Origin of the sequence: Streptomyces sp. NPDC000594, assembly GCF_040299965.1 — a bacterium.
Taxonomy (GTDB): Bacteria; Actinomycetota; Actinomycetes; order Streptomycetales; family Streptomycetaceae; genus Streptomyces.
Genome location: NZ_JBEPCY010000047.1, coordinates 1 through 48710 on the forward strand (window position 1 = coordinate 1; position 48710 = coordinate 48710).

At 72.2% G+C, this 48710-nt stretch carries 44 protein-coding genes and 1 pseudogene; 24 read left to right on the forward strand and 21 right to left on the reverse strand.

What is annotated here, in order from left to right:
• From ABT354_RS35120 to ABT354_RS35140, 5 genes are all read left to right on the forward strand, one after another.
• On the forward strand, positions 1-109 hold a 109-nt coding region (locus ABT354_RS35120), incomplete at its 5' end, for a bifunctional ornithine acetyltransferase/N-acetylglutamate synthase (RefSeq protein ID WP_351501584.1).
• On the forward strand, positions 106-1134 hold the full coding sequence (gene argB / locus ABT354_RS35125; RefSeq protein ID WP_351501504.1) for an acetylglutamate kinase: 1029 nt from the start codon (positions 106-108) through the stop codon (positions 1132-1134). The genes ABT354_RS35120 and argB, both read left to right, overlap by 4 nt.
• Before the next feature lie 209 nt (positions 1135-1343).
• Positions 1344-2501, forward strand: a complete 1158-nt coding sequence (locus tag ABT354_RS35130; RefSeq protein WP_351501586.1) for an acetylornithine transaminase — start codon at positions 1344-1346, stop codon at positions 2499-2501.
• A 249-nt stretch (positions 2502-2750) separates the two neighbouring features.
• Positions 2751-4289, forward strand: a complete 1539-nt coding sequence (locus ABT354_RS35135) for an MFS transporter (protein WP_351501506.1) — start codon at positions 2751-2753, stop codon at positions 4287-4289.
• A 234-nt stretch (positions 4290-4523) separates the two neighbouring features.
• Positions 4524-5309: an RDD family protein gene (locus tag ABT354_RS35140; protein WP_351501508.1), complete on the forward strand. Its 786-nt coding sequence runs from the start codon at positions 4524-4526 to the stop codon at positions 5307-5309.
• Positions 5310-5476: 167 nt separating this feature from the next.
• On the opposite strand, the gene ABT354_RS35145 is transcribed toward ABT354_RS35140, so the two are convergent.
• From ABT354_RS35145 to ABT354_RS35155, 3 genes are all read right to left on the reverse strand, one after another.
• Positions 5477-6928, reverse strand: coding sequence for a serine hydrolase domain-containing protein (locus ABT354_RS35145; RefSeq protein WP_351501510.1), 1452 nt, complete (start codon positions 6926-6928; stop codon positions 5477-5479).
• Between the two features lie 178 nt (positions 6929-7106).
• Entirely contained in the window at positions 7107-7658 is a 552-nt protein-coding gene (locus tag ABT354_RS35150; RefSeq protein WP_351501588.1) for a Uma2 family endonuclease, read from the reverse strand.
• Positions 7659-7772: 114 nt separating this feature from the next.
• Positions 7773-8687, reverse strand: coding sequence for an aminoglycoside phosphotransferase family protein (locus tag ABT354_RS35155; protein WP_351501512.1), 915 nt, complete (start codon positions 8685-8687; stop codon positions 7773-7775).
• A 511-nt stretch (positions 8688-9198) separates the two neighbouring features.
• On the opposite strand from ABT354_RS35155, the gene ABT354_RS35160 reads away from it, so the two are divergent.
• Positions 9199-11949 (forward strand): zinc metalloprotease, encoded by a 2751-nt coding sequence (locus ABT354_RS35160; protein WP_351501514.1) that lies wholly within the window; start codon positions 9199-9201, stop codon positions 11947-11949.
• A 133-nt stretch (positions 11950-12082) separates the two neighbouring features.
• Complete coding sequence (locus ABT354_RS35165; protein WP_351501516.1) at positions 12083-13159, forward strand: RICIN domain-containing protein; 1077 nt, start codon at positions 12083-12085, stop codon at positions 13157-13159.
• 70 nt (positions 13160-13229) lie between these two features.
• Here ABT354_RS35165 and ABT354_RS35170 read toward each other — a convergent pair whose 3' ends face one another.
• Positions 13230-14159 carry a GlxA family transcriptional regulator gene (locus tag ABT354_RS35170; RefSeq protein WP_351501518.1) on the reverse strand — a complete coding sequence of 310 codons (930 nt, stop codon included), beginning with the start codon at positions 14157-14159 and terminating at the stop codon, positions 13230-13232.
• Positions 14160-14231: 72 nt separating this feature from the next.
• On the opposite strand from ABT354_RS35170, the gene ABT354_RS35175 reads away from it, so the two are divergent.
• The 4 genes from ABT354_RS35175 to ABT354_RS35190 all read left to right on the forward strand — a co-directional run bounded on the left by ABT354_RS35175 (position 14232) and on the right by ABT354_RS35190 (position 16722).
• A complete protein-coding gene (locus ABT354_RS35175) occupies positions 14232-14567 on the forward strand; it encodes a cupin domain-containing protein (protein ID WP_351501520.1) in 336 nt (111 codons plus the stop codon).
• Positions 14568-14642: 75 nt separating this feature from the next.
• A complete protein-coding gene (locus ABT354_RS35180) occupies positions 14643-15188 on the forward strand; it encodes an MOSC domain-containing protein (RefSeq protein WP_351501522.1) in 546 nt (181 codons plus the stop codon).
• 47 nt (positions 15189-15235) lie between these two features.
• Positions 15236-15973 carry a VOC family protein gene (locus ABT354_RS35185; protein ID WP_351501524.1) on the forward strand — a complete coding sequence of 246 codons (738 nt, stop codon included), beginning with the start codon at positions 15236-15238 and terminating at the stop codon, positions 15971-15973.
• Between the two features lie 104 nt (positions 15974-16077).
• Positions 16078-16722, forward strand: coding sequence for a flavodoxin family protein (locus ABT354_RS35190; protein ID WP_351501526.1), 645 nt, complete (start codon positions 16078-16080; stop codon positions 16720-16722).
• A gap of 158 nt (positions 16723-16880) precedes the next feature.
• Here ABT354_RS35190 and rox read toward each other — a convergent pair whose 3' ends face one another.
• The 3 genes from rox to ABT354_RS35205 form a co-directional block, all read right to left on the reverse strand.
• Positions 16881-18314, reverse strand: coding sequence for a rifampin monooxygenase (rox, locus tag ABT354_RS35195; RefSeq protein WP_351501528.1), 1434 nt, complete (start codon positions 18312-18314; stop codon positions 16881-16883).
• 424 nt (positions 18315-18738) lie between these two features.
• Positions 18739-19215: a hypothetical protein gene (locus tag ABT354_RS35200; RefSeq protein WP_351501590.1), complete on the reverse strand. Its 477-nt coding sequence runs from the start codon at positions 19213-19215 to the stop codon at positions 18739-18741.
• A gap of 122 nt (positions 19216-19337) precedes the next feature.
• On the reverse strand, positions 19338-20426 hold the full coding sequence (locus ABT354_RS35205; RefSeq protein ID WP_351501531.1) for an RNA polymerase subunit sigma-70: 1089 nt from the start codon (positions 20424-20426) through the stop codon (positions 19338-19340).
• A 398-nt stretch (positions 20427-20824) separates the two neighbouring features.
• On the opposite strand from ABT354_RS35205, the gene ABT354_RS35210 reads away from it, so the two are divergent.
• Positions 20825-21403 carry a choice-of-anchor C family protein gene (locus ABT354_RS35210; protein ID WP_351501533.1) on the forward strand — a complete coding sequence of 193 codons (579 nt, stop codon included), beginning with the start codon at positions 20825-20827 and terminating at the stop codon, positions 21401-21403.
• A 102-nt stretch (positions 21404-21505) separates the two neighbouring features.
• Here the strand turns inward: ABT354_RS35210 and ABT354_RS35215 are convergent, their stop codons facing one another.
• A complete protein-coding gene (locus tag ABT354_RS35215) occupies positions 21506-21835 on the reverse strand; it encodes a hypothetical protein (protein WP_351501535.1) in 330 nt (109 codons plus the stop codon).
• A gap of 239 nt (positions 21836-22074) precedes the next feature.
• Positions 22075-23253 (reverse strand): serine hydrolase domain-containing protein, encoded by a 1179-nt coding sequence (locus tag ABT354_RS35220; RefSeq protein ID WP_351501537.1) that lies wholly within the window; start codon positions 23251-23253, stop codon positions 22075-22077.
• A 373-nt stretch (positions 23254-23626) separates the two neighbouring features.
• Here ABT354_RS35220 and ABT354_RS35225 point away from each other — a divergent pair, with 373 nt between their 5' ends.
• Both ABT354_RS35225 and ABT354_RS35230 read left to right on the forward strand, forming a co-directional pair.
• Positions 23627-24457 (forward strand): hypothetical protein, encoded by an 831-nt coding sequence (locus ABT354_RS35225; protein WP_351501539.1) that lies wholly within the window; start codon positions 23627-23629, stop codon positions 24455-24457.
• Positions 24458-24844: 387 nt separating this feature from the next.
• Positions 24845-26032, forward strand: coding sequence for a cytochrome P450 (locus ABT354_RS35230; RefSeq protein ID WP_351501541.1), 1188 nt, complete (start codon positions 24845-24847; stop codon positions 26030-26032).
• Positions 26033-26128: 96 nt separating this feature from the next.
• Here ABT354_RS35230 and ABT354_RS35235 read toward each other — a convergent pair whose 3' ends face one another.
• Complete coding sequence (locus ABT354_RS35235) at positions 26129-26905, reverse strand: alpha/beta fold hydrolase (RefSeq protein WP_351501544.1); 777 nt, start codon at positions 26903-26905, stop codon at positions 26129-26131.
• Between the two features lie 198 nt (positions 26906-27103).
• Between ABT354_RS35235 and ABT354_RS35240 the strand changes: the two genes are divergently transcribed.
• Complete coding sequence (locus ABT354_RS35240; protein WP_351501546.1) at positions 27104-28645, forward strand: FG-GAP-like repeat-containing protein; 1542 nt, start codon at positions 27104-27106, stop codon at positions 28643-28645.
• 28 nt (positions 28646-28673) lie between these two features.
• On the opposite strand, the gene ABT354_RS35245 is transcribed toward ABT354_RS35240, so the two are convergent.
• Together ABT354_RS35245 and ABT354_RS35250 are read right to left on the reverse strand one after the other, a co-directional pair.
• Positions 28674-29639, reverse strand: coding sequence for a terpene synthase family protein (locus ABT354_RS35245; RefSeq protein WP_351501548.1), 966 nt, complete (start codon positions 29637-29639; stop codon positions 28674-28676).
• Between the two features lie 605 nt (positions 29640-30244).
• Positions 30245-33037, reverse strand: a complete 2793-nt coding sequence (locus tag ABT354_RS35250) for an AAA family ATPase (RefSeq protein ID WP_351501550.1) — start codon at positions 33035-33037, stop codon at positions 30245-30247.
• A gap of 333 nt (positions 33038-33370) precedes the next feature.
• Between ABT354_RS35250 and ABT354_RS35255 the strand changes: the two genes are divergently transcribed.
• From ABT354_RS35255 to ABT354_RS35280, 6 genes are all read left to right on the forward strand, one after another.
• The gene (locus ABT354_RS35255) at positions 33371-33841 is read left to right on the forward strand and encodes a hypothetical protein (RefSeq protein ID WP_351501552.1); all 471 of its coding nucleotides are present in this window, start codon (positions 33371-33373) and stop codon (positions 33839-33841) included.
• Between the two features lie 345 nt (positions 33842-34186).
• Positions 34187-34762: an RNA polymerase sigma factor gene (locus ABT354_RS35260; protein WP_351501554.1), complete on the forward strand. Its 576-nt coding sequence runs from the start codon at positions 34187-34189 to the stop codon at positions 34760-34762.
• On the forward strand, positions 34759-35118 hold the full coding sequence (locus tag ABT354_RS35265) for a hypothetical protein (protein WP_351501556.1): 360 nt from the start codon (positions 34759-34761) through the stop codon (positions 35116-35118). The genes ABT354_RS35260 and ABT354_RS35265 overlap by 4 nt, the downstream gene beginning before the upstream one ends.
• Before the next feature lie 166 nt (positions 35119-35284).
• Positions 35285-35737 (forward strand): MarR family winged helix-turn-helix transcriptional regulator, encoded by a 453-nt coding sequence (locus ABT354_RS35270; protein WP_351501558.1) that lies wholly within the window; start codon positions 35285-35287, stop codon positions 35735-35737.
• A 131-nt stretch (positions 35738-35868) separates the two neighbouring features.
• Positions 35869-36516, forward strand: a complete 648-nt coding sequence (locus ABT354_RS35275; RefSeq protein ID WP_351501560.1) for an isochorismatase family protein — start codon at positions 35869-35871, stop codon at positions 36514-36516.
• Positions 36517-36752: 236 nt separating this feature from the next.
• Positions 36753-37772 carry an alcohol dehydrogenase gene (locus ABT354_RS35280; protein ID WP_351501562.1) on the forward strand — a complete coding sequence of 340 codons (1020 nt, stop codon included), beginning with the start codon at positions 36753-36755 and terminating at the stop codon, positions 37770-37772.
• Between the two features lie 104 nt (positions 37773-37876).
• Here ABT354_RS35280 and ABT354_RS35285 read toward each other — a convergent pair whose 3' ends face one another.
• From ABT354_RS35285 to ABT354_RS35305, 5 genes are all read right to left on the reverse strand, one after another.
• Positions 37877-38950: a DUF5954 family protein gene (locus tag ABT354_RS35285; protein WP_351501563.1), complete on the reverse strand. Its 1074-nt coding sequence runs from the start codon at positions 38948-38950 to the stop codon at positions 37877-37879.
• A 158-nt stretch (positions 38951-39108) separates the two neighbouring features.
• Complete coding sequence (locus ABT354_RS35290; RefSeq protein WP_351501565.1) at positions 39109-39576, reverse strand: SRPBCC family protein; 468 nt, start codon at positions 39574-39576, stop codon at positions 39109-39111.
• A gap of 60 nt (positions 39577-39636) precedes the next feature.
• Entirely contained in the window at positions 39637-40182 is a 546-nt protein-coding gene (locus tag ABT354_RS35295; RefSeq protein ID WP_351501567.1) for a class I SAM-dependent DNA methyltransferase, read from the reverse strand.
• A gap of 253 nt (positions 40183-40435) precedes the next feature.
• Positions 40436-41395, reverse strand: coding sequence for a hypothetical protein (locus tag ABT354_RS35300; protein ID WP_351501569.1), 960 nt, complete (start codon positions 41393-41395; stop codon positions 40436-40438).
• 98 nt (positions 41396-41493) lie between these two features.
• The gene (locus tag ABT354_RS35305) at positions 41494-41901 is read right to left on the reverse strand and encodes a peptidase inhibitor family I36 protein (RefSeq protein WP_351501571.1); all 408 of its coding nucleotides are present in this window, start codon (positions 41899-41901) and stop codon (positions 41494-41496) included.
• 471 nt (positions 41902-42372) lie between these two features.
• On the opposite strand from ABT354_RS35305, the gene ABT354_RS35310 reads away from it, so the two are divergent.
• A complete protein-coding gene (locus tag ABT354_RS35310; RefSeq protein WP_351501573.1) occupies positions 42373-44670 on the forward strand; it encodes a tetratricopeptide repeat protein in 2298 nt (765 codons plus the stop codon).
• 229 nt (positions 44671-44899) lie between these two features.
• On the opposite strand, the gene ABT354_RS35315 is transcribed toward ABT354_RS35310, so the two are convergent.
• Both ABT354_RS35315 and ABT354_RS35320 read right to left on the reverse strand, forming a co-directional pair.
• The gene (locus ABT354_RS35315; protein WP_351501575.1) at positions 44900-45286 is read right to left on the reverse strand and encodes a VOC family protein; all 387 of its coding nucleotides are present in this window, start codon (positions 45284-45286) and stop codon (positions 44900-44902) included.
• Positions 45283-45576: an ArsR/SmtB family transcription factor gene (locus ABT354_RS35320; protein ID WP_351501577.1), complete on the reverse strand. Its 294-nt coding sequence runs from the start codon at positions 45574-45576 to the stop codon at positions 45283-45285. The genes ABT354_RS35315 and ABT354_RS35320 overlap by 4 nt, the downstream gene beginning before the upstream one ends.
• 84 nt (positions 45577-45660) lie before the next feature.
• Here ABT354_RS35320 and ABT354_RS35325 point away from each other — a divergent pair, with 84 nt between their 5' ends.
• Positions 45661-46059 carry a hypothetical protein gene (locus tag ABT354_RS35325; RefSeq protein WP_351501579.1) on the forward strand — a complete coding sequence of 133 codons (399 nt, stop codon included), beginning with the start codon at positions 45661-45663 and terminating at the stop codon, positions 46057-46059.
• Positions 46060-46382: 323 nt separating this feature from the next.
• A complete protein-coding gene (locus ABT354_RS35330; protein ID WP_351501581.1) occupies positions 46383-47498 on the forward strand; it encodes a MerR family transcriptional regulator in 1116 nt (371 codons plus the stop codon).
• A 7-nt stretch (positions 47499-47505) separates the two neighbouring features.
• Here ABT354_RS35330 and ABT354_RS35335 read toward each other — a convergent pair whose 3' ends face one another.
• A complete protein-coding gene (locus ABT354_RS35335; protein ID WP_351501583.1) occupies positions 47506-48297 on the reverse strand; it encodes an ABC transporter permease in 792 nt (263 codons plus the stop codon).
• A pseudogene (locus tag ABT354_RS35340) lies at positions 48294-48710 on the reverse strand (ABC transporter); the annotation flags it as partial. The gene ABT354_RS35335 and the pseudogene ABT354_RS35340, both read right to left, overlap by 4 nt.

Genomic DNA, 48710 nt, shown 5'->3' on the forward strand with positions numbered 1-48710 from the left:
GGAGGTACGGATCACCGTCGACCTCCAGGCCGGCGACCACACCGCCGTCATCTGGGCCAACGACCTCACCGCCGAATACGTCCACGAGAACAGCGAGTACTCCTCATGAGCATTCTGACCAGCCTCACGCCCACACCGACCGGCCTGGCCGCCGCCCGTAAGCACACCGCCCTCCCCAAGGCCGACGCCCTCATCGAGGCGCTGCCCTGGCTGGCGCGGCACCGGGGCAGGACCGTCGTCATCAAGTTCGGCGGCAACGCCATGGTCGACGCCCGGCTCAAGACGGCGTTCGCCGAGGACATCCTCTTCCTCCACCACGCCGGCCTCAGACCTGTCGTGGTGCACGGCGGCGGGCCGCAGATCAGTGCCCAGCTCGACAAGCACGGCCTGGTCAGCGAGTTCAAGGCCGGGCTGCGGGTGACCACCGACGAGGCCATGGACGTGGTCCGGATGGTCCTCGCCGGACAGGTCCAGCGCGAACTCGTCGGCATGCTCAACCGCTACGGCCCGCACGCCGTCGGGATGACCGGCGAGGACGCCCGGCTGATGACCGCCGACAAGAAGTACGCACGGATCGACGGCGAGTCCGTCGACATCGGCCGGGTCGGCGAGGTCGCCCAGATCGACACCGGTGTCGTCCGGGCGCTGCTGGAGGACGGCCGTATCCCCGTCATCTCCTCCATCGCCCGCAGTACCGACGACCGGGACGCCGACGACGGCGGGGTCTTCAATGTGAACGCCGATACGGCCGCCGCCGCGATGGCCGCCGCCCTGGGCGCCGAGATCCTGATGATCCTCACCGATGTGGAGGGGCTCTACCGCGACTGGCCCCACAGCGACGAGGTGATCTCCCGGCTCACCGCCACCGAACTCGGCGAGCTGCTGCCCGGCCTCGCCAGCGGCATGATCCCCAAGATGCAGGGCTGCCTGCACGCGGTACGGGGCGGAGTGGGCTCGGCCCGGGTCATCGACGGCCGGGTACGGCACTCGGTCCTGCTGGAGATCTTCTCCGACGAGGGCATCGGGACGACGATCGTCCCCGACAAGGCCCCCGGAACCGGTACGGGTACTGCCTCCGGCACCCGTACTGCCCCCGGCACCGACAGCGGTCTGACCGAAGGAGTGGCGGCATGACAGGCGACACCGTCCGCACGGCCCTGCTCGCGTCCGCGTCCCCGGTGGGCGGCCCGGCCCTCTTCGCCACGGGCGGCCCGGAGGCCACCCCGGCCGGAGTCCTGGGCAGCCCGGCGAACAGGGAGACCGGTGGCGCCCGCTGGGACGCCAGTGGCGGCAGCCCGGCGCCACCGGGCAATGCGGCACTCACCCAGCGCTGGCAGCGGTCGATGATGGACAACTTCGGCACCCCGCAACTGCCCCTGGTCGAGGGGCGGGGCACCCGGGTCTGGGACGCGAACGGCACCGAGTACGTCGACTTCCTCGGCGGTATCGCGGTGAACGCGCTGGGCCATGGCCACCCCGCCGTGGTGGAGGCGGTCTCCCGGCAGATCCTCTCCCTCGGCCATGTCTCCAACTTCTTCGTCGCCGAGCCGACGGTGGCCCTCGCCGAACGGCTGCTGGCCCTGACCGGACGTACCGACGGCCGGGTCTTCTTCTCCAACTCGGGCGCCGAGGCCAATGAGGCCGCCTTCAAGATCGGGCGGCTGACCGGCCGTCCGCACATGGTCGCCGCGCACGGCGGTTTCCACGGGCGGACGATGGGCGCGCTCGCGCTCACCGGACAGCCCGGCAAGCAGGACGCTTTCCGGCCACTCCCCGCCGGTGTCAGCCATGTGCCGTACGGGGACACCGAGGCCCTGCGGGCGGCCGTCACCCCCGAGACCGCGTTTGTCATCCTGGAGCCGATCCAGGGCGAGAACGGGGTCATCACCCCGCCCCCGGGCTACCTCCGGGCGGCGCGGGAGATCACCGAGGCGACCGGGACCCTGCTGGTCCTGGACGAGGTGCAGACCGGCATCGGCCGGACCGGCCACTGGTTCGCCGCCCAGGCGGAGGGGGTCGAGGCCGATGTCGTCACCCTCGCCAAGGGACTCGGCGGCGGACTGCCCGTCGGGGCCACCCTCGCCTTCGGCCGCGCCGCCGGGCTGCTGACCCCCGGAACCCACGGTTCCACCTTCAGCGGCAACCCGGTCGTCTGCGCGGCGGCCCTCGCGGTACTCGACACCATCCAGGCCGGCGGCCTGCTCGACCATGTACAACGCGCAGGTGAGCGGCTGCGTACCGGCATCGAAGGGCTGGGCCACCCGCTGGTGGACCGGGTCCGCGGCGCCGGGCTTCTGCTCGCCGTCGTCCTCAACGAGCCGGTCGCCGCCCGGGTCCAGCGCACGGCCCTGGAGGCCGGGTTGCTGGTGAACGCGCCCGCCCCGGATGTCATCCGGCTCTGCCCGCCGCTGATCCTCTCGGATCTGGACATCGACCTCTTCCTCGGCCGTTTCCCGGCCGTCCTGACCGGCTCCATGGACCCGGTCGCCGTGGCGGCCTGACGGCCCCGCACTTCCGCCCCCGGCGCCCCGGCGCCTCGTACCACCGCACTCCGCACCCGTCCTCGGTGTTCGACGTACGCCCGAAGGTACGCCGTACGCAGCTGCGCACGGCGTACCGACGGCTCAGTACCGACGGCTGGAATAGGGCTAGAAAAAACCGCGACGCTGGTTTGATAATTTCTACGCAGCCCTCTCCCTGTCGGCCAGCCTCGGTCGCCCGGGCTCACGCCGTTCGAAAGGTTTTGATTGATGGAACGTCTGGAACGTCACCCACGCCGCTGGCTGATCCTGGTGGTGCTCTGCCTCAGCACCCTGGTCCTGGTGATCGACAACATGGTCCTCACCGTGGCCATCCCGCCGATCACCGAGGACCTCGGGGCGACCGGCCAGGACATCCAGTGGATCATCGACTCGTACATGCTGGTCTTCGCCGGCCTCCTGCTGACCGCGGGCAGCCTCTCCGACAAGTACGGCCGTCGGAAAGTGATGATCATCGGTCTGGTGCTCTTCGGACTGGCCTCGGTCCTCGCGACCTACGCCAGCACCCCTGAGCAGCTGATCCTCGGCCGGACCCTGATGGGTGTCGGTGGTGCGCTGGTCATGCCGAGCACCCTGTCGATCCTCATCACCGTCTTCGACGAGGACGAGCGTCCCAAGGCCATCGCCGCCTGGAGCGCGGTCGCCATGGTCGGTCTCGTCGGCGGCCCCGTCCTCGGCGGCGCCCTCATCGCCCACTTCTGGTGGGGCGCGGTCTTCCTGATCAACATCCCCATCGCCATCCTCGCCATCATCTCGGCGCTGGTGCTGATGCCGGAGTCCAAGGGCCCCTGGCGCAAGGCGGACCCGGTCGGCATGGTCCTCTCCATGTCCGGTATGACCGCCCTCGTCTGGACCATCATCGAGCTGCCCAAGGGCGGCCTCGACCACACCAGCACGCAGATCTCCCTCGGTATCACGCTGTTCAGCCTCATCGGCTTCGCGGTCTGGGAGACCCGTTGCAAGTCGCCGATGGTGCCGCTGTCGCTGTTCCGCAACAAGGTCTTCACGGGCGCCAGCTTCTCGCTGGTCCTGCTGACCTTCGCCAACGGCGGTCTGATGCTGGTCCTGACCCAGTACCTCCAGTTCGTCCTCGGTTACACACCGACCGAGACCGGACTGGCCTTCACCCCGCTGGCCGTGGCCACGCTGGTGTTCAACACCATCGGTGCCGCGCTGGTCTCCAAGACCGGCAACCGTGCCATGGCGGTCGTCGGCCTGGCCGTCATCGCCGCCGGGTTCGCGGTGCTCTCCACCCTCTCGGAGGGCGACGGCTGGGGCACGATCATCGGGGCCATGGTCCTGATGGGCGCCGGTTCCGGTCTGGCGATGCCGGCGGCCATCGGTGCCCTGATGGGTGCGGTGCCGACCGAGCACGCCGGTGTCGGCTCCGCGCTCAACGACACCATCCAGCAGGCGGGTGCCGCCCTCGGCGTCGCCGTCATCGGTGCGGTGCTCTCCAGCTCCTACACCGGTGACATGCCGTCCACGGTGCCCGAGGCCGCCCGCGAGTCGATCGGTGACGCGCTGGCCCTGGCCGAGTCCACCAAGGACAGCGCTCTGCTGGAGACCGCTCAGGACGCCTTCACCGCGGGTATGTCCGCCAGCTTCCTGGCGGGCGCGTCCGGTGTGGTGATGGCGGCGGTACTGGCCTTCTTCCTGATGAAGACGCCGAAGGACGCGCATGCGGCCGGCGGCGAGCAGGAGCAGGAGCAGTCCACCGAGGACAAGCTGATCTCCACTCACCACTGATCACCCGATCCGGCCGGTGGACCGGATCCCTGCTTGCGGAGAGCGGTGAACGCGGCGCCCGTGGACCGACCGTCCACGGCCCGCGGTCACCGCTCTCGCACGCCCGCCCCCTGTCGCCCTGCGCGCCGGCCCCCATGGCCCGGCCCGCCCCCTGTCGCCGCGTGCGCCGGCCCGCATGGCCCGGCCCGCTCCCCATCACCTCGCACGCCCGCCCCCATCGCCTTGAGGGAGACCATGACCAGCCCGCCGCGTACCCAGCCGCAGTCGCCCGACGGCCGATCGGCCGCGCATCCGCTTCCGGAGCTGCCGTTCCCCGGCCCGCCGCCCTTCGACCCGCCGTACGGCTCCGGACCCCGGCAGCCGGGACCCGTACCGGCCGGCAATCCCTACTCCACCCCGGCCGGTGCGCCGGAGCCCGCCCGTACCGCCGTGATCGAGACGGGCGGCCGCCCCGGGAACCTCCGCCGACTCCTCGCCTGGGCCGTGGACTTCGCCCTGGTCCTGCTGCTGGCGTGGGCGCTGGGCCATCTCGCCGCGGCCCGGATCACCGAGATGGTCAGCCAGACGACCGACCTCACCTCCTTCAGCACCTGGGAGCTGCTGACCGGGAACGGCGACACCCGGGACCGGGTCGAGGAGCTGGCCCGTACCCTCTGGGACCGCGCCGCGACCGTCGTCATCCAGGCGTTCGCCGTCCTGGCGGCGGCCACCTTCCTCTACCACTGGGCCGCGCTCGCCCTGACCGGACGCACCCTCGGCAAGGCCCTGTTCGGCCTGCGGGTCACCCCGAGGTCCCCCGGCCGCACGGCGGCCCGGGCCGCGCTGACCACCGTCTCCGATGTGGCCGTCTTCTCGCTCGCCTGCTGCCTGCTGCTGCTCGGCGAGTACGGTGCCGCGCTCTTCGCCTGGGCCGCAGCGGTGGCCGTCTTCTGGCTGAACGCGCTCCCCGGGCTCTCCTCGTCCGGCCGCACCCTCAGCGACCGGATCGCGGGCACCCAGGTGATCCGCCCGCTGCGATGACCATCATCCGCACAGACGGACCGGAGAGTCGGTTTTCCCCACTCTCCGGTCCGTCGGCTGTCCCCTCCCGGAGGGAAAACCGGCGGTCGTCCGCTGTTTTGTCGGTACGGCAAAAGGGGCCGGAGCCCGTAGGCCCCGGCCCCCGAGGGTCCGGTACTGACAGCGGCTCAGGCCACCTTGGGCGCGGCACGCATCCCGATGTAGACACAGCGGGTGCCGTCCGCCAGCGTCGAGAAGACCACCGGCATCCAGTCCGCGCTGTACGCGCCGCTGCCGGGCCCGGCGTAGACGTTCTCCTCGACGGGTACGAGGTCCATCCGCAGCGGCGGGGAGAAGTCCTTCATCCCGTCCACGAACTCGTACACCAGATGCGGCTTGCCCTCCTGCTCGCTGACGGTGATGACGACCCCCGCCCGCTTGTACGTCCCGAGCAGCGGCGCCAGCTCCATGGCGGGCGGCTGCGCGGGCGGCCCGAACGCCGCCGGCATCCGCGCCCCGGCCAGCTGCTCCAGCAGCTCCCCGAAGAGGGCCTCGTACAGCCGCCGGGCGTCACCGCCGTTGGTCAGCAGGACGAGCGCCACCCCCTTCTCGGGCACCACCCGCAGGAAGCCGTACTGGCCGATCGAGGCGCCGTCGTGGCCGAAGCCCGTGGTGCCCAGGAAGTCGTAGAGGGTCCAGCCGAGGCCCCAGCCGTCCGCGTGGACGGTCCACTTGTCGGGTACGTCGATCTCCCGGCGCTGCATCGCGGCGACGCTCTCCGCCGAGAGCAGCCGGGTGCCGTCCGCCGCCTTGCCGCCGTCGAGATGCAGCTTGGCCAGCCGGGCCAGATCCCCGGCGCTGGCCAGCACCCGTCCGTACGGGCCGGCGGACCGGGGCATCAGATCCCAGGCCGGCGCCGGTGCGGGGTCCTCGCCCAGCTCGCCCAGGTGCCCCATCGCCGTCCGGAACGCGAGCGCCTCCTCCGGCAGGGTCATCGTGCTCTCCAGACCCAGCGGGGCGAGCAGCCGCTCCTTCAGCGCCTCGTCCCAGGTCTGCCCGGTCAGCACCTCCACGATCCGGCCGAGCACGTTGTAGCCGAGGCTGCTGTAGGAGACCGCGGTCCCGGGCGGGCAGTCCAGATCCACCTCGGCGGCGGCCTCCACATACTTGGCGAGGCAGTCGTCGCCGCGGCCGGAGTCATAGGTGAAGTCGCAGGTGAGCCCGCTGGTGTGGGAGAGCAGCTGACGGATGGTCATCGTGGGTGTGGCTTCCGGATTCCCGGTGGAGAAGTCCGGGAGCACGCTGACGACGGTGGCGTCCAGGTCCAGGGCGCCGGAGTCCACCAGCTGCATCACCAGGGTGGCGGTGTAGACCTTGGCGAGCGATCCCAGCTGGAAGACGGAGTCCGGCGTTGCGTCCACCCCGGTGCCCCGGTGGAGCACCCCGCTGGCCAGCTCATGGACCGACCCGTCCACCAGCACGGCGAGGCAGGCCCCGGGCACATGGTGCTCGATCCGCAGCCGGTCGAGGCGCCGCTGCCACTGGTCCAGATAGATCTTGCGACCCACCGAGTTCATCTTGCCCCAGGAGCCGTTGGCCTCCCAGTTGCCCTCCCGGTCCCAGGTCAGCTTCTGCGGCATGGTGTCTTCCCCTCCAACGATGCGTACGTCGTTCTCTCGATGCGCACACTGTACGCACGAGGGTCCAGTGTGCGCAAGGGCGTGTTCGCGCCAACGGAGCGTCAAAAGAGCGCGTCTCTGGGGGAGCGGGGAATCCGGGTATGAGGCCGAGGGCCTCAGGCCCCCGACCTCAAGCGCCCTACTGTCGGGCGATGCCCGCCGGGTCGATCTTCAGGGGGAAGGGTGCGTCGATCTCGGTGACGGTTCCCGGGAGTGCGATCATCCGCTCCGTGTAGCGACCGTTGTCGAGCTCGCTGACGATCAGACGGGGCGCGGGATCGAACTCAAGGCGCCAGTAATGGGGGATGGCGGCCTCTGCGTAGAGGAGGGGCTTGATCTTGCGGTCCATCGTCCTGTTGCCGGGGGAGACGAGTTCCACGATCAGCTGGACGGCTTCGGCGTCGATACTGACGGTGTCCTCGGCGGCCGCCCCCGCGTCGGCGACGACGATGTCGGGGACGACCAGACCGGAGGGGAGGGTGACGTTGATCGCCTCCAGGACCTCCACAGGTACGCCGGCCGCCTGGGCGGCGGTGTCGAGGGCGACGTGGAGCCGGTAGCTCGCGCGCTGATGGCGCAGGCCCGGGGCGGGGGACATCACGAGCGATCCCCCCAGCAGCTCGTAGCGCTTGGAGCGGTCTTCGGGCAGGGCGAGGACATCGGCGATGGTCCAGGGCCCGTGATGGTGCATAAAGCTGGCAACGCTCACTCCTCCACCTCCTCATCCACACGCACGGCCATTGTGCCTCGGCCCAGCGGCGGATGGCACAGAAGCCGCATACTCAACGATCGCCGATGGCTCGGGTCACCCGTGTGACGCGATGAGCCGCCGCAGGGCGGCATGGCCGGGCGGGCCCCAGGTGGGCTTGCCGCCGGGGCGGCCGTGGAGGCCGGCGTCCCCGATGAGGATTCCGCTGAGGGCGCGCGTCAGCGCGCAGCCCCGGGCGCGGCGCAGGGTCGCGGCGTCCGGGGTCGGTTCGTAGGAGTCGAAGAGGCGGTCGGTGGCGCCGTCCGGCAGCAGGATCCAGGCGGCGGCGAGGTCATGGGCCGGATCGCCCGCGCAGAGGTCACCGAAGTCGATCACTCCGCAGAAGGTGCCGTCCGAGGTGAGGACGTTGGCCGGATGCAGGTCGCCATGGAGCCACAGCGCCGGACCCGTCCACTCGGGGGCGGCCAGGGCGTCCTCCCAGACCGCGCGGACGGCGTCGGGGTCGGCGATCAGCCCCAGCTCGGTGGCCGAGGCGAGCTGCCGGGCGAAGCCCTCGGCGCTGTCGGCCAGCGGGCCCCCGCGATCCCGGCCGACGGGTGCGCCCTCGGGGGCGGGCCGGTGAAGGGCGGTCAGGAACGCGGCCAGCGCGTCGGCCGCTTCCTCGCCGCGGGTGACCGGTTCGCGGTCGGCGGGCTCGCCCGGCACCCAGGTGGTGACGATCCACGGCCGCGGAAACCGCGCGGACGGCTCCCCGAGCCGCTGCGGCACGGGCACGGGCAGCGGCAGCCCCGGCGCCAGGGAGGGAAGCCACGCGTGTTCCTTGCGCAGCAGCGCGTCGGCGTTGTCCGTCGCCCAGGGCAGCCGCACGGCGAGGTCCTCGCCGAGCCGCCACAGCTGATTGTCCCAGCCGCGCGCGCCGAGCCTCAACGGACGATCGGCCAGATCGGGGTGCTGCTCGTCCAGCAGCTCCCGGATCAGCTCGGCGGTGATCTCGATGTCGGTATGTGTCATACGGAGCCACGCTATCCGGCCGCGGCCGGTGTGGGGTGTTCGACGGGAGGCGCCGCCCGTGGGCGGTGGCGGTGGCTCAATGGCGCACCCGTTCCCGTCCGCCGGGATGTTCTCTTCCGGTCGCGCCGGGGCGGGGCACCGACCCGGGTCGGGCGGCGCTCATGGCCGGGTCCGTCCGGCAGCCACCGGGAAGGGCGCGGTCCGCTCCGCCCGGCCCTCGACGGGGGAGCGCCGTTCCGGCCAGGAGGGGACAGGCGGTGCGGTGCGCACCACGGGCATGGATTCCCTTTGGTTCACCCTTTATGAGCCATTGATGTTCTGTTCGATATTCGTGCGTATCGGGCGTGTGCTCGACTGTCACCGCTCGTTCCCCGCCCCGGTACGGCATGCCCGTTCCGAGGCCGGGCACCGACGCGAATCCTGACGTCGGACGGCACTGTGGCGTCCGCCGAATCCGGGACCGGCGGAACCGATCCACCGCGCTTCACCATCTCTGAGAGGAGTACGGGGCATGGCATTCATGCGGTACAAGGCGACCGGCTTCAGCTGGGTGCTGGCGCATCCGGCGGGCAGTGAGTGGCGGCTGCTGTTCGCCCAGGGGATGGAGGGCGCCCTGGTCAGCGAGCAGCAGCGGATCGGTGGGGACTACCTCACCGCGTTGGCGCCGCAGTTGTTCAACTTCCAAGGGCGGGGGCTCGCCCTCGGCGCCGTACTGCTGTCCCGCCCGGGGGAGAACCGGCAGAGTCTGTTCTTCTCGGGCAACAACCACTACTGGTACGACTGGGAGCAGGGGCGGATCGTCAGCGAGGGGCCGTGGGCGGCACTGGCGAACTGGGGCACCGCGCTCCCCGCCGGCTACCGCTCGGAGATCGACGCCCTGTTACAGGCGCCCGACGGAACGGGCGGAACGCGGCAGACGTATGTCTTCAAGGGCGGGCGGGTCCTCACCCTGAACTGGTCCACCGGCGTGGTGCGCGAGGCGCTGATCATCGACGGCCCGGACGCGTCGGGCTCCGCGGGCTGGGCCGCGCTGCCGGAGGACTTCCGCTCCGGCCTGGACCATGTGGCGCCGTACAAACCGGCTGCCGACGGGACCCGGCAGAGCCTGCTGATCAAGGGCGGCCAGGGCGTCCTGCTGAACTGGAAGACCGGGGTACTGGCCTCCGGCGCACTGGACCGGCTCGGCGTGCCGGGCCTTGCCGCGCTCCCCGAGCACTACCGCGGGTCCCACCGGCCGGTCACCGGCCGCTGGACGGGCACCCTCGGAAACCAGCGGATCGAGCTGCGCGTCGACCTGGAGGGCGAGCGGTCCCTGGGAGTCATCAGCGGCGACCTGTTCACCGGCGACACCTGGACCGACTCCTTCCGTTCCCCCTCCGATCTGAGTGTCGTGGCGGGCGGCAGCCACTTCGTCGTCTCCAGTCAGAACCTGTCCTGGGCGAACAGCTCACCGTGGACCCAGCTCACCGTGCAACTTCCCCGCGTCGCCGCGAACAGCCCCGCACGCACCACCCACCTCGCCCTCTTCGTGCCCGGCACCGGTGCGTCACTGCAGCTGTCGCTCTCCTACGCGGGACCCGGGCTGCGGTCCGTCGAGCTGGAGACCGACGCACTGGCGGGAGAGACCGCCTTCCAGAGCTACGACACCTCCCGGGGCAACGTCCCACGCGGCTACCGCAACCGGGTGCTCACCGTCGCCTCCGCCTACGCCGAGGCCGGTATCGAGCTGAAGCACGCGGGCCAGGTCAACACGGTGGCCAACACCTCCGGCGCCGACCTCGCATGGTCCATCGCCGAGTTGCACGCCGCCATGACCGCCAACTTCAGCCTCCACCGGGACGCGGAACAGTGGAAAATCTGGACCTTCATCACCACCCGCAGCTCCGACGCCTACGACGCCGCCGGACTCATGTTCGATGCCACGGGCAGCCACCGCCAGGGCATGGCCATCTTCAACAGCAATCTGCGGGAAACCGGTCTGATCGGTGACTCCCTCGAGCTGTTCACCTACGTCCACGAACTGGGACATGTGTTCAATCTGTTCCACTCCTTCCACAAACACTTCAGCACACCCCCGGTCCCACTGGGTCCGAACAACGGCTTCGGCGATCTGTCCTGGATGAACTACCCGCCGAATTACGCCATCGGTGACCGCGCGGGCGCCCGGCACTTCTGGCAGGACTTCCCCTACAGCTTCACCGACGACGAACTGCGCCATCTGCGCCACGCCTTCCACCGCCACATCGTTCCCGGCGGCAGCGACTTCGGCGGCAACGCCGCCCTCATCAACCCCGCCCCCTCCCCGGAGGCGCTCGTCCTGCCCGGCGCTCCCGAGGACCCCGGCCTGACCCTCTCGCTCGGCGGTAAGCAGGTCTTCGGCTACGGCGAACCCGTCATGGCCGAGCTGAGGCTCTCCCGCACCGGGGTGACCGGGGACGTGACCGTGGCCGCGGCGATCGGCCCGAAGGGCGAGCGCACCACGATCGTGATCACCGACCCCTACGGCCGCACCCGGGCCTTCCGCCCCATCGCCCGCGCCTGCACGGCACACGGCCCCGAGGAGCGGACCGTCACCCTCACCGAGGCGAACCCGGCCGTCTACGAGACCGCCTACCTCGGCTACGGCAGCGACGGCCTGTACTTCGCCGAGCCCGGTACCTATCGGGTCACCGCCGTCCACACCGGCCTCGACGGCGCCCGTACCGTCGCCCCCACCCGTACCCTCCGGGTCCGCACCCCCCTCGACCGCGCCGACCAGGAGGTCGGCGAACTCCTCACCGGCGACGACCAAGGCACCCTCCTCGCCTTCCTCGGCTCCGACGCACCCCACCTCACCAGCGGCAACGACGCCCTCCAGGAAGTGATCGAACGCCATGGCGACCACCCGCTGACCGCCTACGCCCGTCTCGCCCGGGGCGCGAACGCCGGACGCCACTTCCAGACCATCGGCGACGGCCGCCTCCAGATCCGCCAGCCCGACACCGGGACCGCGGTCACCCAGCTCACCGAGGCGATCACCACCTCCCGTACCGACCAGGACACCGGCCTCGACAACCTCACCTTGAACGCCGCCTTCCGCCGCCTCGCCACCGTCCACGCCAAGGCGGGCGACCTCGAACGCGCCGAGGCCACCCTCTCCACCCTGACCAGCCACTTCCACGACCAGGGCGTCCCCGACCACGTACAACAGCGCATCCAGGAACAGGCCGACACCACCCGCGCCCAGATCCGCGAAACCGCCGGAGAACAGCCCGACTCCTGACCGGCCACCCGGCCACCCGGCCGCCCCCGCCCCCGGCGTCGGTGCCGGTGAGTGCTCCGTGCCGGCGCGCCTGGCACGGAGCCGGACAGCGACAGGTTTCCGCACCGAGTGCGACTATCAGAGGAGGGGCCGGATGGCCATCAGTGCCGGGCGCAGCTATGTGCTCAGGAACCGCAAGTCGGGCATCGTTCTGAATGTGGCCGGGAATTCGACCAATGTCGGCAACAGGCTGGACACCTGGCGGCTCGACACCGGCCAGTACCGTACGAGTCAGGTGTGGCACGTCTTCCCGCTCGACGACGGCGGCCATCTGATCGCGAACAAATTCAGCGGTCTGGTGGCCACCGTCGTGGACGGCAGCGTCGCGCCCTCGGCCAAGCTGGAACAGAACACCGTGCAGACCGGCCCCGCCGCGTTGCAGACCTGGCTGGTCCGGGAGGCTCCGGGCGGTGGCCACCACATCGTCAACAAGCGCACCGGCCTGTATCTGGGTCTCCAGGGCAACACGACGGGCTCGGGGGCGCAGACCCAGCAGGACTTCTTCCACCGCCCGCCGCAGGCGACGAATGTCTGGGACCTGGAGGTCGAGGACGAGTACCGGCCGGTGCTGGATCTCGCGCCGGTACCGGCCGGCCCGGCCGACATCGGTGACGTGGTCCGGCTGACCGGCTTCGGACAGCCGTCCCAGCAGCAGACCGCTCCCGTCCTGATCGGACAGGTCGCCCTGCCGTTCCCCCTGATCACGGACTCCGCCCTGCCGCGCACCCGGCAGGGCATCGAGAGCCCGTACTACCTGCTGAAGCGCCAGGGCTACTGGAAGCTGGCGCATTTCTACGACCACAACGGCGCCACCCAGCAGACCAGGACCCAGCAGATCACCGTCGGCCTCACCACCCCCAACGCGCCCGCGGTGCAGATCGTCACCGGAATCTCCGTCACCGCCGACGCGTCCCTCGCCTACACGGGGCTCACCGCCTCCCTCGGCACCACCATCAGCCGCGGCCTCAAGACCACCACCGGCTCCGGCCCGGCACAGGAGAGCAGCAGGACCCAGACCCTCAGCCGGAGCTACCCCCAGGGCGGCCGGGTGGCCGAGGCCCTCTGGTACAAGGAGGACAAGTACACGCTGACCAGGCTCGACGGCACGGTGGCCATCGAGTGGACCACCCGTGACCCCAACACCTGTATCTCCGACGCCTGGTCGGCCTGACCCGGGAGCGGCGGGTCCGCCCGGCGGGAGCCGTTCGGCGGATCAGGGAACGCGGATCAGGGAACGCGGATCAGGGCACCCTGAACGCCCGCCGGTACGCCCCGGGGGTCGTCCCCGTCAGCGTGCGGAAGCGGCGCCGGAGATTGACCGCGGAGCTCAGGCCGACCCGGGTCGCGATGGCCTCCACCGGCAGGTCCGTATCCTCCAGCAGGGTGCGTGCCGTGGCCACCCGCCGGGCGAGCAGCCAGGCCCCCGGGCTCGTGCCGAGCCGGTCGGCGAAGCGTCGGGCCAGGGTCCGGGGCGAGACGCCGAGGTGCGCGGCCAGGTCGTCCACCGACAACGGCGCCCCGAGCCGCTCGTCGGTCCACTGGAGCAGGCCGTCGAACGCGTCTTCGGGGCCCCCGGCGTACCGCGTTCCGCCGTCCTCGCGCTGCGGAGGCAGCACCATATGCCGCGTGAGCAGCGCGGCATACGCGGCCCCATGATCGTGTCGGACCAGATGCAGACAGAGGTCGAACCCCGCGCCCGCGCCCGCGCTGGTGGCGACATCACCATGATCCACGTAGAGCCGGTCCGGCTCCACGCGCACCTGCGGGAACTCACGCCGCAGCTGCTCCGCGCGCGCCCAGTGCGTGGTGGCCGAACGGCCGTCCAGCAGTCCGGTACGGGCCAGCGCGAACACCCCCGAACAGATCGTGACCAGCCGGGCCCCCCGCGCATGCGCCCGCAGCAGCGCCCGGCGCACGGGGTCGGAGAGCGGCTCCTCCACCGGCAGCCAGCCCGGGATGATCACGGTGTCCGCGGTGTCCAGCGCCGACAGACCCTGGGACACGGACATCGCGTACCCGCCGGTGGTCGGCACCGGGCCAGGTGTCTCCGCGCACACCTCGAACCGGTAGTACCGCGGCAGCTCCGGCCGCTCCGTACCGAAGACCTCGACGGCACAGCCCAGCTCGAACGCCGACTGCACCGGCCGTACCAGCGCCACCACGCGATGCATGGCACGAAAGTACCCCACGGTGTCAGCGCGGTCTCTGTCCCGCCGCGACCCGCGCACGGCACTGTTGCGGGCATGCACCCCGAGATCCTTACGCAGGACGGCTACGCCTCCGCCTCCGTCGACGAATCCCCCGTACGTGAGCTGTTCCCCGGCATACGGTTGCGCCCCCTGTGGCGGGGACCGACCGGCGCGCACGCCCATGTGCTAGAGATGGCGGCGGGCACCTCCTGGCCGCACCGCGATGTCCACGAGCCCGGCCCGGAGGAGGTCTACGTCGTCGCCGGCACCTTCAACGACGGAGCCCGCGACTACCCTCCGGGCACCTTCCTGCACGCCCCGGCCGGGTCCTGGCATGTGCCCTCCACCACCACCGGCTGCACGCTGTTCCTCTTCTACCCGGAGGGCTGACGACTCTCTCGCCGAGGCCCGCGCCGCACCCTTAGGATCGAGCGGCCGCAGGACGACAACAGGTGGGAGAACGAGATGGCCGGCCAGGTCGCCGCTGTGAGCCGTGACGAGACATACACATTCAGCAAGACCAATCGCGATTCCGTCACGCTGCTCACCGGACTCGGCGTGGCAGGAGACGTCCACGCGGGTGAGACGATCCGCCACCAGTTCCGCATGACCTACGAACCGGACCTGCCCAACCTGCGCCAGGTCCATCTGATGCACGAGGAACTCTTCGACGAGCTGGCCCTCAAGGGCTTCGAGGTCTCCGCGGGGCAGCTCGGCGAGAACATCACCACCCGCGAGGTGGACCTGCTGGGCCTGCCCACCGGCGCGCTGCTCCATCTCGGCGAGCAGGCGGTGATCGAGGTGACGGGGCTGCGGAACCCGTGCGCGAAGATCAACGACTTCCGCAAGGGGCTCCTCGGTGAGGTCTTCACCATCGACCCCGAATCCGGCGGGTTCACCTTCAAGTCCGGTGTCATGGCGGTGGTCCGCCGTGGCGGTGTCGTCCGCCCCGGTGACCCCATCCGGGTCGAGACCCCGCCCCTTCCCCACCTCCCGCTGGAACGGGTCTGACGGAAATCGCGGATGCCGTCGCGGAGCGGGTGCGTAGGATCACCGGCATGACACTGCGGCCGGCTCTGGTGAACATCAAGGCTCTTGACGACTCGGCGGTCGCCCGATTCTGGGGAGAGGCCCTCGGCTGGCGTGTCATCAGCGCGGGGCCCGGGGCGACCGCCGTTCAACCCGACGGCTTCCAGTGGCCGGACCCGGACATGTTCTGCCTCGATTTCATCGCCGTCCCGGAACCCAAGACGGCGGCGAAGAACCGTGTGCACCTCGATCTCGCCACCACCTCCGAGGCCCATCAGGCCGAGCTGGTCGCGCGCCTCCGGGACCTCGGTGCGACCCCTGCCCAGGTGGGGCAGGGCGATGTCCCGTGGACGGTCCTCGCTGACCCCGAGGGCAATGAGTTCTGTGTGCTGGAGCCCCGGGAGATCTACCGGGACACCGGGCCGATCGCCGCAGTGGTGGTCGACTGCGTGGACCCGCGCGCCATGGCCCGATTCTGGGGAGCGGCGATGGGCTGGACCCTGCACGAGGTGACCGACGACCGTGCGGTGTGGCGCTCAGAGAAGGGCGTCGGCCCGTACATCGAGTTCCTCCGCAGCGGTGTGAAGGCCGTGCCGGACCGCGTCCATCTCGATCTGGTGCCGGACCCGGGCGACGACAAGGCCGCCGAGGTGGCCCGGCTGCGCGCCCTCGGCGCCACCGACCTCGACGTCGGCCAGGGCGATGTCCCGTGGACCTGTCTGTCCGACCCGGAGGGCCGCGACTTCTGTGTCCTCGCCCGGCCCTGAGGTCCGCTCCTGGTACGGGGTTATTCCCGTGTGATTTCCGATGCCGACCACAACTCGTGCCGGTGATCGGAATACCCCGCGGGGGCAAGCCAGTTGGGACGAGCATGACCACCACGGAGAACCCGCAGAACGGCCGTTCCTTCCTCTTCGTCCTCGGCAGCTCACGGGCCGACGGCAACACCGAGACCCTCGCCCGTATCGCCGCCCAAAGCCTTCCGGCCGATGTGACCCAACGCTGGATCGATCTCAACGAACTGGAGTTGCCCGACTTCCAGGACGGCCGGCACGACACGGACGGCGAGCCCGCCTCCGAGGCGGAGGAGATCCTGCGGGCCGCCACCGTCGAGGCCACGGACATCGTCATCGTGTCGCCGCTCTACTGGTACTCGGTCTCCGCCCAGATCAAGCGCTATCTCGACTACTGGTCCGGCTGGCTCGCCGTGTCCGATCTCGACCTTGAGACGCGGATGAAGGGCGGCACCCTGTGGGGTGTCACCGTGATGGCCGACCGTGAGGAGATCCGCGCCGACGCCCTGAGGACCACCCTCAACCACACCGCCGCCTATCTCCATATGAAGTTCGGCGGGGTCCTCCTCGGCAATGGCTCGCGCCCCGGTCAGGTCCGCAAGGACGAACGGGCCCTCCGCCGCGCCGAGACCTTCTTCCTGCGGGACGCCCCGCTCGCCCGCTTCCCTCAGCAGGAGCAGGGACAGGAGCCGCAGCAGGAGTTGGCGACCGCGTCCGTCTGACACCCGGAACGGGGGGATGGGGGGGGACGGGGGGCGGGGCGGAGGGTACGGGAAGCGGGCCCGGACCCTCCGCCCCGAGCCGGTCGCGGCGGTACGTACGGCTCAGCCAGTGACGGTGGTACGTACGGCTCCGCCGGTGACGGCGGTACGTGTACGGCTCAGCCGGTGGCGGTCGCGGCGCCGAACCACCGGGGCAGCTCGCTCAGCAGCCCCTCCTGGTCCTCGCCCACCCACGCCACATGGCCGTCCGGCCGCAGCAGCACCGCCGGTACGTCCAGCTCCGCGCCCGGGTCCACCACATGGTCGACCCGGTCCGCCCAGCCCGCCACCGACAGCCCGCCCGTCCGGTCGAGCAGCAGTCCACGGCCGGTGCGCGCCAGCTCGTACAGCCGCCCCGGTGCCAGCTTCAGATCCCGCAGCCGCCGGCCGAGCAGCTCATGGCCGCCGCCGAAGTCATAGCGGACCCCGATCGCGGTGATCTTCTCGATCAGATACCGGTTCACCTCCTCGAACTCCATCAGCTCCGCCACCAGCCGGCGGACCGACCGGGCCCCCGGCTCGGCGGAGAGCAACTCGGTCTGGGCCCGGGTGTTGTCCAGGACGGCGGCACCCACCGGGTGGCGTTCGGTGTGATAGCTGTCCAGCAGCCCCTCCGGCGCCCAGCCGTTGACCTCGGCGGCCAGCTTCCAGCCGAGGTTGAACGCGTCCTGGAGGCCGAGGTTGAGCCCCTGCCCGCCGGTGGGCGGGTGGATGTGCGCCGCGTCGCCGACCAGCAGCACCCGGCCGACCCGATAGCGCTCGGCCTGCCGGGTGGCATCCCCGAAGCGGGAGATCCAGCGCGGTGAGTGCACACCGAAATCGGTCCCCGCGAACGCCCTCAGCCGCTCCTTCACCTCATCGAAGGTCGGCGGGACCGTACGGTCGTCGGCCACCCCGTCGGCGGGCACGATCAGGCGGTACAGACCGTCCCCCAGGGGCATCGCACCGAACCGCGCATGGTCCTTGCGCACCTCGGCGATCACGGCGATCAGCTCCTGCGGAGTCACCGCCACTTCCGCCTCGCACAGCAGGGTCTCGGTCGTGGTGGGCTCCCCGGGGAAGCCGACCCCGAGCCGCCTGCGCACCGTGCTGCGGCCACCGTCGCACCCGACGAGATAGCGCGAGCGCAACCGGGTGCCGTCCGCGAGCCCGACGGTCACCCCGTCGTCGTCCTGCTCCACCTCGACCACCTCGCAGCCGCGCCGGATCTCGATACCGCTTTCGACGGCGTGCTCGGCCAGCAGGCGCTCGGTGACGCTCTGCGGGATGGCGAGGACATACGAGTGCGCGGTGTCCAGCCGCTCGGGCCACCCCCGGTCGATCCCGGCGAAGAAGCCGCCGACGGCGAACTGCTGCCCGAGCGCGAGAAACCGGTCCAGCAGACCGCGCTGGTCCAGTACCTCGACGCTGCGCACATGCAGACCGAGCGCGCGGGCCTGGCCGGTCGGTGTCGGCTCCTTCTCCAGGACGAGTACGCGTACCCCGCGCAGCTGTAGTTCGCCCGCCAGCAGCAGTCCGCTCGGTCCGCCGCCGGCAATGATCACATCGAACATCGGGTCCCCCATTTTCGCAGGTCGTGGCTGTGCCGAGCGATTCTGCGGCATGGGACGGGCCTTGTGGCAAGCCCCCCTGTGAGCTATAAGTTGAGGTACGGCAAGGAGATATGGGCCCCTCGGCCGCAGCCCCAAAGGACAGCGGGGCGGTCGGTACGGGGTGCGGCGAGCCGTTCAGGAGACGCGTCGGGTCCGACGCGGAAAGCCCTCACCAGCGACATCGGTACCGTAGGCATAGGCATGGGCGCGTGCCCGGAAACGCCGGACGGCTGTGCGCCGCCGTCGACGCACAGCCCTCTCCCGGTACTCCACCGGTTCCGGGTCCAGCTCCGGTACCGGCGCTCCGCCCTGCTTCACGGACCGGGCCCCCCTTCGGTTCAGCGGGGGCACCGGCGGTCTCACCCGGGGCTGTCGACCGGGGTCGTCAACCGGCCTGGACACGGGTCATGGCGGAGTCGTAACCCCCGCCGCCCGGGTAGGTCCAGCTCCCGCTGAGGGTGGCGCCGTCGGCACTGAAGGTTCCCCGGTAGTACGCCGGGGAGCCCTTCTCCCCGGCCCAGATGACCAGGGTGTCGCCGTCCGGGTCGGGGTCGTAGACATAGTCGAAGGTGTGCCCCTGGTCGTCGTAGAACCGCGACAGGATGTCGGGCCCCGCCTCCGCCGCGCCGAACGGCTTGAGCCGGCCGATCATCTCGACCCCGATGACCCGCCGGTCGTTCTGGACGAGGTCGATGTCCTGGACGAGGAAGTGCCCACCCGCCAGCCAGCGGAAGGTCACCGTCCCTTCGGCGCCACCGCTGACCCGCCACGTTCCCACCAGCCGGTTCAGAGCGCTCACCTCCCGGTCGGCGAGCGGGGCGGGGCCCCCGGCCGGGGCGGTGGTGGTGGCGGTGGCGTCCATGGTGGCGTTCGTGGTGGTGGTGGCGTTCGTGCGGTCGGTCATATCAGGCCCTCTCGCTGTGTTGGTGCCCGTATGACGGCGCCGTGCGCGGAAAGGAATCGGTGCCTGATATGTGACCTGCGTCACTCGTCGATCTCCTCCGGGGTGAGGGTGGACGGCAGCCCCAGCGCGGCCGACAGCTCCGGGCCGAAGGTGGTGATCGCGGTGATCAGGCCGTGCTCGATCCGCAGGACATCGATGTTCACGGCGGTGTGGCGCGGCTCGCCGGGGCGGCGTACGTAGTTGAGCACGGCGGGCTGGCGGTTCACCTCCAGCGGGCGGCAGTGCCACTCGCCCCAGGCCTCCTCGCCCTCCAGCACCGGGCGCCACAGGTCCAGGATGGCCGCCCGGCCGCTGAACACCAGATGCGCGGGCGGCATGCACTGCACCGCGTCCTCGTGCAGCAACTCGGCGAGCGCGGGCAGATCCGCGCGGCGGCAGGCGGCGACATAGCGGTCGAGCAGCGCGCGCTCGGCGGCGGTCGGGCCGGTGGCGGCGGTCCAGTCGGTACGGTTCTGTGGCAGCCGTTCCCGCAGGGTGGCGCGGGCCCGCTGAAGCGCGCTCTTGACCGAGGCCACGCTCATCTCCAGGGTCTCGGCGGTCTCCCGCGCGGGCAGCCCCGCCGCGTCGCGCAGCACCAGGACCGCCCGCTGGCGCGCGGGCAGATGCTGGATCGCGGCGAGGAAGGCCAGCTCGATCGTCTCCCGGCCGATGGCGGCGGCCTCCGGGCCGTCCCCGGCGGGTGCCGCGAGATCGAGCAGCCGATCGGGGTAGGGCTGGAGCCAGGTGACCTCGGCGGCGGCCGAACGCGCCGGGCCGCCCGCGCTGTCCACGGCCGGGACGGTCCGGCGGCGGCGCGCGGCCAGGGTGTCCAGACAGGCGTTGGTCGCGATCCGGTAGAGCCAGGCGCGGAAACCGGAGTGGCCCTGGAAGGAGGTGCGCTTGTCCCACGCCCGCAGCAGGGTCTCCTGGACCATGTCCTCGGCCTCGGTGAAGGAGCCGAGCATGCGGTAGCAGTGGACCTGGAGCTCATGGCGGTGACGGGCGGCCAGCTCGCCGAAGGTGCGTTCGTCGCCGCCCCTGATGGCCTCGGCAGTGCGCTCCCGTTCCCGTACCTGGTCCAGGTCCGGGTCCTGGTGGTCATGGTCATGGCCCTGCTCGGGGGAGGCCATGCCGACGGCGCCCCTCGCTGTCCCGCCCGTACCCGCTGCCCTACCCGTACCCGCCGTACCGCCCGTACCCACCGTGCTCACGCTGTTCCCCACTCCCCGTCGCCCTTCTCCGTGTGCTCGGCCCGACCGTAGTGCGAGCCGCTCGGGCGCCTGGCCGTCCGGACGGAGTCGCGGTGGACGTACGGGAGTTCCTCCCGCGCCGCTCCGGAGTGTCGGCACACCCTTCCCCGCAGGGCTTTTCGTCATTCAATCGGCTTGTTGGAGCGCGCTGTTGCGCGCCGGGCCCATGGACCCCTCCGGGCGCTTCCGCACGCGCTGCCACACGCCTTCTCAGAACTTCCGTCCGCCGCAAAGCTGATCACGTTCCGGAGGGTCCGTCCCGACTTGGGGAGAAACCTATGAAGTTCGCACGCTTACTCGTCACCGGCGCAGTCGCGGGTCTGGTCATGGCGGTGACGGGATCGGCGTCGGCCGCGCCCAGCCGTTTCGACGACGGCAGCTTCGAGTACCCGATCGCGCCGGCCAACTCCTTCGCCACGATCGGCACCGGGGGCTCCATCGGCCCGTGGAAGGTCACCAGCGGCGGCATCGACCTGATCGGCGCCGGATTCTGGCAGGCGGCCGAGGGCAACCAGTCCGTCGATCTCAACGCCGGCGTCGCGGGCAGCATCGCCCAGACCTTCACCACGACCCCGGGGCGCACCTACACCGTCACCTTCGCCCTGGCGGCCAACCCCGCGGGCGGTGCCCCGGTGAAGACCGGCCGCGTCCTGGTCGACGGCAGGAACCTCCGGGACCTGTCCTTCGACTCCACCGGCAAGACCTTCGCCAATATGGGGTACGTGACCCGCAAGGTCGCCTTCGTGGCCGACGGTGCGACGACGACCCTCGCCTTCGCGAGTACGATCGGGGGCGCCTACGGCCCCGTCATCGACGACGTCCGCGTCGAAGCCTGCGGCTGCGGCTGCGGCGCCTGATCCACCCCGTGTGATCGGCCTCCCCGCGCCGACCGCGAACCGGCCCGCGTCCCGATGCCCCACCCCCCACCGGACGCGGGCCGCTCGACTTCTCCCGCCGGCTCAGAGCAGCCGGCTGCGGGTGCCCGGTGAGGGGGTGCCGCGGCCGCCGCGGGAGCGGCGGGAGGGGCGGGGGCGGCGGGGTTGGCCCGTGAGGCCGGCCGCGCGGCGGGCCCAGCCGGCGAGGACCTCCTCCGGCACCCCGATCGCCCCGGTCATCGCCGAGACCTTGGCCCGGCACTCGGGGACACCGCAGTGGACCGGGCTCGCGGTGAGACCGAGCGCCGGATAGGTCATCGAGGCGGGCGGCAGATACTGGGCGGCGCAGCCCAGGCAGACATGGACGGTGCGGGACATCAGGGCCTCGTTCCGGTGCCGGAGCAGACGCTGCACGAGCCGGTCCACCGATGGACGACGGGGCGCTGCTCGCCGGTCTCTGGGTCGGGTTCCACGGTGTGCTGCTCATGCTCGGTGAGCCCGGTACCCCCGCAGCCGGTGCAGCCTTCTCCGCTCATGGGGCCAGGATGGCGCAACCGCCGCCGCTCCGGCAGTGGGCCTCGGTCATCCGGCCGGAACGGGTGAATCCACCGCCGCCCGTTCCCGTTCTCCCGCCGCCCGTGCCCGCTCCGGCGTCAGCGCAGGAAGGCCGGGAAGCCGAAGCGCAGGGCCGTCCTCGACCCGTCCCCCTTCGCGTCGGTGCTGTTGACGCTGTAGACGAGGGTGCGGGACAGATCCCTGGTCGCGGCGATGACCGTGGCATAGCCGGGGCGGGCCCCGGTCTTTCCCCAGACCTCCTTGCCGTGGAGGGTGAAGACCTGGAGCCCCGCGCTCCTGGTCGCCCCCTCGATCCCCGGCGGTACGGTGAACATCTCCTTGAGCTGCGGCTCCGGCACCACCCGGCCGCGGAACAGCGCCACCATGAACCGTTCCAGATCGGCGGTCGTGGAGATCAGGTCGCCGGCCGCCCAGCGGTCGGACATGTTCCACTCCGTCACATCCACCAACTCCCCGCCCATCAGCTGGTAGCCGCGGTTGTGCGGACCGTGCAGCCGGGGGTCCGGTCCCTTGGGGAAGGAGGTGTGGCGCAGGCCGAGCGGCTTGAAGATCTTCCGGTCGGCCCACCGCTCGTACCGCTCGCCGGTGACCTCCTCGATCAGCATGCCCAGCACGGTGTAGTCGATATTGCCGTACCGCTGCCGCTCACCCGCGGTGAACAGCGGCCCCTTGGCGACCGCCGAGGCCACGACCTCCTCGGGGGTCAGCGTCTCGAAGCGGTGCGGATACTCCTCCTCCACCGTGTTCCCGAACGAACGGCCCGGCTGGAGACCGCTGGTGTACGTGAGCAGATGCCGTACGGTCACGGGCTCGGTGAAGCTCGCGGGCAGCAGCCCCGGGAGGTATCGCTCGACGGGGGCCTCCAGATCGACCCTTCCCTCGGCGGCGAGCTGGAGCACCAGTGCCGCCGTGACCACCTTGGTCACCGAACCGGCCCGGAACCGCGCATGCGCCAGGGCGGGCTTCTGTGAGCGCAGATCGCGGACCCCGGCATGGCCGTGCCAGCTCCCCTTGCCGCCGACCCGGATCAGGGCGGCGGTCGCCTCGGCGTCGGGCAGCCCGACGAGTGCGGCGCGGAGCGCGTCCGTGTCGGGCCCGGGGTGCCGGTCCGGCGGTGCGGCGACCGATCCGGCGACCGATATGGGTATGGGGGCGGCGGGGGCCGTCGCCGCTGTCGCGGGCAGGGCCAGCGGCCCGGCCACCAGCCCCAGGACGAGCGCGGCGGACACGGCTGCGTTACGGGTCGACGGCCTCATCGAGGGCATCAAGGGCATAAGGGGCTCCAGTCTTCGGGGCACGGCAAGGTGGGAGGGCGTGGGGCGGGGTGGGGGTGGGGACGGGCGGTGCGACGGTTCCCATCCTGGTGACCGTGGCGCCCCGGAGCATCGTCGTCATGGAGGAGGGAGCCCGTTCGCGTCCCGCACCCGCCAACGGCCCCATCTCCGGGGAGGGTTCAGGGTTTGCCCCTACGGATTGACGAACTCCCGTGCGAATTTCCGTACAACCATCGGCACATGACACGTGTCTGACCTGCTGAGCCAAGAGGCTCGTACCAGAACTGCGGGCTCACCGATGATGTGTCCTCAGGACCTCCGGGAGCCCCCCGTAGAACGTGGGATTCGCATGCGCATGCGTGTTTCTGTCGCCGTGGTGACGGGTGCCCTCGCGGCCACCGCCCTCGCGGTTCCGGCCGCCCAGGCCACCGACAACCCGGCCCCCCGCTTCGCAGCCGAGGGGTTCGCGGCGCAGGCCGACGACATCCACGAGGGTGACACCCGTATCACCGGTGTCACCCTCAACGGCGGCAAGCCGATCGTCCTCGGCACCACCGCGAAGAAGTCGGTCGACGTGACCATCACCGCCACGGACAACAAGGGCATCGACATCGGCTCCGCCTTCCTGTGGCGCGGCAAGAGCGTCGGTGACGCCGATGACGGCTTTGTCACCGACCCCGAGATCGTCAAGTGCACCAACCAGGGCACCAAGGGCACCTGCAAGCTGAAGTTCGTCTTCAACCCGCAGGAGCTGTACCTCAACAGCATCGCGGGCAGCTGGAAGCTGGCCGTGCTGGCCGACGCCAAGGACGAAGGCGAGAACGACGACTTCGCCATGTCCACCAAGTACCTGACCACCAACATCCAGCGCGCCTCCAAGCTGACGGTGAACGCCTCCCCGGAGCCGGCGAGGCAGGGCGACACCCTCACCGTCACCGGCGCCCTGACCCGCGCCAACTGGGAGACCGGCACCTACACGGGCTACACCGCACAGCCGGTGAAGCTCCAGTACCGGGCGAAGAACGCCACCTCCTACACCACCCTGAAGACGGTGAAGACCGACTCCAAGGGCAATCTGAAGACCACCGTCAAGGCCACGGCGGACGGCTACTACCGCTACTTCTTCGAGGGCACCCCGACCACCCCGGCCATCAAGGCCGGCGGTGACTTCGTCGACATCGGCTGAGCCGGAGAACCTTTCAGGGGCGGCGGCTCCGCGCATCCGGCGCGGGGCCGCCGCCCCTGGCGTTCCCGCCCCGCACGCGGCCCTGCACACCGCCCCGCCCACCGATCCGCACCCGCGTCGCACCGTGCCCCACCCTCGGCGTACCGCGTCGCGCCCTCGGCGCACCCTGCCGCACCCGCGCGGGAGAGCACCCCCACCGAAACATCTCGGCCAACGGGCACCCGACCCGCGCCCACAGGGCCGCCGTACGCCGTTTCAGTGCGCCCCTTCGCGCCCCTAGGCTGAACTGGGCGAAGTCCACCCCGTCCGGCCCCCCGACACGCCCCTTCTCACCCCTCCCCGCCCCTTCTCCCCACCCGTCCCTCGCCGCCGTGCGCAGGAGGCACAGTGACCATCGCGGACCACAGCTCCCCCCTTCCTCCCCTGCATCGCGTGGTCTCCGGTGAGGTGGGGCCGCCCTGCCCGACCGAGCTGCCCGACGGCTCGCCCGCCTGGCTGGTGACCAGACCGGACGATGTGCGCCAGGTCCTCTCGGACGCCCGCTTCCGCCGCTCCGAGCTGTGGACCGAGGACAGCCCCGCCCTCTCCACCGTCCCCAATCTGGTGAGCAACCCCGACCTGATGTTCAACCAGGACGGCGAGGGCCACATCCGGCTCCGCCGCACCCTGCGGCGCGCCTTCACCCCCCGGGCCGTCGCCCGCTGGGAGCCCTGGATCGCGGACATGGTCGAGCAGTGCCTCGACCAGCTGGAGCGCTCCGGTTCCCCCGCCGACATAGTCGCCGAGTACGCGCTGCCGCTGCCCGTCATGGTCATCAGCCGGCTTCTCGGCCTGGACGACTCGGTACGGACCCGGCTGCGGCACTGGGCCGACCACGCCTTCTCCAACGGCGCCCATGACGGCGACGACGTGGCCGAGGTGATGGCCGAGTTCGCCGAGTTCGGCGCCGGTGTGCTCGCCGAGCGCCGCGCCGCCCCCGGTGACGACCTGGTCAGCAGTCTGGTCCAGGCGGCGGACGCGGAGGGCGGCATCCCCGAGACCCAGCTCGTCCAGCTGGTCTGCGGACTGATCGTCGGCGGCCATGACTCCACCATGACCATGCTGAGCAACTGCCTCTTCTACCTCCTCGGCGAACGGCCCGACGCCTGGGCCCGGCTCGGCGCCGACGAGAAGGCGGCGGAGATCCTCACCGACCGGCTGCTCCATCTCATCCCGCTCGGCGACGACCGGGGCAGCGCCCGCCGCGCCGCCGAGGAGATCGAGGTCGGCGGGGTGCTGATTCCGGCGGGGGCGGTGGTGCTCGCCGATGTCGCGCTCGCCAACCGTGACCCCCAGGTCTTCTCCGCGCGGCCCTTCGACGACCTCTTCGCCCCGCTGGAGGCGCCCACCCTCACCTTCGGCGCCGGGCCGCACTACTGTCTCGGCGCCTGGCTGGCCCGGCTGGAGCTGCGGCTGGGGCTGCACCGGCTCGCCGCCCGCTTCCCCGAGCTGCACGCGGTCGAGCCGCCGGAGAGCGTGGCATGGCGCCTGGGCAGCAGCTCACGCAGCCCGCAGCGGTATCTCGTGGAGTGGTGACAGGCCCGTCCCGGGCGGTCGGATCGGCAGTCGGTTCGGCGGCCGGTTCGACGATCGAGGGCGCCCGGCCCGTACGGTGATGCCGTACGGGTACGGTCACCCCTCCTGGGCCGGGGCCCGCCGGATCGGTGCCACCGTGGCGACCGGCTCACGGGTGAGGAAGTCCACCACCAGCCGGTTCACCAGCTCGGGCTTCTCCTGCGTCAGGAAGTGCGAGGTCCCGGGCACGATCGCCAGCTCGGCGTCGGGCAGTGCCTGGAACATCTCCGTCATATGGGCCAGGGTCACCAGATCGTCGTCGGCGAACATCACCAGCGTCCGCGCCGTGACCGCCGCCAGCTCCCCGGCGGCCAGGTCCGGCTCCTTCTCCGCCATCTCGCCGATCTTGGTGGCGACGACCTTGAAGTGCTCCTCCCCGTCGGGTGAGACCTCCCCGTACGCCGGGCCGAGGAACTGGGCGATCTCGTCCACATTCCACTCCATGTCGGGCGCCGCCTCCCCGGACTTGTTGAAGCCGCCGCTGATCAGCACCAGCCGCTTCACCAGCTCCGGCCGTCGCATGGCCACCAGCATCGCGGTGAACGCCCCGTCACTGTGCCCGACGAGATCCACCGGCTCCCCGACGACGGTCTCCAGAAACGCGATCGTGTCCTCGGCCATCAGCTCATAGGTGATCGGCCCGGGTACATCCGGGGTGTGGCCGTGCCCCCGCCGCTCGGGGGTGTAGACCCGGAAGTGCTCCGCCAGGGCCCCGGTGTTCGGCGCGAAGAACCGGGCGTCCACCAGCCCGCCGTGCATCAGCACCAGCGGCTCGCCCGCGCCGGTCTCGTCGTACCAGGTCTTCACTGCGCCCAGCTGAACGTACGTACCCATGGTGTTCCCCGTTCCTTGTGCATCTCTGCGGTTCTTTCGGAGCGTAGACGGAGGCACTGACATCAACTCATCGGCGCGCGGCCGGTCTGCTCGCCGGACGGCCCTTCGGCGCAACCATTCGCCGCTCCCGTGTGTCGAGTTGGTACGGCGCGAGCGATTCCGCCCCCGTGCCGTCCGACAGTCCAGGGGGACTTCGTCATGAGAACTCACACCACCGCCAGAAGATGGGGAACGGTGGCCGCGATGACCGTCGTCGCCTCGCTCGCCGCACCGGGTGTCTCCGCCGTGCCCACCCTGCCCGCCGCACCGGCCGCGCCCGCCGCTCCGGCCGCCGCCTCCCCGCAGAGGTCCGCGCCGGTGGAGGAGGACTTCAACGGCGACGGCTATCGCGATGTCGCCGTCGCCGCCTCCTACGGAAAGGTGAACGACCACTCCGGGGCGGGATTCGTGACCGTGCTCTACGGGACGAGGTCCGGCCCCCAGCAGGCGCGCAGGCAACTGCTGCACCAGGACACCCCCGGGGTGCCCGGCACCGCCGAGCCGGACGACTTCTTCGGCTCCTCGCTCACCAGCGCCGACCTCGACCGCGACGGCTACACCGATCTGATCGTGGGCGCGTACGGCGAGGACATCGGCAGCACCGAGGCGGGCCAGTGGGTCGGCTCCCTCACGGTGATCCGGGGCGGCAAGGGCGGCCTCAAGAGCGCCGCGACGCTGCTGACCGGGACCGCCGTCCAGGCCATGATCGGCCGCCATGTCGTCGCCGCCGATATCGACGGCGACCGCGCCCCCGATGTCGTCACCACCGACCAGGGGCGCCATCTGCGGGTGCTCTCCGGGCCGTTCGACCGCTCCGGCAAGCCCCTCGGCGGCTCGGACACCGTCCCGGACGACGGCGACAGCGCGATCACCGACCTCGCCGCCGGGGACATCACCCGTGACGGCAGGGCCGACCTCGCCGCCACCCGTCACTCCTACCCGGACGACGACTCGTTCCACACGGTCTACTGGAAGGGCACCGCGTCCGGCCCCGCCGCCGCCCGGCACATCGTCCACGGCCCCGGCACCCGGCTCCAGGGCAGCAATCTCGACATCGGCGACATCAACGACGACGGTTACGAGGACCTGGTCGTCGGCCGCCCCCACGACGGCTGGGCCAGCGACCCCGCCGCAGCCACCGGCGGCATGATCACCTACGTCCCGGGCTCCGCCTCCGGCCCGGTCGGCACCCGGGTGCGCGTCTTCAACCAGGACAGCCCGGGTGTCCCCGGCAGCGCGGAGGGCCATGACAGCCCGTACGGAGCGGACCACTTCGGTACGGATGTCACCATCGGCGACATCGACGCCGACGGGTACGCGGACATCGCCGTCGGCGTCCCCCAGGAGACCATCGGCCCGGACGGCAAGCGCCAGGCGGGCACCGTCGTCACCCTGCGCGGCACCCGGAACGGGCCCACCGGCCAGGGGTCCCTTCTTCTCAGTCAGGACACACCGGGCGTCCCGGGGGTCACCGAGAACGGGGACTCCTTCGGCACGGCGGCGCGGCTGATCGACCTCGACGGCGACCGCCGGAGCGAACTCGTCGTCGGCTCCCGGGGCGAGAACCGGGGCGAGGGCGGGGTCTGGATCCTCGACGCCACCCGGGCCGGGATCACCGGCAAGGGCGCGGTCGCCTTCGGCGCGAGGAGCTTCGGGGCGAATCCCCGAGGGGCCAATCTGGGTGACCTCATCGGCCGCTGACCCGTGACCTGTCCCGGCGGGGGCCTGGTCAGCCCGCGTCGGGGCCGGGGGTGGCCGAGGCGCCCCGGGTCATGGCGTACCACCGGCTCCACCCTCCCGGCAGACACGCGATCCGCTCGACGTACTCGGCCACCAGGGCGTCTTCGGGGCCGAAACCGGGCAGCTCCTCCCGGAGGAGTGCGAACTCCTCGACGGCCCGCCGGTTCAGCAGCAGGGCGTACGCATGGCTTCGGCGCGGCGTCAGACCCCAGTGGTGCTCCGCCGCCAGCAGGGTGTTCACCACCCCGGGAGGCTCCGTCCGCGCCCGCTCGGCGGTGAACATGTCGTTCTGGAGCGCCGACATCCGCGCGGCGAGCTGCCGCAGCCGGGCGAGGAGCGGATGGCGGGCGACGCCGGACGGCAGCGGGCGGGGCAGGAACAGCTCGAAGAGATCGGCACAGAACCCGACGCCGATCGAGTACTCCCGTATCGCCAGGCACTCCTCGACCGTGGGAAACACCCCGCCCCTGCGGAAGGTGGTCTCCCGGCCCGCGCCCAGGGCGAGGAAGTCCTGTACGGACGCGGCGAACCGTACGGTGAACTCCGCCGGCATCAGCGCCCGCAGCTCCTCGCCCGCCACGGCGACCAGCCGCAGGATCCCGTGGTCGTCCGCCTCGGTGGCCGCCCCGAGCAGCAGATCGTGCGCCCGGCGGGCCGCCCGCGCCGTCCGGGCGGGCTCGGCCGACCGGTGGAAGTCGTGCAGGGCCGTGCAGTAGACGAAGGCCCGGACGACCGGACGGAGCCGCTCCGGCGAACCCCGGGGGAACACCACCCCGACGGCCAGCCCCAGACCCGCCGTCCGGTACAGCTCACCGGCGCCGTCCGGGAGGAAGTCCAGATGGTCCCCGATCCACTCCGGGAGCCGCGCGTCCAGCAGCTCGGCCTCCGGATGGGGATCGCACACCCAGGGATAGGCGGGCGGCACACAGGCCTGCTCCGAACCGGACGTCGTCACTCGGCTCTCCCGTCCATGGACCGGCGGCGCATCGGGCCCTCATCGTGCCCGCCGGGGGAGCGACCGGGAAGGCCCGGCGGGCCGACCCCCGGGCCCCCGGGCCCGACCCGGATGACCCTCCGGCCCGGTCCACCGGGCCCCGTACCCCGGTCCGGGAGGTCCTACGGTACGGGCGGCTGCGCCCCGGAGGCCCCTCCGCCTTCGGCGCCCGGCTGGTGCGGTTCGCCGTGGGCAGGCGGCATCCGTGCGATGGGGCGTCCCAGGCCCCTTCGGGCCCAGCGCGAGGTCTGTCCCCGGGCCGCTGGGCCCAGGGACGGGGCACCTCCCGGGCCCAGGCCCCTGCGTGGCGGCACCTCGCCGGCCGCTGGGCCCAGTTGGGGGAACCACCCGGGCCGCTGGGCCCAGGGGGAGGCCGTGCCGGCGTCGCGGCCCGGTGAACCCTTCCGGCCACAGCACCGGGCCGGGGGTCGGTGGGGGTCTGTCTCTGGGGTGCGGATCTCCGCCCCACCGGGCCGCGCCCACCGTTCCCATCCCGGGGGTACGGGCGGCTGTGTCGGGGTCTCTTCGGCCGGGCGGGACCAAGCGGGGGCCGGTGGGGGCAGGTGTCATGGGCCGGGGGGTACGGGCAGCACCTCCCGCAGGGCCGATCGGCCGTCGACGCCCAGCTTGCGGTAGGCGCGGCCCAGGGCGTTGTCGACCGTACGGACCGACAGGCCGCAGCACACCGCGATCTCACGGCTCGTCCGCCCCTGCGCCGCCAGCCGGGCGATCTCGTGCTCCCGGGCGGTCAGCGCCGCATGGACCGGCGAGGACGTGTCCCCGAGCGCGGCCAGCGCGGGCGTCGACACCCCCTCGCACCCCTCGGCGAGCAGCCGGGCGCGGGCGGCGGCGCGGCGGGCGGCCGACTCCCCGGCCGGGCCCGGGGTACGCCGCCACCACCCCGCCGCCAGCGCCAGCGCCTCGGCCGCCTGGACCGGCGCGCCCAGGGCCGACCAGCCATCCGCCGCCGCCGTCAGCGCCCGGGGATCCCCGCAGGCCACGGCGAGCGCATGCGCGGTACGGGCCGCCGCCACCGCCCCCTGGGCCGTACCCGCCCTCGCCACCAGCTCCTGGGCGGCCCGCCGGTCGCCCCACCGCACCAGATCGAAGAGGAGCGTCAGCGCCGCCGCCGACTCGCCCCGCGCCAGACACCCGGCCACCGCCTCGCGCAGTACCCCCGCCGCCGCGTCCCGGCCGCCCCCGCAGCGCAGCGCCCAGGCGTGCGCGCGCAGGGTGTCGGCCTGCCGCAGGGGACCCTCCGGGCCGTTCGCGACCGCCGCCAGCTCCGCCGCCTCGGGCCCCGGGCGGCCCCGGTACGCCCCCGCCAGCACCAGTCCCGCCAGCGCGCGCTGCTCCGCGTACCGGTGTCCGCACAGATGCGTCTGGGCACGGGCCTCCCGGAACAGCTCCGCCGCCTCGGCGGGCCGCCCGCGCGCCAGCGCGATCTGCCCCTGCACCCAGCCGAACCAGCTGACCAGCGCGGGTACGGGCGACCTGAGCAGATCGTCGAGCCCCTCCCGCGCACACCGCTCCGCCTCGTCCAGCCGCCCCGCGTCGAGGAGCGCCAGCGCCAGCAGATAGGCGCTGCGCCCGGGATAGAACACCTCGGTCCGCTCGGTGACCGCCCGGTGCGCGGCGCAGACCGCCCGGCCGGTGGTGACGGCGTCCTCGGCGGCCCCGGTGGCGAGTTCGATCCGCAGCCGGGCCTGGAGCAGCAGTACCCCGGCGGGGGTACGGGGCGGAGCCTCGGCCTCCGCGAGCCAGGGGGCCAGCGCCGTACGGGCCCGGTCTGGTTCCCCGGCGGCCGTCAGCAGCGTCGCCTCCCAGCCCGCGAGCACCGCCGACGGCCCCGGACGCCGAGCGGCCGCGTCGCCCAGCACGGCCAGCGCCCGCGTGGCGTTCCCCGGCCCGTAGAAGTGGTGCACGGCCAGGGTGACGGCGAGCGGTACGGCCTCCCCGGGATCCGCCGCCGCGAACGCCTCCTCCAGGACCGCGAGACCCTCCCGGAACTCCCCGCGCTGCCCCAGGGCCTCACCGAGCATCAGCGCCGCACGCGGATGGGGCCCATGGGCCAGCGCCGCCCGGGCCAGCGCGCACATGGTGTCCACATCGTCCTCGGCCAGCGCCCGTTCGGCCGCCCGTACCAGCAGCTCCGGGTCGGCGGTCCCGGTCGCCTCCAGCTCCCAGCGGGCCACCGCCGGTCCGTCCGCCGCGCGCCGCGACCCGTACCCCCGTACCCGTTCGACCTGGTCGAGCAGCAGGGTCCGGGCGCGCAGCCTGCTCAGCCCGGAGCGCAGCACCACGGCGTGCGGCGGGTGCGCCAGCGTCAGCAGCTCCCGGCGGCCCTCCGCGCGGCAGATCACCAGACCGCGCTCCTCCAGCTCGGCGAGGACGGCGGGACCCGCGTGGGCCAGCCCGTCGCGCAGCCCGACGGGCCCGCACACCGCGAGGAGTTCCAGCAGTGAGCGGTGGAGCGGCGGCAGCCCGTCGAGGCGGGCGTCGGACCAGCTGTCGGACCAGCACCCGGGCATCCGCGCGGGCAGCGCCCGTACCAGACACCACACACCCCGGGCCTCGCGCAGATTCCCGTCCGCGAGGGCACCCCGCAGCAGCTCCCGCAGCATCAGCGCGTTGCCCTGCGAGGCCGCCCACAGCGACCGGGCGGTCCACAGCGCGACCGGCCCGCCGAGCGCCCGGGTGAGCAGCGCGGCCGTCTCCTCGGCGGTCAGCGGGGGCAGTTCCAGCCGCAGCAGGGCGTCCTCCCGCCACAGCGACCGGAGGGCGTCCGGCCACCGGGCGCGGTCGTGCAGGGTCGCGGTGAGGAAGACCGTACCGTCGGCGAGGAGCAGGGCCAGCAGGGCGAGCGAGGCCGGGTCGAGCAGCTGGACATCGTCGACGACGAGCAGCGCGGGCCCGCTCGCCGCGCGCTGGGCCGCCGCCCGCCGCCTGGCCTCGGCGAAGAACGCGGCCGGGTCGCCGATCAGGGCGTCGTACGGGAGCAGCGGGGCGAAGGCGGAGAGCGGCAGCGCGCGGGCCGCCTCGGTCGCCCGGACCCGGAAGGCGCGCCGGCCGCCCGCCCCGGCGGAGCGGGTGAGGAACTCCTCGGCGAGCCGGCTCTTGCCGACGCCGGGGGCGCCGGTGATCAGCACGGCCCGGCAGGAGGGGCGGCGGAGCGCGTCCGCGAGCCCGTCGAGCGCGGCCTGCCGACCGGTGAACGGCAGCCGTGCCAGGGCCGCGTCACCGGCCGGCCGGCCTCTTACCCGGTCGCCGGTACCCCCTTCACCGCCGCCCGCCGCGCCCGCGATTGCTCCTGCGGTTGTTCCCGTTCCCGTTCCCGCTTCCGTGATCGTTCCCGGCATCCGTGTCCCCCGATCCCCTCGGTGGTACGGGTCCGGCCCCCCGGCCGTCCCCTCCGCCCGCGCACCGACCCGCAGCGTGACAGCAGTGGGCGTACGAGGCACGGCGGCGCGCCCTGTCGCATCGGCGGTGGAGCAGTGGATCCGCGATGGAGCAGCCGGGTACCGGCATTGGAGCAATGGACTGCTCTGTCGGCTCCCCCGCCGCCGGGGGGAAGGTGGCGGCACCGGAAACGACCGGCCCGGCGCGGCTCCCCGACCGCCCGGTCGCCGGTCGCATCCGGCCACATCACACCGACAGGACGGCTGAGCCCGTCCGTCCAGGGAAGGAAACCCATGCGCACGCCCACATTCCGCAGACTCGCCACCGCCACCGCCGCTCTCGGCACCGCGCTGGCGCTGAGCGTCCCGGCGGCCTCGGCCGCGTCCGCCGGGTCCGACCGGCTGGTGCCGGGGGAGTGGTACACGGTCCAGCTGCTGACCCTGCGCTGCAACAACATCTCCGAGAGCGGCGAGGACGAGCTGTACCTCAAGGTCGACGGCGGTGTCGCGGTGCCCACCTCGGTCTGCCGTGAACGCCAGGTCCTCGACTACTCGCAGGTCGACCCCTGGCGCTTCCTCTTCGAGGGCGGCACCGTCCTGCCCGTGGAACTCTGGGAGCAGGACCCCGATGTCATCGACCCGGACGACAAGCTGGGTGTGTTCGAGCTGAACGACACCCGCGTCAACGCCACCAACATAGCCAGGATCATCAAGGGGACCGACTACAGCTACACCCTGACCTACCGGGTGCTCCCGGTGGTCTGATCGCCTCACCGGAACATGCGGGAAGACGCACGAGGATGCCAGGGGTGGCCGCGGCTGCCCCTGGCTCATCCGGTTCCGGGGTACGGGGGTACGGGGGTACGGGCGGTCTGGTCGTGCCATGCGCGGGGCAGGGTCGCTTCGGTCGCTGTGCTGTCACGACTCCCGGCCGACGCCTCTCGGAAGCTGCCAGAATCCTTTCGGGCGGCCCCCGCCTCTTATGTGTGTGACGGCGACCCGGCCGGCACGGAACACCGGAGGTACCCATGCTCGTCGCTTCCCTGACGGCGGGAGCCGTACTGCTCTGCCTGTGTACGGTCGTCCTGCTGCGCGCCCGGGGGCGCCGCCGTGGCTGACACCGCATGGCCCGGCGACGCCCTGGTGCGGGCGGCCCAGCAGGGCGACGCCGAGGCGACGACCGCCCTGGTCCAGGGCTCCCATCCGCATGTACGCCGCTTCGCCCACTCCCTGTGCGCCTCGCCCGAGGACGCCGAGGACGCGGCCCAGGAGGCGCTCATCGTTCTCTACCGGAGGATCGGCATGCTGCGGGCCTCGGGCGCGCTCGCCTCGTGGATGTTCCGTATCGTCCGCAATGAGTGCCTGCGCCGGATGCGCGCCGCGTCCCATCGGAGTGCCGGGGCCGACACCGGCGATGCCCCGGGCGCCGGACTCCCCTCCGCCGAGGAGCGCGCGCTGGCGCGGCTGGAGGCCCAGTGGGTGGTGGACGCCATCCTGGCCCTCCCCGACGACCAGCGCCGGGTGCTCATCATGCGGGACATCCAGGGGCGCAGCGGGCGGACGACCGCCGAGGCGCTGGGGCTGTCCACCGCGGCGATGAAGTCCCGGCTGCACCGGGCGCGGGCCACGGTCCGAGGCGCCCTCGCCGACCCCCTCGGCGACGGCGGTCCCGGGGAGCGCCGATGACCGGCCCGCCGATGACCGCCCCGCCGGGGAAGCCCTCGGTGGGGGAGCCCTCGGCGGGGAAGCCCTCGGCGGGGAAGTCCTCGGCGGGTGAGTTCGCCAGCCGCTCCGTCCCGGTGCACCTGGCGCGCGGCGCCGTCGGCTTCGGGGCGCTGGCCGGCTCGGTGGCCCTGCTCCCGGCGGTGGGCCCGGTCTCCTTGCTGCTGGCGCCCCTGGGGCTGCTCGTGCTGCGCGGCTGCCCGATGTGCTGGGCCATCGGGCTGGCGCAGACGGTGTCCCGGGGGCGGCTGCGGAGATCCTGCACCGAGGACGGCTGCCGGATCACCACGGCCCCGCCCGCCGCCCCCGCCGATCGTTAGGGGGGAGAGGGCCCGGCGGATCGTTCGGGATCGTTCGGGATCGTTCGCGGCGGAGGGGCCCCGGGCGTGGCGGGCCCCTCCCCGGATGGGCGGGTAGCGACCCGTACCGGAGAATGGTGCTCGTTCATCGGTATGAGGAGAGCAGATGCCGGAAAGCGGACCGGTCATGTCCCGAGCGTTCAAGGTCGGCGTGTGGCGGTCGTACATGGAGATCCATCAGCGGGTGCTGACGGAGATCGCACGCGCCCTCGACGAGCGCCACCGGCTGTCGGTGAGCGAGTTCGACACGCTGGTGAACATTCCCCTGGACGGGGTACGGCTCAAGGATCTCGGCAGGCGTACGGTGCTGACCCAGAGCGCCGTCAGCCGGATGTGCGACCGGCTGGCCCGGCGCGGCCTGGTGACCCGTACCCCGGTCGCGGAGGATCAGCGCGGCGCGCTCGTCCTCCTCACCGACGAGGGGCGCACCCTGCTGAGGGCGGCCGTGCGGACCAATGCCGAGGTGGTCGAGGAGAACTTCACCGCCCGGCTCGGGGACGAGGAGCTGAGGGCGCTCCACGCGCTGCTCGGACGGCTCGCCGTGGAGGACGGCGGCGAGCAGTGCGACACGCCACGGTGACGTAGGTCACCCACGATTTCCGATCCGGGTGGAATGGGCACCCCCTTCCGTCTGTTTGGATGAATGCGCACGCAACAAAGTGCACATCGGACAGGCCGCTCCGGCGGCCCCCATCCAAGGAACGCGGGAACATGAGCGACAACAGCTACCTCACCCACCGCCTCACCCCCGAGAACACCGGGATCCTGCTGGTCGACCACCAGACCGGGCTTCTCATGGGCGTCCAGGACCACGACCAGAACGAGGTCCGCCGCAACGCCCAGGCCCTCGCCCGTACCGCCAAGGTCTTCGGCCTCCCCATCGTGGCCACCACCTCCGCCCCGCAGGGCCCCAACGGCCCGCTCCTCCCGGAGCTGGTCGCCGAGCTGCCCCAGGGCGCGCCGATCATCCACCGCAGCGGTGAGGTCGACGCCTTCGACGACCCGCGCTTCGACGAGGCCGTCCGCGCCATGAACCGTCCCAACCTGGTCATCGCGGGTGTCATCACCGATGTCTGCCTGATGTTCGCCTCCCTCTCCGCACTCGGCCGCGGCTACCAGGTCCACGCCGTGTTCGACGCGTCGGGCACCACCAACAAGCTGGCCCGTGAGACCTCCCTGCTGCGCCTCCAGAACGCCGGTGCCACCCTCAACAGCACCGTCGGTGTCATCTCCGAGCTGCTGCGCGACTGGAAGAACCCCGGCGGCCCCGGCACCGCCGACATCTTCAGCAGCCTGGCCATGCCGTTCTACGGCGCGGTGAGCGCCAGCCACGCCGCCGCCAGCGGCGCCAACGGCTGACCCCGGGCCGACGACCGGCGACCCGGCGGTGACGGCGGCGAGGTGGTCCCACCCCGCCGTCCCCGCCGGGCCCCGGCCTCCGCCGGGCGGGTGTGACGCCCCGCCGCGCCGGGCGGTGCGCCGGGGCGGGACGCGGCGGGCCGGGTACGGTACGGGCCATGTGCGGTACGGGGGCCAGGTGCGGCACCGGGCGTGTGCGGTACGGGCCGTGTGCGGTACGGAGGTGAGGAGACCCCTTGAGCTCCATGCGTGTCGCCGAGGTGAGCACCCCGGGCGGAGCGTTCCGGCTGGTCGAACGGGAAGTGCCCCGACCCGGGCGGGGACAGGTCCGGATCGCGGTCGAGGCGTGCGGGATCTGCCACAGCGACGCCTTCTTCGTGGACAACGCCCTCCCCGGGCTGAGCTTTCCGCTGGTCCCCGGCCATGAGGTGGCGGGCCGGATCGACGCACTCGGCGAAGGGGTCACCGGCTGGAGCCCCGGCGACCGGGTCGCGGTCGGCTGGTTCGGCGGGAACTGCGGCCACTGCCGCTCCTGCCGTACGGGCGACTTCATCACCTGCGCCTTCCTCCAGGTGCCCGGCTGGGCCTACCCGGGCGGCTTCGCCGAGGCCATGGTCGCCCCGGCCGGCGCGCTCGCCCGGATTCCGGACGGGCTCTCCGCCACCGAGGCGGCACCGCTCGGCTGTGCGGGCGTGACCGTCTTCAACGCGCTGCGGCACAGCGCCGCCCGCCCCGGCGACCTGGTCGCCGTACTCGGCCTCGGCGGCCTCGGCCATCTCGGGGTCCAGTACGCCGCCGCCTTCGGCTTCGACACCGTCGCCATCGCCCGCGGCGCCGACAAGGAGGAACTGGCGCTGCGCCTCGGCGCCCGCCACTATCTCGACTCCACCGCCGTCACCGTGGCGGACGCCCTGCGCGACCTCGGCGGCGCGAAGGTCGTGCTGGCCACCGCCGCCAGCTCCGACGCGATGTCCCGGACGGTCGACGGCCTCACCCCCCGGGGCGAACTCGTCGTGATCGGCGCCTCCCCCGACCCGCTCGACGTCACCCCGCTCCAGCTGATCACGGGCGCCCGGAGCATCCGCGGCCATCCCTCCGGCACGGCCCGCGATGTCGAGGAGACCATGGCCTTCACCGCCCGGAGCGGGGTGCGCCCGATGGTGGAGACGGTCCCGTTGGCGGAGGCGGGTGCCGCCTTCCAGCGTATGCGCGACGGCGCCGCCCGCTTCCGGATGGTGCTGACCACCGACCGCTGACGACCGACGGCTGCCCCGCGCCGCTGCCCCGCGCCGCAGGCCGGACCGCCGACCGCCGACCACTGGTCACCGGCCTCCGGCCTCCGGTCACCGGCCGCCGGGGCTCAGTCCTCCGACAGGATGTGGCCGTCCTCGTCCAGCGGCGGGCGGATCCGCTCGGGCTCCTGACTGTTGGCATCGGTCGGACGCGGCCCCTCCGGCCCGTCCGGACCCCAGCGCACCAGCCGGCGGGTGCGCCCGACCTGGTACCAGGAGCCCTGGAACTCGACCCGGTTGACCCGCCCGGCGCGCAGCCGGTCGGCGGCCGCCGCGTACTCGATCAGCTCCGGGACCGCCTCACCGCCCTCGGCGAGCAGCGCCCGCGCGTCGGCCATCGTCTCCGCGTCGATGGAGATCAGCCCGTGCATCCGGGGCCACGCCCAGGTCAGCGCGAAGTTCAGCGATCTGCGGGCGGCGTGCGGGCTGATGTGCGGACCGCTGACCGGCTTCCACCCAAAATCCGTCTGCTCCACCACCGTGAAGGTCGCGGGCAGCAGCAGGACGTCCGGGTGGGTGTCCAGCGCCCGGCGCGAGTCCCTGACGGCGTCCTCGGCGAACAGGGCGGCGGTGTAGCACAGATCGCGCAGGGCCAGCTGCTCCGCCGCCTGGGTCGGGGGGACCGGCGCGTCCGGGTCCAGGACCAGGCCGTCGTCGATCCCCGGCCCCCGCTTGCCCCGGCTCCACTCGGGGACGAGCGGCTCCGGGTCGGTCGGCCGGGGCGGCTCCAGACCGTCGGGGCCCGTTCCCGCGTACTCCTCGGCGCGGACGACCCGGTAGCGGACCCCCGCCACCGCCAGCTCGTCCACCCGCTCGGTCTCCATCAGGGCGACCGCCGCCAGCAGGGCGCGCCGCTCCTCCCGGTCCCGGGCCCCGTCCTTCGCGCGGAACCACAACAGCGAGTTCAGACAGTTCCGTGCCAGCTGCGGACAGCCGGACGTCACCGGGGACACCACCCGCCAGCGGTTCCCGTCCCCGTCGCCCTGCGCGGCCACCCCGAACAGCGGGCCGCGCACCGCCAGCTCGTCCACGCGGGCGGCGGCGTCGGCCGCGTCCGCCTCCATCGCGGCCTCCACCGGCTCCACCGGCACCCGTACCAGCATCGGCCGCGCCCGGCGCGGCCCCACATCCTCACGGTCCATGCCCCCATCCTGGCGACCGCGCGACGCCGCCGTGGTGGGTTCCCGATTCCGCGCCACTCGGGGGCCACAAGTGGCGCGGACCACACGCTCAGGAGCGGATTTCGCGGGTGCGGTACGGGTGTCAGGTGCCCCTCGGGTGCGGTACGGGGGTCCGGGCGTCAGCGGGGTGTCTCGACGTATGCCGCCAGCTGGGCCAGCGAGGAGGCGATCCCGGCCTCGTGGTCCGCCCGGTCGATGCCGGGCGGGACATCCGTGGCGGTGACGGTGACCTCGGTCCCCGTACCGACGGGGGCGAGCGCCCAGGTCATCGTCATGGTGCCCGCGAACGCCGGGTCGTCGGAGACGAACACCGCCCGCTGGACCACGCGTTCCGACGGCACCAGCTCGGCGAAGCCGACATCGACCACATCCGTGGTGTCGGACGACTTGCCGGGGCCGCCGGTGGGGTCGAGATGGGTGAGGATCATCCGGAACCCGCCACCGGGCCGGGGATCCCATCGCTCGATCCGCCCCCGCATGCCGTCCGGCGGCAGCCAGCTCTCCAGCGACTCCCGGCTGAGGAGGGCACCGTAGACCACCGGGGGTGGTGCGGCGATCAGCCTGTCGGCGCGGTCGGTCCTGCCCATGCCCGGATTCTAGGGCCGGTACGGTCCTGTCGTCCGGTACGGAAGGCCCCGTACCGGTGGTCAGGGCTTGCGGTGCACCGAGACCGCGTACTCCCCACCGGTGTACGGGTCGCGCGACCAGGTGGCGTATCTGGCCTCCAGGACGAGCCCCGCCGCCCCGCAGTGGGTGTCGTAGTCGTCCAGGGTGTACCCCCGGTCCAGGGAGAACCCCGCGACCAGCCGGCCGCCGTCCGGCCGGACATGTCCCGCCACACCCGCCACCAGGGCCGCTTCCGTACCGGGTGGGGTGAACAGCGGGACATTGCCCGCCATCACCACCACATCGAAGGAGCGCCCCAGATCGAGACCGACGAGGTCCTGCCGGTGCCAGCTGATGTCCGGCGCCAGCCGCCGCGCGGTGTCCAGCATCGAGGCGTCGATGTCGACACCGGTCACGGCCACACCGTGGCGGGCCAGCTCGATGGCCACCCGCCCGGTGCCGCAGCCCGCGTCCAGCACGGTGGCGGGCCCGAACGAGCGCACCAGCTCCGCCTCGCCGTGGACATCCCCGCCGTCTGCGGCGATGCGGTCGAACCGGGCCTGGTAGTCGTCACCGTTCCACATCATGCGGCCAGCCTGACACAGCCGACCCGCCCGCCCGCTCGCGGGAGGGTTCCCAGAGGGTCCCCCCCCCGGAGACCCTGGGCAGTTTCGTTTGGATCAGCGCGCAGACCACAGGCGGGTGCGGTGCCGGCCCCGGACAAGCCGGCCGGGCGAGGGTGCTCATGGGCGCCTCGTCACGGTGGGCGCCGGCCCCGTCCGCGCCTCCGTGGACGAGCGGGACACCGGCCGATCCGGCCGACCGGCCGGAGGGGAGCGGTCAGTCCGGTCCGGCGGGCTTATGCGTGCCGGTCGTGCCCCGCAGGGCCTTCGCGAGGGTCCGCCGTACGGACTCCAGCTCCGTCCGGTGCCGGTCGACGGTCCGCCTCTGGTACGCGGTCTCGACGGCGAACCACATCCCGGTGAGGTTGGTGCGCTTCTTGCAGGCGATGTCCTGGAGGGCGGTCCGGACGGCCTCCTTCTTCGGCGCGTCACGGAGCTGGGGGTCGCCGGGCGGGACCAGCGGGTCCCGGTACTCCAATCCCGCGGCGGCCATGCACTGCGACCAGCGGGCGAACACCTCACGGGTGCGTGAGTCCTTCCGGGACGCCTCGAAGGCGTCGCTGGAGAGACGCAGCGGCAGATTGAGATCCGGTCCGCCCCGGCGGACAAGTCCGAGGTCGGTGTCCGCGTACCCGGCGCAGCCGCCCTCGGGCACCTCGCGGCCCCGGACGCGGGTGCGGCCGGTACCGAAGATCACGGTCTCCTGCTGCCGGCTGAAGCCGGGCCGTTCGGGCGGGGGCAGGCGGGCGGGGTCGCGGGCGCCCAGGCCGTAGCCGTCCTGTGCCGCGAGGGCGGCGTCGGTGATGCCGTAGCGCCGGTCGGTGGACGACCGCGGGCCGGTCTCCCGGCGCGGCGGTCCGGGTGGACGGTAGCGGAAGCCGAAGTCCCGGGTGCAGCGGTCGATGGCGTCGGCCCGGACCTGGTTCAGTCTCCGCATCTGCTGGTCGTCGAGGAGGTACTCGTCCAGCGGCAGCTTCAGCCCGTGCCCGGCCACGACCACGGGAATCCGGCCCAGAGAGGGCTCGCCGCCCTGCTTCTGACCGGTCGACGCCGACCCACCGGACCCACCGGACCCACCGGACCCGCCGGCGCAGCCGACCAGCACGGCCAGGGCGACGGCGGCGCATCCGGGCATCACGGTACGCCGCCGTACACGACCGGAAGGGAACAGAGACATGGTGACTCCTGAGTCCTGAGTTCTGAGGAAGAAAGGGGAGTCGGGCGCTCGGACCCGGGAAGTCCGGGCCGCCCGCGTGGGCGGCCCGGACAGCGGGATCAGGCCACCCACCTCGCGGAGGTCACCTTGTTCTTGTAGACATCGCTGAAGTTGCCCCGCGCACCAGGGAGAAGCCGGCCACAGGTCCCGGTGTAGTTCGCGTCCGTGCACAGCTGCCAGGCGTAGACGTCCCGGTTGTCATAGGACGCGGTGTTGTTGTCCGGGCTGACCGACGGGCTGGTGGGGAACCGGTCGTTGGCGAAGTTGGGATCCGAGCTGACCAGATCGAAGATCCCGCCGCCGAAGTTGCTGTTGTAGTAGAGCCCCAGCTCGCCTGCCTCCAGGACGCCGTTCTTCTCGGCCGCGGCGGCCGGCGCCGCGGTGGCGGCCCCGGCTCCGGCGATCATCAGCAGTGCGGCCCCCGCGGTGGCGGTGCGTGCCAGACGGCGGGACAGGGTTGTGCGCATGGTTGACTCCTTCGATGAGGCGGAGGTGATGTGCTCGCCGGACCGGGAAGTCCGGGGTCACCTGGACCAGGGGCGCGCCCTGCCCAGGCTGTTCGCGAGAGCCGTACCGGTACCGGTGGACCCGGAGCGGAACCGCGCGGAGAGCCGGTGGCCGACCGGCTCTCCCCCGTACCGAACAGCCACGATTCAACTGCGGGCGCCCGCCCCGCGAACAGGTGGTCTCACCGGAAGAAGTAGCGGACCGTACTTTCTCCGGTGCGCCCGGGCACTCGGGAAGCCGCACACACCGGGCCACGCGGAACGCCCCCTGCGGTGATGACCTTGCTGCCGATAGCGTGGCCACGCCATGACAAAAGACGCAGAGAACCCCCACTCCCTCGACCGCCACCACCTCACCCCCCGACCTCACCCGGCAGTGGACGCGGCCCCCGCCCCTGTCGTACCGACGGCGCCGCACGGGAGGTGTGGCCCATGACCTCCCGTCCACCGGCGGGCCACTTCGGACGCCGGTTACGAGAGCTGCGCACCGAGGCCGGACTCAGCCAGGAGGAACTGGCGAACGCGTCGGGGGTGACCAGCCGAACCGTGGCCGACCTGGAACGGGGACGGACCCGCGGCCCTCAACGGCGAACCGTGCAGGCCCTGGCCACAGCCCTGGGACTCGACCGGACCACCGCCCGGAACCTGGAGCAGATGGCGCTCCTCGGCCGCCCCCGGAAGCGACGGGCACCCTTCGAACCCCCCAACACGCTGGCCCTGCCCCGGGACCTCGGTGACTTCACCGCACGCGACCCGGAACTCGCCCGGCTGCGGGCCCTGGTGGAACGGCCCGATGCCACCCATCCACCCATCGTGGTGATCGTGGGACAGCCCGGCCTGGGCAAGACGTCCTTCGCCGTCCACGCCGCACACCGCCTGAGGGAGCACTTCCCCGACGGGTGCTTCGCACTTGACCTCCACGCCATGGGACCCGAGCCGCTCACCGCGGCCGAGGCCCTCACCCGCCTGCTCCGGGCACTGGGCGTCTGCGATGAGGCCATCCCCGTCGCCACGGACGACCGATCGGGCCTGCTGCGCTCGCTGACCGAGCACCGCCGCCTCCTGCTCCTGCTCGACAACGCCGCGGACGAGGCCCAGATACGCCCCCTCCTCCCCTCGGCCGGTGCCTCACTGACCCTCATCACCAGCCGCTGTGCCCTGGCCGGTCTGGAATCGGTCGACCGTGTCCGTCTGCCCCTGCTGCGCAGGGAGGAAGGAGTCACGCTGCTCCGGCGGATCCTCGGCGGCCGGCGGGTGGACCGGGAGGCCCAGGCCGCCCGCACCCTGGTGGACCTGTGCGGGCATCTGCCGCTCGCCGTCCGCATCGCCGGCCAGCGGATCGCGAGCCGACCCGATGAACACCTGGGCACCCTGGTGGCCCAGCTCTCCCCACCGGAACGAAGGCTGGACACCCTCCACAGCGGAGACCTCCGAGTACGGGCCGCCTTCGCCCTCTCGTACGGGAATCTGAGCACCCCCGCCCGGACCCTGCTGCGCCGCTCCTCGCTGGCCGCCGGTCCCGACTTCAGTGTCGAGGCCGCCGCCCTGCTGGCCGGCCTGACCGTCGGCCGAGCGGTACGGTACGCGGACGAGCTGATCGACGCCGGGCTTCTGTACGCCGTTCCCGGCACCGGGCGATACCGCTTCCACGATCTGATCAAACTGTTCGCCGCCGAGCGGACGGCGGCGGAGGACGGGCCCGAGGTGCGTGGATCGGCCCTGGACGGGACCGCCGACTGGATGCTGGCCCGGGCCACCGCCGCCGCCCGCCACTTCGACGCCGAGCACCACAGCACCCCGGCCGGGGACCCCGACTCGGCCACCGCGCCCACCGGCCGCGACCGGGCCCGTGAGTGGCTGGAGGCCGAGCGCGACCAGTGGCTCGCCTCGCTTCGCCACGCCCACACCACCGGCCGCCACCGGCAGGTCGTCGACGCCGCCGAGGCCATGCACTGGTTCTCCGACCTCGCCCCCCACTGGCACCAGTGGGCCGATGTCTTCCAGTGCGCCGTCGACGCCGCCCGCACCCTCGGGAGCCCGCGCGAGGAGGCGACCCACCTCAACTACCTCGCCTGGGCCCACAATGTCTGCACCCACCAGCACCACGCCGCCCTCGAAGCCGCCGACGCCGCCCTCTCCACCGCCCTCGCCTGCGGCGACCGGCTCCAAACCGGCTGGGCGCTCGGGTACGGGGCGGGCGCGCTCCGCAGGCTGGGACGGATGGACGAGGCCATCGCCCGGCTTCGCGCCTGGGCCACCTGCCACCGTGACAACCCCACGCCCTACGGTGGCAGGCTCACCGAACTGACCATTCTCAACACGCTCGGGGAGGCCCTGCGCCAGCACGGCCGGGCCGACGAGGCCCTCGCCCACCACCTGGACTGCCTGACGATCTGCCGGCAGAACGACCCGGGACTCCCGCCCCATCTGCTCGCCCTGTATCAGGCCGTCGCCCTGCGGAACATCGGCAGCGACTACATGACCCTCGGCCGCTGGCAGGAAGCCGAAGCCCCGCTGCGGCAGGCCCTGATCGCTTTCGAGGCCCTGGATTCACCGGCCCACAGCGGACCCGTCCAGCTCGAACTGGGCCGCCTCCTCCGCTATCTCGACCGCCCCGGCGAAGCCCGTACGGTACTGGCCGCCGCTCTGCGTACCCTCACCGCTCATCACCACCCCCGCCAGACCGAAGCCGCCGCCGAGCTGTGCTACCTCGACCGGGCCCGCCACTGAGGCGCCACCCATATGCCTCCGCGCACCCTCCGTTCACGCTCATGGGACTCCTCACGGCCCCGGCGTCCCGGCCCCGGCGGGCCGGGACACGGGGGAACGGGTACACCGGGAACCCTGCTCCACCACGCCCTGCTCGGCATCGCCCGCATGCACAACCTCGCCCTCGCCGGACAGGCCGGCGGATCGCACCGCGACCGACCTGCCCAGGGCGAGTCAAAGATCATTTACGTCAGGTGTGCTGGGCGATCTGGAGCAGATTGCCGCAGGTGTCGTCCAGCACCGCGGTGATGACCGGGCCCATGTCCACCGGCTCCTGGGTGAACCGCACCCCGAGCCCGCGCAGCCGGCGGAACTCGGCGTGCACATCGTCCACGGCGAAGGAGGTGGCCGGGATGCCGTCCGCGACCAGCGCCGTCTTGTACGGCTGCACCGCGGGGTGGCTGTCGGGCTCCAGCACCAGCTCGGTGCCGTCGGGGTCCTCCGGCGAGACCACGGTGAGCCAGCGGTACTCGCCGATCGGGACCTCGGTCTTCTTCAGGAAGCCCAGGACCGTGGTGTAGAAGCGCAGCGCCTTGTCCTGGTCGTCGACGAAGACACTGGCCAGATGGATCCTCATGGGGCGCTCTCCGGTGCGTCGGGCCTGAGCCATCGGGTCATGACGCGCTCAAGCGGTTCGGTGTCCAGGTCATGGAACTTGTAGCGGCCCTCGCGCCGGGTCCTGACCAGCCCCGCCGCCTCCAGGACGGCGAGGTGCTGGCTGACGGCCTGCCGGGACATGCCCAGACCGTGCCGGGTCGCCAGCCGCGCGCATATCTCGAACAGGGACTGCCCGTCCCGCTCCGCCAGCCCATCGAGGATGTGTCTGCGGGTGGGGTCGGCCAGCGCCTTGAAGACATCATCGGCCATGGCCCCACCATAGGCAAGCATCGACTTGCCTATCAAGCCGGAGCCCGTCGGCCGACCCCCTCGCGGCTGCTAGATTCGTCCGCCATGCGATCACGTCAGTACGACTTCAGCTTCCGCTACCGGGCCGGTCGGATACGTACCTGGGGCATCGCCCTGCTGGCCGTGGCGGCGCTGCTGTGGACCTGGTGCGCCGTGCTGCTGCTCACCCCGTACGAGGTCGACGAGGAACCCTTCGACCGCTACCCCGTCCAGTGCGAGTCACGGCTGTGGGGCGAGCCCGACGAGAACGAGAGCCCCCGTCGGGCCGCGGCCTGTCTGACCGAACGAGACTGGCCCGAGGCGCTGGCCCTGCTCGCCCTGTCCGTACCGGTGTCGACCGCCGGAGTGGCGCTCTTCGTGAGCGGCGGCCTGAGTCGCCGGATGAGCGCCCATGCCGAGGCGATGCGTGAACTCGACCGCGTCGCCGACGAACAGAAGGCGTAGCTCCCGCCCCGCACGGCCAGCACCCTCCGGCCGTGCCTTCGCACAGGTCCCCGAAACAGCGGTGGGCCCCGGTCTCCTTGAGGAGGCCGGGGCCCGGTCGAGCGCTGGGCAGGCCTTGCACCTGCATCCCCCCACGGGAAGTGGGGTGTCTTTCCTTGGACCACCAACGCCGGTCCCGCCACCGGTGTTCACCGGCGCGAGCAACAAGATCAACCTTAGCAGAGCCCGCACCCGGGATCCGCCCGGCTGCCACGGATCCGCGGCTTCGCCCGGTCGGTGGGGCGCTTGACCCTCACGTGGCGTGATGCCGCAGGGTCGGTGGTGTGGAAGAGCATCTGACCGTGGGACGTGTGGCCGGGCTGGCCGGTGTGAGCGTCCGCACGCTGCATCACTATGACGAGATCGGACTCGTGCAGCCGTCCGCGCGGACCGGAGCCGGGTACCGGGCCTACTCGGCCGACGACGTACGGCGGCTGCGGGAGGTACTCGCCTATCGGCGGCTGGGCTTCGGACTGCGTGAGATCGCCGACCTGGTCGACGACCCGGCCACCGACCCGGTCGCGCATCTGCACCGGCTGCGCGCCCTGCTGCTGGAACAGCGCGACCGTGCCGCTGCCATGGTGACGGCCATGGACCGGGAGCTGGAGGCACGGGCCAGGGGAATCAGGACGACACCGGAGGAGCGACTGAAGATGCTCGGACCACAGTTGTACGAGGTCATCGGAGCCGCCTACCCGACAACGCGGCGCACCGAGCCGAGGATCGCCGCGCAGGTCTGGGAGGCGCTCGGGGACGCCCGGACCGTACTGAACGTCGGGGCCGGCACCGGCAGCTACGAGCCCCCGGACCGCGATGTCACGGCGGTGGAACCCTCGGCGGTGATGCGGGCCCAGCGCCCCGCGGACGCGGCGCCCTGTGTGGCCGCCAGGGCGGAGAGCCTTCCGTTCGAGGACGGGTCCTTCGACGCCGCGATGGCCTTCAGCACCGTCCACCACTGGCACGACCCGATCGCCGGGCTGCGCGAGATGCGGCGGGTGGCCCGCCGGGTGGTGGTGTTCACCCATGAGGCCGGTGACACCGGCTGGCGTCATCGGTTCTGGCTCACCCGCGACTATCTGCCCGAGGTCGCGGAGCTGGTCGCCGGCCGCCCCTCGGTGGACCGGCTGGCCGCCGCGATCGGGGCCCGGATGGAGCCGGTGCTGATCCCCTGGGACTGTGCCGACGGCTTCTTCGAGGCCCACTGGCGCCGGCCCGAGGCCTATCTGGACGAAGAGGTGCGTCGCGGGGTGTCCGTCTGGACCCGGGTCGGCCCGGAGGCCGAGCAGCGGGCGGTGAGCGGCCTCCGCGACGACCTCGCCTCGGGCCGCTGGCCCGAACGCAACCGCGAACTCGTCGGCCTCGACGCGGCGGAGCTGGGCCTCCGCCTCCTCGTGGCCTGAACCACGATTACCTCGGGCCCCGGTTGAAGAGCGCCGTCGACCAGCGGTAGCCGAGTGCGGTCAGGCCCAGGCACCAGGCGAGGGCGAGCCAGCCGTGGTGGCCGATCTCGGTGCCGAGCAGCAGGCCGCGCAGGGTCTCGATGGCGGGGGTGAACGGCTGGTACTCGGCGATCGGCCGGAACCAGCCCGGCATGGTCTCGGCCGGGATGAAGGCGCTGGAGATCAGCGGCAGGAGGATCAGCGGCATGGCCATATTGCTCGCCGCCTCGGGGTTCGGGCTTGCCATGCCCATCCCGACCGCGATCCAGGTGAGCGCCAGGGCGAACAGGACGATCACTCCCAGGGCCGCGAGCCACTCCAGGGGTGTGGCGTCGACGGAGCGGAAGCCGATGGCCACGGCGACGACTCCGACGAGGGCCAGGCTGGCCAGTACCTGGAGCACACTGCCGACCACGTGTCCGATGAGCAGAGAGCTTCGATGGATCGCCATGGTCCGGAAGCGGGCGATGAGACCCTGGGTCATGTCCATGGAGACGGAGACCGCCGCCCCGATCACCGTGCTGCCGATGGTCATCATCAGCAGGCCCGGGACGAGGTAGGCGATGTAGTCGGAGCGGTCCGCACCGCCGCCGCCGATGCCCGCGCTCATCACATCGCCGAAGATGTAGACGAAGAGCAGCAGCAGAATGATCGGTGTGAGCAGCAGATTCAGCGTCATCGACGGGTAGCGCCGCACATGCAGCAGATTGCGCCGCAGCATCGTGGACGAGTCCCGGACGGCGAGGGACAGAGCGCTCATCGGACGGTCTCCTGGGTGCGGTCGGGGGTGTCGGTGCCGCCGGTGAGGGCGAAGAAGACGTCGTCGAGGTCGGGGGTGTGGACGGTGAGTTCGTCGGCCTGGATGCCTGCGGCGTCGAGCCAGTCGAGGATGGCGCGCAGTTCGCGCTGGCTGCCGTCGCTGGGGATCCGGAGGGAGAGCGACTCGTCGTCGTGGGCGGCCTCGCCGAGGGTTTCGGTGGCGGTGCGGTAGGCGGCGGGGTCGGTGAAGCGGAGCCGGACGTGCCCGCCGGGGACGATCCGCTTCAGCTCCTCGGCGGTGCCCTCGGCGGCGATCTTCCCGTCGTGGAGGACGGCGATGCGGTCGGCGAGCTGGTCGGCCTCCTCCAGGTACTGGGTGGTGAGGAAGACGGTGACGCCGCCGGAGACCAGTTC

Excerpts from the sequence above, each read along its gene's own strand:
- ABT354_RS35325 (WP_351501579.1), top strand. The coding sequence starts at position 45,661 with ATGCGATCACGTCAGTACGACTTCAGCTTCCGCTACCGGGCCGGTCGG.
- ABT354_RS35150 (WP_351501588.1), bottom strand. The coding sequence starts at position 7,658 with ATGCACCATCACGGGCCCTGGACCATCGCCGATGTCCTCGCCCTGCCC.
- ABT354_RS35130 (WP_351501586.1), top strand. The coding sequence starts at position 1,344 with ATGATGGACAACTTCGGCACCCCGCAACTGCCCCTGGTCGAGGGGCGG.
- ABT354_RS35175 (WP_351501520.1), top strand. The coding sequence starts at position 14,232 with ATGCACCCCGAGATCCTTACGCAGGACGGCTACGCCTCCGCCTCCGTC.
- ABT354_RS35265 (WP_351501556.1), top strand. The coding sequence starts at position 34,759 with ATGACCGGCCCGCCGATGACCGCCCCGCCGGGGAAGCCCTCGGTGGGG.
- ABT354_RS35290 (WP_351501565.1), bottom strand. The coding sequence starts at position 39,576 with ATGGGCAGGACCGACCGCGCCGACAGGCTGATCGCCGCACCACCCCCG.
- ABT354_RS35255 (WP_351501552.1), top strand. The coding sequence starts at position 33,371 with ATGCGCACGCCCACATTCCGCAGACTCGCCACCGCCACCGCCGCTCTC.
- ABT354_RS35305 (WP_351501571.1), bottom strand. The coding sequence starts at position 41,901 with ATGCGCACAACCCTGTCCCGCCGTCTGGCACGCACCGCCACCGCGGGG.
- ABT354_RS35275 (WP_351501560.1), top strand. The coding sequence starts at position 35,869 with ATGAGCGACAACAGCTACCTCACCCACCGCCTCACCCCCGAGAACACC.
- ABT354_RS35285 (WP_351501563.1), bottom strand. The coding sequence starts at position 38,950 with ATGGACCGTGAGGATGTGGGGCCGCGCCGGGCGCGGCCGATGCTGGTA.
- ABT354_RS35170 (WP_351501518.1), bottom strand. The coding sequence starts at position 14,159 with ATGCATCGCGTGGTGGCGCTGGTACGGCCGGTGCAGTCGGCGTTCGAG.
- ABT354_RS35240 (WP_351501546.1), top strand. The coding sequence starts at position 27,104 with ATGAGAACTCACACCACCGCCAGAAGATGGGGAACGGTGGCCGCGATG.
- ABT354_RS35250 (WP_351501550.1), bottom strand. The coding sequence starts at position 33,037 with ATGCCGGGAACGATCACGGAAGCGGGAACGGGAACGGGAACAACCGCA.
- ABT354_RS35300 (WP_351501569.1), bottom strand. The coding sequence starts at position 41,395 with ATGTCTCTGTTCCCTTCCGGTCGTGTACGGCGGCGTACCGTGATGCCC.
- ABT354_RS35315 (WP_351501575.1), bottom strand. The coding sequence starts at position 45,286 with ATGAGGATCCATCTGGCCAGTGTCTTCGTCGACGACCAGGACAAGGCG.
- ABT354_RS35310 (WP_351501573.1), top strand. The coding sequence starts at position 42,373 with ATGACCTCCCGTCCACCGGCGGGCCACTTCGGACGCCGGTTACGAGAG.
- ABT354_RS35165 (WP_351501516.1), top strand. The coding sequence starts at position 12,083 with ATGGCCATCAGTGCCGGGCGCAGCTATGTGCTCAGGAACCGCAAGTCG.
- ABT354_RS35155 (WP_351501512.1), bottom strand. The coding sequence starts at position 8,687 with ATGACACATACCGACATCGAGATCACCGCCGAGCTGATCCGGGAGCTG.
- ABT354_RS35270 (WP_351501558.1), top strand. The coding sequence starts at position 35,285 with ATGTCCCGAGCGTTCAAGGTCGGCGTGTGGCGGTCGTACATGGAGATC.
- argB (WP_351501504.1), top strand. The coding sequence starts at position 106 with ATGAGCATTCTGACCAGCCTCACGCCCACACCGACCGGCCTGGCCGCC.
- ABT354_RS35225 (WP_351501539.1), top strand. The coding sequence starts at position 23,627 with ATGCGTGTTTCTGTCGCCGTGGTGACGGGTGCCCTCGCGGCCACCGCC.
- ABT354_RS35180 (WP_351501522.1), top strand. The coding sequence starts at position 14,643 with ATGGCCGGCCAGGTCGCCGCTGTGAGCCGTGACGAGACATACACATTC.
- ABT354_RS35205 (WP_351501531.1), bottom strand. The coding sequence starts at position 20,426 with ATGGCCTCCCCCGAGCAGGGCCATGACCATGACCACCAGGACCCGGAC.
- ABT354_RS35160 (WP_351501514.1), top strand. The coding sequence starts at position 9,199 with ATGGCATTCATGCGGTACAAGGCGACCGGCTTCAGCTGGGTGCTGGCG.
- ABT354_RS35140 (WP_351501508.1), top strand. The coding sequence starts at position 4,524 with ATGACCAGCCCGCCGCGTACCCAGCCGCAGTCGCCCGACGGCCGATCG.
- ABT354_RS35335 (WP_351501583.1), bottom strand. The coding sequence starts at position 48,297 with ATGAGCGCTCTGTCCCTCGCCGTCCGGGACTCGTCCACGATGCTGCGG.
- ABT354_RS35200 (WP_351501590.1), bottom strand. The coding sequence starts at position 19,215 with ATGGACGCCACCGCCACCACCACCGCCCCGGCCGGGGGCCCCGCCCCG.
- rox (WP_351501528.1), bottom strand. The coding sequence starts at position 18,314 with ATGTTCGATGTGATCATTGCCGGCGGCGGACCGAGCGGACTGCTGCTG.
- ABT354_RS35135 (WP_351501506.1), top strand. The coding sequence starts at position 2,751 with ATGGAACGTCTGGAACGTCACCCACGCCGCTGGCTGATCCTGGTGGTG.
- ABT354_RS35235 (WP_351501544.1), bottom strand. The coding sequence starts at position 26,905 with ATGGGTACGTACGTTCAGCTGGGCGCAGTGAAGACCTGGTACGACGAG.
- ABT354_RS35220 (WP_351501537.1), bottom strand. The coding sequence starts at position 23,253 with ATGAGGCCGTCGACCCGTAACGCAGCCGTGTCCGCCGCGCTCGTCCTG.
- ABT354_RS35145 (WP_351501510.1), bottom strand. The coding sequence starts at position 6,928 with ATGCCGCAGAAGCTGACCTGGGACCGGGAGGGCAACTGGGAGGCCAAC.
- ABT354_RS35210 (WP_351501533.1), top strand. The coding sequence starts at position 20,825 with ATGAAGTTCGCACGCTTACTCGTCACCGGCGCAGTCGCGGGTCTGGTC.
- ABT354_RS35185 (WP_351501524.1), top strand. The coding sequence starts at position 15,236 with ATGACACTGCGGCCGGCTCTGGTGAACATCAAGGCTCTTGACGACTCG.
- ABT354_RS35295 (WP_351501567.1), bottom strand. The coding sequence starts at position 40,182 with ATGATGTGGAACGGTGACGACTACCAGGCCCGGTTCGACCGCATCGCC.
- ABT354_RS35320 (WP_351501577.1), bottom strand. The coding sequence starts at position 45,576 with ATGGCCGATGATGTCTTCAAGGCGCTGGCCGACCCCACCCGCAGACAC.
- ABT354_RS35190 (WP_351501526.1), top strand. The coding sequence starts at position 16,078 with ATGACCACCACGGAGAACCCGCAGAACGGCCGTTCCTTCCTCTTCGTC.